The 55,865-nt window shown below is 72.2% G+C and carries 54 protein-coding genes (2 of these 54 cut by a window edge); 35 read left to right on the top strand and 19 right to left on the bottom strand.

Features of this window, described 5'->3' with window-relative positions; translation table 11 throughout:
- The 3 genes in view from murD to JG616_RS05305 are tightly spaced (each overlapping or abutting the next) and all read right to left on the bottom strand, a layout consistent with a single transcriptional unit that may run on beyond the window.
- On the bottom strand, window positions 1–1,463 hold the 5' portion of the coding sequence (gene murD, locus JG616_RS05315; RefSeq protein WP_199391882.1) for a UDP-N-acetylmuramoyl-L-alanine--D-glutamate ligase. 22 nt of this gene lie to the left of the window's left edge; the window shows 1,463 of its 1,485 coding nt (coding positions 1–1,463); it begins with the start codon at window positions 1,461–1,463; its stop codon lies off the left edge, out of view.
- A complete protein-coding gene (murL, locus tag JG616_RS05310; protein ID WP_199360534.1) occupies window positions 1,444–2,814 on the bottom strand; it encodes a UDP-N-acetyl-alpha-D-muramoyl-L-alanyl-L-glutamate epimerase in 1,371 nt (456 codons plus the stop codon). Before murL ends, murD begins: the two co-directional genes overlap by 20 nt.
- Window positions 2,811–5,411, bottom strand: a complete 2,601-nt coding sequence (locus JG616_RS05305; RefSeq protein WP_199391881.1) for a bifunctional aspartate kinase/diaminopimelate decarboxylase — start codon at window positions 5,409–5,411, stop codon at window positions 2,811–2,813. The genes murL and JG616_RS05305 overlap by 4 nt, the downstream gene beginning before the upstream one ends.
- A gap of 110 nt (window positions 5,412–5,521) precedes the next feature.
- Between JG616_RS05305 and JG616_RS05300 the strand changes: the two genes are divergently transcribed.
- On the top strand, window positions 5,522–6,397 hold the full coding sequence (locus JG616_RS05300) for a PhzF family phenazine biosynthesis protein (RefSeq protein ID WP_199391880.1): 876 nt from the start codon (window positions 5,522–5,524) through the stop codon (window positions 6,395–6,397).
- Window positions 6,398–6,602: 205 nt separating this feature from the next.
- On the opposite strand, the gene JG616_RS05295 is transcribed toward JG616_RS05300, so the two are convergent.
- The 3 genes from JG616_RS05295 to JG616_RS05285 form a co-directional block, all read right to left on the bottom strand.
- Window positions 6,603–8,300, bottom strand: a complete 1,698-nt coding sequence (locus JG616_RS05295) for an amidohydrolase (protein ID WP_199391879.1) — start codon at window positions 8,298–8,300, stop codon at window positions 6,603–6,605.
- An 87-nt stretch (window positions 8,301–8,387) separates the two neighbouring features.
- A complete protein-coding gene (locus tag JG616_RS05290) occupies window positions 8,388–9,080 on the bottom strand; it encodes a glycine zipper 2TM domain-containing protein (protein WP_199391878.1) in 693 nt (230 codons plus the stop codon).
- Between the two features lie 129 nt (window positions 9,081–9,209).
- On the bottom strand, window positions 9,210–9,641 hold the full coding sequence (locus tag JG616_RS05285; RefSeq protein ID WP_199391877.1) for an OsmC family protein: 432 nt from the start codon (window positions 9,639–9,641) through the stop codon (window positions 9,210–9,212).
- A 215-nt stretch (window positions 9,642–9,856) separates the two neighbouring features.
- On the opposite strand from JG616_RS05285, the gene fusA reads away from it, so the two are divergent.
- The 6 genes from fusA (at window position 9,857) to JG616_RS05255 (ending at window position 15,166) form a co-directional block, all read left to right on the top strand.
- Window positions 9,857–11,920: an elongation factor G gene (gene fusA, locus JG616_RS05280; protein WP_199360526.1), complete on the top strand. Its 2,064-nt coding sequence runs from the start codon at window positions 9,857–9,859 to the stop codon at window positions 11,918–11,920.
- Window positions 11,921–12,062: 142 nt separating this feature from the next.
- Window positions 12,063–12,458, top strand: coding sequence for an HU family DNA-binding protein (locus JG616_RS05275; protein WP_199360523.1), 396 nt, complete (start codon window positions 12,063–12,065; stop codon window positions 12,456–12,458).
- Window positions 12,459–12,608: 150 nt separating this feature from the next.
- Window positions 12,609–13,253, top strand: a complete 645-nt coding sequence (locus JG616_RS05270; protein ID WP_199391876.1) for a tellurite resistance TerB family protein — start codon at window positions 12,609–12,611, stop codon at window positions 13,251–13,253.
- Window positions 13,254–13,255: 2 nt separating this feature from the next.
- On the top strand, window positions 13,256–13,831 hold the full coding sequence (locus JG616_RS05265) for a M23 family metallopeptidase (RefSeq protein WP_199360519.1): 576 nt from the start codon (window positions 13,256–13,258) through the stop codon (window positions 13,829–13,831).
- 64 nt (window positions 13,832–13,895) lie between these two features.
- Entirely contained in the window at window positions 13,896–14,327 is a 432-nt protein-coding gene (locus tag JG616_RS05260) for a hypothetical protein (RefSeq protein ID WP_199360516.1), read from the top strand.
- A 68-nt stretch (window positions 14,328–14,395) separates the two neighbouring features.
- Window positions 14,396–15,166: a hypothetical protein gene (locus JG616_RS05255; protein WP_199360514.1), complete on the top strand. Its 771-nt coding sequence runs from the start codon at window positions 14,396–14,398 to the stop codon at window positions 15,164–15,166.
- A 24-nt stretch (window positions 15,167–15,190) separates the two neighbouring features.
- Here the strand turns inward: JG616_RS05255 and JG616_RS05250 are convergent, their stop codons facing one another.
- A complete protein-coding gene (locus JG616_RS05250; RefSeq protein WP_199360512.1) occupies window positions 15,191–15,688 on the bottom strand; it encodes an SET domain-containing protein in 498 nt (165 codons plus the stop codon).
- 169 nt (window positions 15,689–15,857) lie between these two features.
- On the opposite strand from JG616_RS05250, the gene JG616_RS05245 reads away from it, so the two are divergent.
- The 13 genes from JG616_RS05245 to JG616_RS05185 all read left to right on the top strand — a co-directional run bounded on the left by JG616_RS05245 (window position 15,858) and on the right by JG616_RS05185 (window position 29,597).
- On the top strand, window positions 15,858–16,322 hold the full coding sequence (locus tag JG616_RS05245; RefSeq protein WP_199391875.1) for an SUF system Fe-S cluster assembly regulator: 465 nt from the start codon (window positions 15,858–15,860) through the stop codon (window positions 16,320–16,322).
- Window positions 16,323–16,339: 17 nt separating this feature from the next.
- Window positions 16,340–17,827, top strand: coding sequence for a Fe-S cluster assembly protein SufB (gene sufB, locus JG616_RS05240; protein ID WP_199391874.1), 1,488 nt, complete (start codon window positions 16,340–16,342; stop codon window positions 17,825–17,827).
- Window positions 17,828–17,924: 97 nt separating this feature from the next.
- Window positions 17,925–18,695: a Fe-S cluster assembly ATPase SufC gene (sufC, locus tag JG616_RS05235; RefSeq protein ID WP_199391873.1), complete on the top strand. Its 771-nt coding sequence runs from the start codon at window positions 17,925–17,927 to the stop codon at window positions 18,693–18,695.
- On the top strand, window positions 18,692–19,963 hold the full coding sequence (gene sufD / locus JG616_RS05230; protein ID WP_199391872.1) for a Fe-S cluster assembly protein SufD: 1,272 nt from the start codon (window positions 18,692–18,694) through the stop codon (window positions 19,961–19,963). Before sufC ends, sufD begins: the two co-directional genes overlap by 4 nt.
- The gene (locus JG616_RS05225) at window positions 19,960–21,213 is read left to right on the top strand and encodes a cysteine desulfurase (RefSeq protein ID WP_199391871.1); all 1,254 of its coding nucleotides are present in this window, start codon (window positions 19,960–19,962) and stop codon (window positions 21,211–21,213) included. Before sufD ends, JG616_RS05225 begins: the two co-directional genes overlap by 4 nt.
- A gap of 28 nt (window positions 21,214–21,241) precedes the next feature.
- Window positions 21,242–21,766, top strand: a complete 525-nt coding sequence (locus JG616_RS05220) for a GNAT family N-acetyltransferase (RefSeq protein ID WP_199360499.1) — start codon at window positions 21,242–21,244, stop codon at window positions 21,764–21,766.
- On the top strand, window positions 21,763–22,095 hold the full coding sequence (locus tag JG616_RS05215) for a non-heme iron oxygenase ferredoxin subunit (RefSeq protein WP_199360496.1): 333 nt from the start codon (window positions 21,763–21,765) through the stop codon (window positions 22,093–22,095). The genes JG616_RS05220 and JG616_RS05215 overlap by 4 nt, the downstream gene beginning before the upstream one ends.
- Before the next feature lie 173 nt (window positions 22,096–22,268).
- On the top strand, window positions 22,269–24,653 hold the full coding sequence (locus tag JG616_RS05210; protein ID WP_199391870.1) for a TonB-dependent receptor: 2,385 nt from the start codon (window positions 22,269–22,271) through the stop codon (window positions 24,651–24,653).
- A 67-nt stretch (window positions 24,654–24,720) separates the two neighbouring features.
- On the top strand, window positions 24,721–25,365 hold the full coding sequence (locus JG616_RS05205; protein WP_199391869.1) for a PepSY-associated TM helix domain-containing protein: 645 nt from the start codon (window positions 24,721–24,723) through the stop codon (window positions 25,363–25,365).
- Window positions 25,366–25,388: 23 nt separating this feature from the next.
- On the top strand, window positions 25,389–25,904 hold the full coding sequence (locus tag JG616_RS05200) for a DUF2271 domain-containing protein (RefSeq protein WP_199391868.1): 516 nt from the start codon (window positions 25,389–25,391) through the stop codon (window positions 25,902–25,904).
- 24 nt (window positions 25,905–25,928) lie between these two features.
- On the top strand, window positions 25,929–26,810 hold the full coding sequence (locus JG616_RS05195; protein WP_199391867.1) for a DUF4198 domain-containing protein: 882 nt from the start codon (window positions 25,929–25,931) through the stop codon (window positions 26,808–26,810).
- Window positions 26,810–27,886 carry an FAD:protein FMN transferase gene (locus JG616_RS05190; RefSeq protein ID WP_199391866.1) on the top strand — a complete coding sequence of 359 codons (1,077 nt, stop codon included), beginning with the start codon at window positions 26,810–26,812 and terminating at the stop codon, window positions 27,884–27,886. The genes JG616_RS05195 and JG616_RS05190 overlap by 1 nt, the downstream gene beginning before the upstream one ends.
- Window positions 27,887–27,902: 16 nt before the next feature.
- Window positions 27,903–29,597 carry a sulfite reductase subunit alpha gene (locus tag JG616_RS05185; protein WP_343224976.1) on the top strand — a complete coding sequence of 565 codons (1,695 nt, stop codon included), beginning with the start codon at window positions 27,903–27,905 and terminating at the stop codon, window positions 29,595–29,597.
- Here the strand turns inward: JG616_RS05185 and JG616_RS05180 are convergent.
- Window positions 29,591–30,238, bottom strand: coding sequence for a HutD family protein (locus JG616_RS05180; RefSeq protein ID WP_199360480.1), 648 nt, complete (start codon window positions 30,236–30,238; stop codon window positions 29,591–29,593). The genes JG616_RS05185 and JG616_RS05180 overlap by 7 nt on opposite strands.
- 148 nt (window positions 30,239–30,386) lie before the next feature.
- Window positions 30,387–30,743 (bottom strand): helix-hairpin-helix domain-containing protein, encoded by a 357-nt coding sequence (locus tag JG616_RS05175; RefSeq protein WP_199391864.1) that lies wholly within the window; start codon window positions 30,741–30,743, stop codon window positions 30,387–30,389.
- Between the two features lie 213 nt (window positions 30,744–30,956).
- Between JG616_RS05175 and JG616_RS05170 the strand changes: the two genes are divergently transcribed.
- Complete coding sequence (locus JG616_RS05170) at window positions 30,957–32,450, top strand: M20 family metallopeptidase (RefSeq protein ID WP_199391971.1); 1,494 nt, start codon at window positions 30,957–30,959, stop codon at window positions 32,448–32,450.
- An 83-nt stretch (window positions 32,451–32,533) separates the two neighbouring features.
- The gene (locus JG616_RS05165; protein WP_199360476.1) at window positions 32,534–32,812 is read left to right on the top strand and encodes a GlsB/YeaQ/YmgE family stress response membrane protein; all 279 of its coding nucleotides are present in this window, start codon (window positions 32,534–32,536) and stop codon (window positions 32,810–32,812) included.
- Between the two features lie 618 nt (window positions 32,813–33,430).
- On the opposite strand, the gene cysC is transcribed toward JG616_RS05165, so the two are convergent.
- Genes cysC through JG616_RS05150 form a run of 3 tightly spaced genes read right to left on the bottom strand, consistent with a single transcriptional unit; the run spans window position 33,431 to window position 37,619 of the window.
- Window positions 33,431–35,263, bottom strand: coding sequence for an adenylyl-sulfate kinase (gene cysC, locus JG616_RS05160; RefSeq protein WP_199391863.1), 1,833 nt, complete (start codon window positions 35,261–35,263; stop codon window positions 33,431–33,433).
- On the bottom strand, window positions 35,263–36,174 hold the full coding sequence (cysD, locus tag JG616_RS05155; RefSeq protein WP_199360472.1) for a sulfate adenylyltransferase subunit CysD: 912 nt from the start codon (window positions 36,172–36,174) through the stop codon (window positions 35,263–35,265). The genes cysC and cysD overlap by 1 nt, the downstream gene beginning before the upstream one ends.
- Window positions 36,171–37,619 carry a mannose-1-phosphate guanylyltransferase/mannose-6-phosphate isomerase gene (locus tag JG616_RS05150; protein ID WP_199360470.1) on the bottom strand — a complete coding sequence of 483 codons (1,449 nt, stop codon included), beginning with the start codon at window positions 37,617–37,619 and terminating at the stop codon, window positions 36,171–36,173. The genes cysD and JG616_RS05150 overlap by 4 nt, the downstream gene beginning before the upstream one ends.
- 82 nt (window positions 37,620–37,701) lie before the next feature.
- Between JG616_RS05150 and JG616_RS05145 the strand changes: the two genes are divergently transcribed.
- The 4 genes from JG616_RS05145 to JG616_RS05130 all read left to right on the top strand — a co-directional run bounded on the left by JG616_RS05145 (window position 37,702) and on the right by JG616_RS05130 (window position 40,729).
- A complete protein-coding gene (locus tag JG616_RS05145; RefSeq protein WP_199360469.1) occupies window positions 37,702–38,715 on the top strand; it encodes a phosphotransferase in 1,014 nt (337 codons plus the stop codon).
- Window positions 38,716–38,725: 10 nt separating this feature from the next.
- Window positions 38,726–39,451 (top strand): N-acetylmuramate alpha-1-phosphate uridylyltransferase MurU, encoded by a 726-nt coding sequence (gene murU, locus JG616_RS05140; RefSeq protein ID WP_199391862.1) that lies wholly within the window; start codon window positions 38,726–38,728, stop codon window positions 39,449–39,451.
- 5 nt (window positions 39,452–39,456) lie between these two features.
- Complete coding sequence (locus JG616_RS05135) at window positions 39,457–40,179, top strand: endonuclease V (RefSeq protein WP_199391861.1); 723 nt, start codon at window positions 39,457–39,459, stop codon at window positions 40,177–40,179.
- Between the two features lie 103 nt (window positions 40,180–40,282).
- Window positions 40,283–40,729: a hypothetical protein gene (locus JG616_RS05130; protein ID WP_199360463.1), complete on the top strand. Its 447-nt coding sequence runs from the start codon at window positions 40,283–40,285 to the stop codon at window positions 40,727–40,729.
- Between the two features lie 86 nt (window positions 40,730–40,815).
- Here the strand turns inward: JG616_RS05130 and JG616_RS05125 are convergent, their stop codons facing one another.
- The 3 genes from JG616_RS05125 to JG616_RS05115 all read right to left on the bottom strand — a co-directional run bounded on the left by JG616_RS05125 (window position 40,816) and on the right by JG616_RS05115 (window position 44,484).
- Window positions 40,816–41,688, bottom strand: a complete 873-nt coding sequence (locus tag JG616_RS05125) for a pirin family protein (RefSeq protein ID WP_199391860.1) — start codon at window positions 41,686–41,688, stop codon at window positions 40,816–40,818.
- Between the two features lie 106 nt (window positions 41,689–41,794).
- Complete coding sequence (rlmKL, locus tag JG616_RS05120; RefSeq protein WP_199360459.1) at window positions 41,795–43,951, bottom strand: bifunctional 23S rRNA (guanine(2069)-N(7))-methyltransferase RlmK/23S rRNA (guanine(2445)-N(2))-methyltransferase RlmL; 2,157 nt, start codon at window positions 43,949–43,951, stop codon at window positions 41,795–41,797.
- Window positions 43,948–44,484, bottom strand: coding sequence for a hypothetical protein (locus tag JG616_RS05115; protein WP_199360457.1), 537 nt, complete (start codon window positions 44,482–44,484; stop codon window positions 43,948–43,950). Before JG616_RS05115 ends, rlmKL begins: the two co-directional genes overlap by 4 nt.
- Before the next feature lie 66 nt (window positions 44,485–44,550).
- Here JG616_RS05115 and JG616_RS05110 point away from each other — a divergent pair, with 66 nt between their 5' ends.
- The 4 genes from JG616_RS05110 to JG616_RS05095 all read left to right on the top strand — a co-directional run bounded on the left by JG616_RS05110 (window position 44,551) and on the right by JG616_RS05095 (window position 48,131).
- A complete protein-coding gene (locus JG616_RS05110; protein ID WP_234446620.1) occupies window positions 44,551–45,096 on the top strand; it encodes an N-acetylmuramoyl-L-alanine amidase in 546 nt (181 codons plus the stop codon).
- 69 nt (window positions 45,097–45,165) lie between these two features.
- Window positions 45,166–46,068 (top strand): acyl-CoA thioesterase II, encoded by a 903-nt coding sequence (gene tesB / locus JG616_RS05105; protein ID WP_199360453.1) that lies wholly within the window; start codon window positions 45,166–45,168, stop codon window positions 46,066–46,068.
- A gap of 4 nt (window positions 46,069–46,072) precedes the next feature.
- Window positions 46,073–46,921, top strand: coding sequence for a DUF2007 domain-containing protein (locus tag JG616_RS05100; protein ID WP_199360451.1), 849 nt, complete (start codon window positions 46,073–46,075; stop codon window positions 46,919–46,921).
- Between the two features lie 76 nt (window positions 46,922–46,997).
- Window positions 46,998–48,131: a sigma-70 family RNA polymerase sigma factor gene (locus tag JG616_RS05095; protein WP_199360449.1), complete on the top strand. Its 1,134-nt coding sequence runs from the start codon at window positions 46,998–47,000 to the stop codon at window positions 48,129–48,131.
- Between the two features lie 104 nt (window positions 48,132–48,235).
- On the opposite strand, the gene JG616_RS05090 is transcribed toward JG616_RS05095, so the two are convergent.
- Window positions 48,236–48,934 (bottom strand): EF-hand domain-containing protein, encoded by a 699-nt coding sequence (locus JG616_RS05090; RefSeq protein WP_199360447.1) that lies wholly within the window; start codon window positions 48,932–48,934, stop codon window positions 48,236–48,238.
- Between the two features lie 174 nt (window positions 48,935–49,108).
- Between JG616_RS05090 and JG616_RS05085 the strand changes: the two genes are divergently transcribed.
- Window positions 49,109–49,840 (top strand): arginyltransferase, encoded by a 732-nt coding sequence (locus tag JG616_RS05085; RefSeq protein ID WP_199360445.1) that lies wholly within the window; start codon window positions 49,109–49,111, stop codon window positions 49,838–49,840.
- A gap of 59 nt (window positions 49,841–49,899) precedes the next feature.
- Complete coding sequence (locus tag JG616_RS05080) at window positions 49,900–51,144, top strand: endonuclease/exonuclease/phosphatase family protein (protein WP_199360443.1); 1,245 nt, start codon at window positions 49,900–49,902, stop codon at window positions 51,142–51,144.
- A gap of 51 nt (window positions 51,145–51,195) precedes the next feature.
- Here JG616_RS05080 and JG616_RS05075 read toward each other — a convergent pair whose 3' ends face one another.
- On the bottom strand, window positions 51,196–51,630 hold the full coding sequence (locus JG616_RS05075; RefSeq protein ID WP_199391859.1) for a hypothetical protein: 435 nt from the start codon (window positions 51,628–51,630) through the stop codon (window positions 51,196–51,198).
- Between the two features lie 99 nt (window positions 51,631–51,729).
- On the opposite strand from JG616_RS05075, the gene JG616_RS05070 reads away from it, so the two are divergent.
- Window positions 51,730–52,548 (top strand): M15 family metallopeptidase, encoded by an 819-nt coding sequence (locus JG616_RS05070; protein ID WP_199391858.1) that lies wholly within the window; start codon window positions 51,730–51,732, stop codon window positions 52,546–52,548.
- A gap of 130 nt (window positions 52,549–52,678) precedes the next feature.
- Complete coding sequence (gene rnk, locus JG616_RS05065) at window positions 52,679–53,089, top strand: nucleoside diphosphate kinase regulator (RefSeq protein WP_199360437.1); 411 nt, start codon at window positions 52,679–52,681, stop codon at window positions 53,087–53,089.
- A 27-nt stretch (window positions 53,090–53,116) separates the two neighbouring features.
- Here rnk and hda read toward each other — a convergent pair whose 3' ends face one another.
- Together hda and JG616_RS05055 are read right to left on the bottom strand one after the other, a co-directional pair.
- Window positions 53,117–53,812 (bottom strand): DnaA regulatory inactivator Hda, encoded by a 696-nt coding sequence (gene hda / locus JG616_RS05060; RefSeq protein ID WP_199360435.1) that lies wholly within the window; start codon window positions 53,810–53,812, stop codon window positions 53,117–53,119.
- Window positions 53,813–53,861: 49 nt separating this feature from the next.
- Window positions 53,862–54,929, bottom strand: a complete 1,068-nt coding sequence (locus JG616_RS05055; protein WP_199360433.1) for a DUF2066 domain-containing protein — start codon at window positions 54,927–54,929, stop codon at window positions 53,862–53,864.
- Between the two features lie 113 nt (window positions 54,930–55,042).
- Between JG616_RS05055 and purM the strand changes: the two genes are divergently transcribed.
- On the top strand, window positions 55,043–55,865 hold the 5' portion of the coding sequence (purM, locus tag JG616_RS05050; protein ID WP_343224975.1) for a phosphoribosylformylglycinamidine cyclo-ligase. It continues 224 nt past the right edge of the window; only the first 823 of its 1,047 coding nucleotides appear in the window; the start codon lies at window positions 55,043–55,045; its stop codon lies off the right edge, out of view.

Below are 55,865 nucleotides of genomic sequence, written 5' to 3'. Positions count from 1 at the left end.
ATGCCGAGCCCCGGAATCGCGGCGATCGCCTCCGGATCGAAGCCGCCCAGGCGCGCGAAGTCGCGGCCGCGCTCGACGTAGTCGCGGTAGGCGCCGAAGCTCGGCGCGCCCGGCGAGAGCAGCATGACCTCGCCCGCGGCCGCGTCGCCGTCGCCGTCGCCGTCGCCGCCATCGCTCCCGCCGCGACCGCCGCCGCGGGTCGCCAGCGCATGGCGTGCCGCCTCCACCGCGCTGGCCAGGTCGCCGGCCGCGCGCAACGCGAAGCCGCCGGCCTCCGCCATCTCCGCCAGCAGCGCATGGATGCGCGGCCCGTTGTGGCCCATGGTCACGATCACCGAGGGCGCCTGGCGGCGCATTTCCGCGGCGAAGCCCGACCAGTCCAGCCCGCGATCGTGTCCGCCCACCAGCAGTGCGACGCGGCGGTCGCGATACACGTCGAGCGCGGCGAGCGTGGCGTGCGGGGTGGTGCTGATCGAATCGTTCACCCAGGCGATGCCGTCGCGCTCGCCGAGCGGCTGCAGGCGGTGTGGCAGCGGGCGGAAGCCGCGCACCGCCGGCGCCAGCGCCGCCGCGTCATGCCCCAGCGCCTCGATCGCCGCCAGCGCGGCGCAGAGGTTGCCGCGGTTGTGGCGCCCGGGCAGCGGCACGCCGCGGGTATCGAACAGGGCGGTATCGCCGCGATGGAGCACGTCGCCGCGCAGGTGCCAGCCGTCCTCGCGGCCGTACCAGCGCAGCGTGGTCGCCGGATCCAGCCCGGCGGCGAGTCGCGCCAGCCGGGGGTCCGTGGCGTTCAGCACCGCCACGCGCGGCCTGGCCCGCGTCACCAGCGCCAGCTTGTCCTCGACGTAACGGTCCTCGCTGCCATGCCAGTCGAGGTGCTCGGGGAAGATGTTGGTCACCACCGCCACGTCCGGGCGAACGCCGCCCGCGGCGACGTCGCCGGTCTGGTAGCTCGACAGCTCCACCGCCCAGGCATCGGCCCGGTCGTCCAGCACCTCGAGCAGCGGCAGGCCGATGTTGCCCGCCAGCGCCGTGCGCACGCCGCCGGCGCGCAGCAGGTGCGCGAGCAGCGCGGTCGTGGTGCTCTTGCCCTTGGTCCCGGTCACGCACACGACGCCGCGGGCCACCTCGCCGTCGGCCACGCGCTCGCCGAACCACAGCGCCGTGCCGCCGATGAAGGCCGTGCCGGCGTGCGCCGCGACCAGCGCCTCCGGCCGATAGGGGCTGATGCCCGGCGACTTCACCACCACCTCGAATCCCGACAGGGCGCCGGCGCTGGCATCCGTCTCGACCGCCAGCAGGCCGTCGCCCAGAGCGTCCGCGGCCACGGCCTCCTCGACGCTGCAGAACAGCGTCAGCGGCTGCGCCGGCAGCCGCGCGCGCAGCGCCTGGTAGGCGGCGCGTCCCTCGCGTCCCCAGCCCCAGAGCGCGACCCGCCGGCCCTCAAGCTGCGAAATACGCATGCAGGCGGCTCCAGACGACCTCGGGGATGCCGTGCTCGGGATCGGGCACCAGCAGCGGCGCGATCGCCAGGTCCTCGCCGCCGAGCTGCGGCAGGATCACCTCGCGGAAGCGCACGACCACCGCGTCCTCGCGCCACTCCGGGCGCGCCGCCAGGGCGGCCATCGCCGCGCGAGATTCGCGCGCCTCGCCCACGCACTCGAAGGGCTTGTGGTCGCGGTACTCCATCAGCGCGTCGTAGCCCGGCACCTGCGCCTCGTCGTCGAGCAGGTTGCGCCCGAAGATGCCCACCAGCCTGGGCTTGGGCATGAACGGCGCCAGCGCCAGGAAGACGAAGTGGCACTTCGGGCAGACGCCGCACCAGCGGCTGGTCGGACGTTCGCCGAGCAGGTGGAAGTTGCGGTTGCAGCTGGAGAACCAGGCGTCGTAGCGGTCGATCTTCGCGAACTGGCGGGCCACCGCCAGCTCCGACAGCGGCCGCAGCAGCGAGTAGTAGCGCAGGTCGGCGGCGACCTCGCGCTGGAGGTAGCCCGCCAGCGCCTGTTCGAACGCCCAGCCCTTCGACCACTGGTGGTTCACCTCGCCGGTGCCCTCGATCAGGCTGCCGTAGCTGGCCGAGCGCTCGTTGGAGAACACCACCTGGTCCGCGTCGAGCACGATGGCGGCGAAGGCGAGGATCGCCGAGTTGATCGCGGTCACCGGGATATGGCCGTTGTACGCGCCCTGGCGGTTGTACTCGAACAGCTCCGGCGCCAGCTGGCGCTGGATATTGAGCGTAGGCAGCCCGGTGCGCGCGGCGCAGGCGGCGATCAGCTGCGAGCCGCCAATCCAGGCCACGGTCTGCGCGATGCCGGCGGCGCGCAGCGCCTCGATCGAGACCAGCGAGTCCTTGCCGCCGCCGATGGCGACCAGGGCGTGCCGGCGCAGGCCGAGCGGCTTGGCCCCGGCAGCGGATGCGGTGTCCGCAGCGTCCGTGCGCGGGAAGCGGATCCGGCCGTGCAGCTCCAGCCCGTTGCGGTAGGCGAACTCGCCCAGCCCCTGCAGGTACACGTCCTCCAGCAGCGCCGCGGTCGCCCCGTCGATGCCATAGCCGTCGATGCGGATGTCGCGCGGCACGGCCGCCTTGTAGTAGCTGACGCCGGCGACCAGGTGCAGCAGGCGCAGCGCCTGCATCGCCGCGCGCGCGCGCGCGGCGTCGAGCGCGAACGGCGCGCCCGGCAGGGTCACGGTTTCCACCAGGTCGGGGCCGTCGTCGAAGGCATAGGCCAGGCGCGCGACGCCGGTGTCGGCATCGAAGCCGCAGTCGACGAAGCGGAAGGTCCGGATCGCCTCGCGATCGAACACGTTGTTCATTGCTCGGTCTCCACGAGCACGCTTTCTGCAGGCAGCGCGCGCAGGTTGTAGGTGTTCGCCATGGCCATGCCGTAGGCGCCGGCGTCGGCGACCAGCAGCACGTCGCCGGGGGCGGTGTCGGAAGGCAGCGGCCGGTGCTGGCCGAGCACGTCGCCGGATTCGCAGATCGGACCCACCACGTCGAAGGCCACAGGCTCGCCGCCGTCGCCGCGCGACAGGTTGTGGATGTCGTGCCAGGCGTCGTAAAGCGTCGGCCGCATCAGCGCGTTCATGCCCGCGTCGGCGCCGACGCGGCGGATTCCGCCCTTCTCCACCACCTGGGTCGCGGTGAGCAGCAGCACGCCGGATTCGGCCACGAGGAAGCGGCCGGGCTCGATCGCCAGCCGGTAGCCCGGATAGGCCGCCTTGACCTCGGCCAGGCCCGCGGCCCAGCCGTCGAGGTCGAAGGGTTCGTCGTCCTCGCGGTAGGGAATCGGCAGGCCGCCGCCGATGTCGATGGTGTCGATGCTGCCGATGCGACCGGCGATCCCGCCGAGCTCGTCGCAGACCGCGCGCCAGTGGTCGGGGGTATCGACGCCGCTGCCCAGGTGCGCGTGCAGGCCGGTCACGCGCACGTCCAGCACGCGCGCGGCTTCGAGGAAGGCTTCGACACGGTCCACCTGCAGGCCGAACTTCGACGCCAGGCCGCCGGTGACCACCTTCGCGTGGTGGCCGTCGCCGCGGCCCAGGTCGACCCGCAGCCACAGCGCGCGGCCGCGGAACACGTGCGGCCAGCGCTGCAGCGCCTCGACGTTGTCCAGGGTGACGTTGACGCCGCGCGCGAAGGCGTCGGCGTACTCGTCGACCGGCGCGAAGCTCGGCGTGAACAGCACGCGCGCCGGATCGAGGCCCGGCAGCGCCGAGAACACGTGCGCCAGCTCGCCGGCCGAGACGCACTCCAGGCCGAAGCCCTCCTCCACCAGCACCCGCAGGATGTCCGGGTGCGGATTGGCCTTGATCGCGAAGAAGCGCCGGTCCACCGCCTGCACCGCGCGGAGCTGGCGCGCGCGGGCGCGCACCGTGCCGAGGTCGTACGCATAGCGCGGCGTGCCCCCGGCGGCCAGCGCCAGCAGCTCGGCGCGCCGGCCTTGCCACCAGGGTGCCGGGCGGCGGCGCAGCCGGCCCTCGAGCTCGCGCCAGCGCGGGCCGAAGACCTCGGCCTCGCGCACCGGCATGGCGCCGCTGGCGATCAGCCCGTCGTGCAGCTCCTGCATCAGGCCATCGGCGTCGGCCTCGTCGATCACGAAGGTCAGGTTGAGGTCGTTGGACGACTGCGAAATCAGGTGCACGCGCTCGCGGTCAAAGGTCGCCCAGACGCCGGACAACCGGTGCAGCAGCGAGCGCATGCCGCGTCCGACCAGGGTGATCGCGCTGCAGGGCGCGATCACCTTCAGCCGGCAGCTGCGGGCGAGGTCCTCGGAGAGCCGCGCGATCACGTCGGTGCTGACCAGGTTCTCGTTCGGGTCCAGCGACACGGTCACGTTGGTTTCCGAGGAACCGATCAGGTCGACCGAGAGCCCGTGGCGGCGGAAGCATTCGAAGACGTCGGCGAGGAACCCGACCTGCTGCCACATGCCCATGGTTTCCATCGACACCAGCACCACACCGTCGCGGCGGCAGATGGCCTTGACCCCGGGCACGGTGTCCGGGCCGCCGTCGATGCGGGTTCCGGGCAGGTCCGGGCGCGCGGTGTCGAGGATCGCGATCGGCACGCCGGCCTCGCGGCAGGGCTTGATCGCGCGCGGATGCAGCACCTTGGCCCCGGTGGTGCAGATCTCCTGCGCCTCGGCATAGTCCAGGCGCGTGAGCAGGCGCGCGTCGGGCACCTCGCGCGGGTTGGCGCTGAACATGCCGGGCACGTCGGTCCAGATCTCGACGCGCTCCGCGCCCAGCAGCGCGCCGAAGCAGGCGGCCGAGGTGTCGGAGCCGCCGCGACCGAGGATGGCGCTGCCGCCGTCCTCGTGCCGCGCGATGAAGCCCTGGGTCAGCAGCATCGGCGCCGGCTGCGCGGCGAAGCGCGCGCGCCAGTCGGCATCGGCCTCGCGCCGGCAGGCCACCGACAGCCGCCGCGCCCAGTCGTTCTGGTTGGGCAGGGCCACGGCGTGCAGCCAGTCGCGCGCGTCGCACCAGCCGAAGGCCAGGCCACGGGCGCGCAGGTAGGCGGCGCCGAGCGTCGACGACAGCAGTTCGCCCTGGGCCAGCACCTCCGCCTGCCAGTCCAGCGGACGGCGCGTGGCGCGCGGCTCGGCCACCAGGGTGCGCAGCACGTCCAGGCGTTCGTCGATCACCGCGGGGTCGAGGTCCAGCGCCGCCGCGAAGGCGCGGTGCCGCTCGACCAGGGCATCGACCTGCGCCCGCGCGTCGCCCGCGCCCTCGCTGATCGCGGTGAGCGCATTGGTCACGCCCGACAGCGCCGAGACCACCACCAGCACGCGACGGCCCTCGGCCGCGCGCCCGGCGGCCAGGCGGCCGATGGTGTCCCAGCGTTCGCGCGAGGAGACCGAGGTGCCGCCGAACTTGAGCACGATCCAGGGTTCGGGTCGGGAATTGGCGTGCATGGGAATCCGCGTGGCCCGGGGATCGGGCAAGGCCTGCGATTCTAGCGCCGCGCGGCCGGCCGGCCAGCGCCGTCGCGGCTACACTGGCGCGCCCCGCGATGGACCCCGAGATGCCCGCCTGTCCCTACGTCCAGCTCGACGTCTTCGGCGACCGCCCCGGCGCCGGCAATCCGCTCGCCGTCGTGCCCGACGCCCGCGGCCTCAACGATGCCGACATGCAGGCGATCGCGCGCTGGACGCGGCTGCCGGAAACGACCTTCGTCTTCCCCTCCCCCACGCCGACCGCCGACTACGCGGTGCGCATCTTCAGCCCGCGCCGCGAGGTGCCGTTCGCCGGCCACCCCAGCGTCGGCACCGCGCACGTGCTGCTCGATCGCGGCCTGGTGGCCGCGCGCGACGGCGTACTGGTGCAGTCCTGTGCTGTCGGCGAACTGCCACTGCGCGTGGATGGCGAGGGCCGCAAGCGGACCGTGGCCGTGCGCACGCCGCGGGCCAGCGTGGTGGAAGTGGCCGAGGCCGCCGACCCGCGCCTGCGCGACGCGCTGGCGGGTCTCGCCACCGGCCAGCTGCCACCGGTACTGATGGATGGTGGCCGCCGCTGGTGGCTGGCCGAGCTGCGCGACGAGGCCGAGCTGCGATCGGCGGTGCCCGACTGGGCGGCGATCAGCGCGCTGGCCGAGGCCAGCGGCAGCATGGGCCTGTGCGTGTTCGCGCGCAGCGAGGACCCGGTCTATTACCTGGCGGTGCGCGCCTGGGTCGGCGCCACCGGCACCTTCGAGGACGTGGCCTCGGGCGCCGCCAACGCGACCCTGGCGGCGTGGCTCGCCGAGCGCGACGCGCTCCCCGGCGACGGCGGCTTCTACCGCATCAGCCAGGGCCGCGAGGTCGGACACGACGCGATCATCGAGCTGCGCGTGGACGAAGCCGGCGAAGTCTGGTCCGGCGGGCGCGCGCGCACGGTGGTGAACGGCACGCTGGACTGGTGACGCACGCCGGGGCGACATCCCACCTGTAGGAGCGGCCATGGCCGCGATCGGCGCTTGCGAAAGACTCCGGCCAGGGCGATCGCGGCTGTAGCCGCTCCTACAGCTGCTCCTGCAAGGGTGGTTTGGCTTCCCTGTAGGAGCGGCCATGGCCGCGATCGGCGCTTGCGAAAGACTCCGGCCGGGGCGATCGCGGCTTTAGCCGCTCCTACAGCCGCGCTTGCAGGGGTGTCTTTGCTTCGTAGACGGGCTTGCCGTCGACCCAGGTCGAGCGCACCTGCAGCGCATCGAGCTCGCCCGACGGCACCGCCAGTGGATCGCGGTCGAGGATCACGAAGTCCGCGCGCAGCCCCGGCGCCAGCCGGCCGACCCGGTCCTCGTCGAACGCCGCCCAGGCCGCGCCCGCGGTGAAGCCATGCAGCGCTTCGGCTGCGGTCAGCGCCTGTCCCGGCAGCCAGCCGCCAGGCGGCTGCCCATGCACGTCCTGGCGCGTCACCGCGGCGAGCAGGCCCAGCCGTGGATCGGCGAACTCCACCGGGAAATCCGAGCCCAGCGCCAGCGGCACGCCGGCCTCGACAAAGCTGCGCCAGGCGTAGGCGCCGGCCAGCCGCGCCTCGTTCAGGCGGTCGCCGGCCCAGCCCATGTCGGACGTCGCGTGGGTCGGCTGCATCGACGCCACCAGGCGCAGCCCGGCGAAGCGCCCGATGTCGCCCGGCGCCATCACCTGCGCATGTTCGACGCGCCAGCGATGGTCGATGCCGGCGCGCTCGCCCAACACGCGCGCATAGGTGTCGAGCACGATGCGGTTGCCGCGATCGCCGATGGCATGCGTCGCCACCTGCAGGCCGCAGTCCTGCGCGCTGCGCACCGCGGCCTCGAAGCCGGCCTCGTCCTGCACCAGCAGGCCGCGGTTGCCGGGGTCGTCGCTGTAGTCCTCGATCAGCGCGGCGCCGCGGCTGCCAAGCGCGCCGTCGATCATCAGCTTGACGCCGCGCATGTCCAGCCGCCCCGACGGATGGCGATAGGCCCCGTCGCGGCAAACCGCCGCGATTGCCCCTGCACCGCGGCTGGCATAGGCCTGCACGCGCACGCTCAGCGCGCCGCGGTCGGCAAACCGGCGCATCAGCGCGAAGCCGTCGTCGCTGCTGCCCATGTCGTGCACGCCGGTCAGGCCGAGGCTCGCCACGTGTTCCAGCGCGCGCGCGAAGGCCTGCTCCTGCCACTGCGCGTCAGGCTCGGGCGCGGCGGCGTAGACCAGGTTGGCGGCCATGTCGACGAAGACGCCGGTCGGCTTGCCGTCCTCGCGCAGCACCAGGCCGCCATCGGGCTGCCAGTCGCCCGCGAGGTCGCGTTCGATCGCACGCATCGCCGCGCTGTTGGCCCAGGTGGCGTGGCCATCGATGCGCTCCAGCACCACGGGGCGGTCCGGGAAGGCGGCGTCGAGCACGGCCGCCGTCGGGAAGGCGGTGTCGGGCCACAGGTTCTGGTCCCAGCCGCGACCCATCAGCCAGGCCTCGGCCGGCAGGTCCCGCGCAAACGCCTGCAGCCGCTCGACGACTTCATCCGTGCTGCGCGCGCCGACGAGGTCGGCCTGCATCAGCGCATGCCCGAGTCCGACCAGGTGCGCATGGGCGTCGATCAACCCCGGGATCACCGTGGCATCGCCGGCGTCGATGCGTTCCGCCCCGGGATGCCGCGCGGCCAGCGCCGCGGCGTCGCCAACGGCCACGAGGCGACCCTCCGCATCCCAGACGATCGCCGTGGCGACCGGCGTCGTCGCGTCGGACGTGTGGATGCGCGCGGCGGTCAGCAGCCGCTCGCCATCGGCCGCGACGGAAGGTGCGGACAGCGCCAGGAGGATGCCCATGGAGACGGGCGCGAGGACGGCGGGATGGATGCGGCGCATGCGGCGGACTCCATGGAGGATCCGCCGACTATGTCCACGATCGTCGTGCAGGGCAATGCCGAACCCGCGTGCGACCGACCCGCGCGCCTACTCCGGGCGCACGTCCACCCGCACGCGGATGGTGTCGCCGGGGTGGTATCCGGTGCGCGTACTGTACTGGCGGCCGCCGTACTCGTAGGTCACGTCGTAGGCCTCGACGCCGCCGTAGCGCTCGCCGGCCGCATCGCCCACCGGCACCGGATCGCAGACCGTGACCTGCCCCGTGCGCGCGTAGCGGTCGCGCCGGGCCGCATCGTAGATCTCGCGTCCGGCCATGCCGCCGACCATCGTGCCCAGGGCGGACGTGGCGTAGCGGCCGGAGCCGCCACCTACCTTGCTGCCCAGCACGGCGCCGACCACGCCGCCAACGACGGTCGCGACCATGCGGCCGTTCGCGTCGCGCCGGTCGCTGCCGTAGCGGTCATACGCATCGCCATCGCGGCCGTAGCGGTCAGCGCCATAGGGGTCGCGATAGCCATCGCGGCCATCGTCCTCCACGTAGGAGTCCTGGCGGGTCCGGCAGCGCGGGTCGGACGTGGCCACGCGGCCGTCGTCGAACACCGGGTCCACGCGCAGCACGCGCGCGTCGTCGTAGTAGCCGTCCTGCCCGGCGCCGTCGCGGTCGTATTGCCCATGGCGGTCATACCGCGGAACGCCGGAGTCGAAGCCCAGCGCCTGCGCCGGGGCAGGACCGGCGACAAGCGCAAGGCCGAGGGCGAGGACGGACGCGACTGGACGCATGGCAGGACTCCCCGCGCCAAAAGGGCGCAGCGCAGCCACGCTAGGTCCTGGGCGCTAACGCGAGGCTGAACCGGACGGCCCGGGCTCCGGCATCAGGCCCCTTCATTCATCCTGCGGCGCGTCAGAACGTCAAAGCAGTTCCGCCTCCAGCGTGATCGGCACCGCCGACAGCGCCTTGGACACCGGACAGTTGGTCTTCGCGTCGTCGGCCACCGCGCGGAACCTGGCCTCGTCGATCCCCGGCACCCTGGCCCTGGTATAGAGCCGAATCGCGCTCATCGTCGGCCCACCCTCCATCGACAGGTCGACTTCCGCGCGCGAGTCGAGCGACTCGGCCGGATGGCCCGCCTCGGCCAGCGCATTGGCCAGCGCCATGGTGAAGCAGCCGGCATGCGCGGCGGCGATCAGCTCTTCGGGGTTGGTGCCCTTTTCGTCGCCGAAGCGGCTGTTGAAGCCGTAGCGCGTGTCCTGCATCAGTCCGCTGGCGGGGGTACTGATCGTGCCGCGGCCGGACTTGAGGTCGCCCTCCCAGTGCGCCGTGGCCTTGCGTGAGATTCCCATGTGTCTGCTCCTCTTTGCGTCGGCCTGCCACCGTAGGGCCGCCGTCGTTACGCGGGTGTCTGCCGCCGCGGATGCTGCGTCGCAACGCGACGCCCGCGCGGCGGCCGCGCTACTGTGCGGTGCCGCCATGACCGCCCGCCGCTCGCAGGCCCGGTCGCAGCATGCGACGGACAGCCATGACGTCCTTTCCATCCCAGCCAGGGAGAAACGGACCCATGTCCCATGCAACGGAAACCCTCCGCAACGTGGCCCTTGCAGGCCATCCCGGCGCCGGCAAGACCACCCTGTTCGAAGCCCTGCTGCATGCCGGCGGCACCCTCCAGGCGGCAGGCAGCATCGAACGCGGCAGCACCGTGTCCGACTTCGATCCCCAGGAGCGCACGCGCGGCCACTCGATCGACGCGGCGATCGCGGCCGTCGAGCACGCCGCACCCGATGGCACGCGCGTCCACCTCAACCTGCTCGACACGCCCGGCTATCCGGATTTCCGCGGCGCGGCGCTGTCGGCGCTGTCGGCGGCGGACACGGTGGCGGTGGTGGTCGATGCGGCCGCCGGCATCGGCCACGGCACGCGGCGGATCATGGACCACGCCGCGCGACGTGGACTGTGCCGCGCGGTCGTGGTCAACCGCATCGACGCCGAGGGCGCCGACTGCGCACGCCTGCTCGACGAACTGCGCGCGGAATTCGGCCCCGTCGTGCTGCCGGTCAACCTGCCCGCAGGCGGCGGCACCCGCGTGGTCGACTGCTTCGCCGGCGAGGGCGGCGACAGCGACCTCGGACCGGTGGCCGACTGGCACCGGCGCATCCTCGACCAGGTGGTCGAGGTCGACGAATCGGTGATGGAGCACTACCTCGACGGCGGCGAGGGCGCGCTGGGCCGCCAGGAACTGCATGACGCCTTCGAACAGTGCCTGCGCGAGGGCCACCTGGTGCCGGTGTGCTTCGCGTCGGCACGGACCGGGACGGGCGTGGCCGAACTGCTCGACGCCATCGCCAGCCTGTTCCCGCATCCGGGCGAGGCCAACCCGCCGCCGTTCCGCCGCGGGGTGGGCGACGCGACCGAAGCGGTCGCATCGCGACCCGATCCGTCGGCGCACGTGATCGCGGACATCTTCAAGATCGTCAACGACCCCTTCGTCGGCAAGCTGGGCATCTTCCGCGTGCACCAGGGCACGGTCAGGCGCGACCAGCCGCTGTACGTCGACGACGGCCGCAAGCCTTTCAAGGTCGCGCACCTGTACCGCATCCACGGCCGCGAGCACATCGAGATCGAGCAGGCGGTGCCCGGCGACATCGCCGCGGTGGCCAAGGTGGACGAGTTGCACTTCGACGCCGTGCTGCACGACAGCCACGACGAGGACCACATCCACCTGGCGCCGATGGAATACCCGCGGCCGATGTTCGGGCTGGCGGTCGAGGCCGGGAGCCGCGGCCAGGAACAGAAGCTGGCCACCGCGCTGCACAAACTCTCCGAGGAGGATCCCTGCTTCCAGGTCGAGCAGGACCCCGACACCCACGAGACGGTGGTGCGCGGGCTGTCCGAACTGCATCTGCGCATCCAGCTCGACCGCCTGCGCGAGCGCCACGGCGTCGAGGTGCAGTCGCGCCCGCCACGCATCGCCTATCGCGAAACCATCGGTGGCACCGCCGAAGGCCACCACCGGCACAAGAAGCAGACCGGCGGCGCCGGCCAGTTCGGCGAGGTGATGCTGCGCGTCGAACCGCTTCCCCGCGGTGCCGGCTTCGAGTTCGTCGATGCGGTGAAGGGCGGCACCATCCCCGGGCAGTTCATTCCCGCGGTGGAAAAGGGCGTGCGCCAGGCACTCGCCAGCGGCGCCGTCGCCGGGCACCCGATCCAGGACGTGCGCGTCGTCGTGCACGACGGCAAGCACCACCCGGTCGACAGCAAGGAGGTCGCGTTCGCCACGGCCGGCCGCAAGGCCTTCCTGGACGCGGTGGCCAAGGCATCGCCGAAGGTGCTCGAACCGATCGTCGACCTGGTGGTGACCGCGCCCGACGTGCACATGGGCGACATCAGCGGCGGGCTTGCAAGCCGCCGCGCACGCATCGTCGGCACCGATGCCGCGCGCGGCGGCGACATCGTGGTCAAGGCCCAGGTGCCGCTGTCGGAACTCGATGGCTACCCCGCCGAGCTGCAGTCGGTGACCGCGGGACGCGGGCGTTATTCCCTTGATTTCAGCCATTACGAGCCGGTCCCGGCGCCGCTGCAGCAGAAGCTCGCCGAGGCCTGGCACCCTGGCCACGAGGACGATTGACACGGCCCCAGGATGCCAACGCCTGCGAAACCCTAGGTTTTCTGCGCTTTCCCACTTGGCGCAGCCCCGGGCATGCCCTACATTGCATTTGCCGACGGGGTCGGCCGACATCCCATCTACCGATAAACGGAATCACACTCACATGGCGAAGAAAGCAACCAAGGCGGTGAAGAAAGCCGCCCCGAAGAAGGCCGCCGCCGCTGCCAAGCCGGCCGCCGCTCCGAAGGCGATCAAGGAAGCCCTGACCAAGTCGGGCCTGGTGTCCCACATCGCCGAGTCCACCGGCGTCGCCGCGAAGGACGTCCGCGCGGTGATGTCCGCGCTGGAAGGCGCGGTGCATGGTTCGATCAGCAAGAAGGGCGTCGGCAGCTTCACCCTGCCCGGCCTGCTGAAGATCACGTCGGTCAAGGTGCCCGCCAAGGCGAAGCGCAAGGGCATCAACCCCTTCACCAAGGAAGAGCAGTGGTTCGCCGCCAAGCCGGCCTCGGTCAAGGTGAAGGTGCGCCCGCTGAAGAAGCTCAAGGACGCCGCCGTCTGATCGCGACGCGCCACCGCTTCGAACTGCTCGGGACGGCATTGCCGTCCCGAGTCGTTTCCGGGGTCCGCAACGCGGCCCAGACGCCGCCTCGTGCATGCTTGGCGCGTCCCGGCAGCACGCCGGCCCCGCAAACCATGTCCTGGAACGCGAATGAACCTGCAAGGCTTTCTTGACCATCTCCTGAAGTCCCAGTCCTCTCCCGCCGGCAGCGGCGGGCAGTCGCCGGCCGGCGGCCTGCTCAACGCCGACTTCGGCAAGGGCGCGATCAGCGGTGGCGCGCTCGGCCTCCTGCTCGGCAAGAACAAGACCACGCGCAAGCTGGCCACCTATGGCGGGCTTGCCGCGATCGGGGTGATGGCCTACCGCGCCTACGGCGACTACCAGGCGCAGCAGGGTGCGACGGGCGTCCAGCCGCAGACGGTCGACCGCCTGCCGCCGCCGCAGGCCGCCCTGCACAGCGAGGCGATCCTGCGTGCACTGGTGGGCGCGGCGAAGGCCGACGGCCACATCGACGAACGCGAGCGCGGCGTCATCGAGGGCGAATTCGCCCGCCTCAACCCCGACCGCGACGTGCAGCAGTGGCTGCACGTCGAACTGGCCAAGCCGCTGGATCCCGCGGACGTCGCACGCGCCGCGGCCACGCCGGAGATCGCCTCGGAGATGTACCTCGCCAGCCTCATGGCCGCGGACGAGCAGAACTTCATGGAGCGCGCCTACCTCGACGAGCTCGCGCGCCAGCTCGGGATCGACGACGCGCTGCGCCGGCGCCTCGAGCACGAGCTCCAGCGCGCCTGAGGATGCGCGGCCTCCTGCGCCTGGCCATCTGGCTGCTGGTGCTGGCCGCGCTGGCGGTCATCGCCGACTGGGCCTGGCGACAGCCCTTCATGGCCAGGCCGCGGACGCTGTGGGAGCTGTCGCGGATGCCGCCGCCCGCGGCGGTGGCCATGCCGGTCGACGGCGTCGAGGCCCGCCGGGTGGCCGATACCTTCGGTGCCCCGCGCGGGCGCGACCGCACGCACCAGGGCGTGGACATCTTCGCCGCGCGCGGGACCGACGTGCTCAGCGCGACGCGCGGCATCGTGTCGTCGGTGCGCGAGGGCGGCCTCGGCGGGCGCCAGGTCTGGGTGCTCGGCCCGGCGGGCCAGCGCCACTACTACGCGCATCTCGACGACTGGGCGCCGGGCCTGGCGGAAGGTGACGTCGTCGCCGAAGGCAGCGTGCTCGGCAGCGTCGGCGACACCGGCAACGCGCGCGGCACGCCACCGCACCTGCACTACGGGATCTACGCCAGCGACGGCGCCATCGACCCGCTGCCGCTGCTGCGCGCCGCGACCGGAACCGCGGACGCGGCCGCGTCGGCACCCGCACCGTGATCGACGCCGCCTGCCCTTGGCGCTAGGCTTCGACAGTCGCGCAGGCATGCACGGGGGACGATGGATGGACAAGCGCTTCTGGATCTGCGGGATCGTCGTGGCCGCCGCCGCGCTGATCCTCGGCATGCTCGTCCACGGCGTGCTGCTGCGCGCGGACTACCAGGCGATGGCGGCGCTTTACCGCAGCCAGGAACAGGCCAACGCCCATGCGGCCTGGGTGCTGCCGGCCTACCTGCTGCTGGGCCTCGCGATGACGTGGCTGTACCGGCGCATGCCCGCCAGCGACGGCATCGACCTCGCGCGCGGCGCGCGCTTTGGCCTGGCGATCGCGCTGGTCTCGTTCGTGCCCTGGCACATCCTGGCCTTCGTCGCCCAGCCGCTGCCGCTGTCGCTGATGCTGCGCCAGGTGGCGCTCGACCTGGCGGCCATGGTGCTGCTGGGACTGCTGCTGGCCTGGCTGCAGCCGCATCGCCGGGTCCTCATGCCGCTGCCCTGAGCAGCGCTGACGATGCGTTCATCGCGCGCGGGTATGGTTTGCCCCTGCATCCGCCGCCCGGTCCCGCCATGAGTCCTGCAAGCCCTCTCGTTCCCGTCCTGCTGTGCCTGGCCCTGGCGGCCTGTGGCGGCAAGCAGGAGGTTGCGCCGGGCGCGGCGGCGGGCGGCGACGCACTCGAGGCGCTGCCGGCCCCGCAGGCCATCGGCTCGGTCACCGGCATGCCGGATGGTCCGGGCCCTGGCGACGTGCCACTTGGCGGTTCGCAGGCCGCGGCAACGACGGCGGACGGCGTGGCGATGGTGGTGCCGATTCCCGGAGTCGCGTCACTCGACGGCCTGCCGCCGCTGGAAGACGAACCGGAAGCCGGACTGGTTGCCGGCGACCCGCCGCTGGTGCTGGTGGGCGAGCCGCCGGCCCCGCTGGCCGATGCGTCGCCTGCGCTGCCCGCCGCGGTCGACGCCGCGGAGCCGGCGGCCGGCGAGGCCGTCGCCGTGGTCCGCGCCTACTACGCCGCGATCGCCGCCGGCCAGTACGCGCAGGCCTATGCGCTGTGGTCGGACGGCGGCCGCAGCAGCGGCCAGACGCCGCAGCAGTTCGCCGCCGGCTTCGCCGACACGCGTGCCGTCAGCGTGCAGCCGGGTGAGCCGGGTCGCGTGGAAGGCACGGCCGGGTCGCGCCATGTCGAAGTGCCGGTCTCGGTCACCACCACCCGCGCCGATGGCCGCGAACAGCGCTACGTGGGCGCCTACGTCCTGCGCCGGGCGACGGCCGACGGCGCCAGTGCCGGGCAGCGCGCATGGCGCATCGCCTCGGCCGAGCTGCGCGAATACCAGCCCTGAGCCGGCCTACAGCCCGATGCGCGATCAGCGCTTCGGCTGCAGCATCGTCCCGGTGCACTTCGCGGAGCCGCAGCGGCAGCCCCACAGCTTCTTCAGCTTGGGCGTGTGCCGCTCGTCGAGCACGATGCCGTAGTTGTAGGTCAGCTCTTCGCCCGGCTTGATCCGCCGCAGGGCCTCGATGAACACCTTGTCCTTGTGCCGCCGGTCGCGATCGTCCTCTTCGACCACCGCCTCGCAGTTGGGCGAGCAGCTGTGGTTGATCCAGCGCGCGACGCCGCTGTCGAGGTTGCCGTCGATGACGTAGTCGTCGTTGAGGGTGAACAGGAACGTATGGCCATTCTCGTCGAGTTCGCCGTATTCCTCGTCGACCTCGTCATGGGTCCGCAGCCGGCCCTTGTAGCGAACGATGCGCTCGCCCTTCTCGATGACCTCGGTGGCGAAGACGCCGTTGCCGTGGATCTCCGAGCGGCGGGCGACGATCTTCTTGCTCTTCGTCCTGTCGGACGTGTCCTTGCTGGCCATCGGCGACTTCGTCTCGCAGTGGAAAGCACCATTGTGGCCGTGGCGCTGCCGGTGCGCCACCGAGCGCGTGCGACAGCCCCGGCCGCCGCGCAAACCTGTCGTTCAGCGATCCGCTTGGACGCGCGCAGGCAAAAGCGTACAATTTCGGTCCTGATTGAAGGAATCCCGGATGCTGCGCGTCACCCGACTCACCGACTACGCCACCGTGGTGCTGACCGTGCTCGCCACGGAGCCCGATCGCGTGCTCAGCGCGGTGGAGCTGGCGGAGCGATCGGGGCTGGAACCACCGACCGTGAGCAAGGTGCTCAAGCCGCTGGCGCAGGCCGGCCTGCTCGAAGCGTTCCGCGGCGCGCATGGCGGCTACCGCCTGTCGCGGCCGGCCTCGGAGATCAGCCTGATCGCGATCGTCGAGGCCATGGAGGGTCCGCTGGCGATGACCGAGTGCAGCCTCGAGGACGTCAGCTGCGGCATCGCCGGGCAGTGTGGCGCGCGCGCCAACTGGCGGCGCATCAACGACATCGTGGCCGACGCCCTGCGTGGCGTCAGCCTGGCGCAGATGTTCGAAGCGCCATCCCACCCCGAATCCGAGGCCGGAGCGCCGCGTCGCATCCCCGCCCGCCTCGCCACCGTTTGAATACCAGGCAGCCCGCAATGGCCACCCAGATCGAAGCACCCACCGAAGACTCCGTCATCGACCGTCCGCTCCAGAACGAGGCGATCCACGAGCAGCTCGGCCGCAAGTACGAGGCCGGGTTCGTCACCGACATCGAGTCGGACTCGCTCCCGCCCGGCCTGGACGAGGACACCGTCCGCGCCCTGTCCGCGATCAAGGAAGAGCCCGAGTGGATGACCGAATGGCGCCTGGCGGCCTACCGCCACTGGCTGACCATGCCGGTCCCGCACTGGGCGAAGCTGTCGATCGCGCCGATCGACTTCCAGGCGATCAGCTACTACTCCGCGCCCAAGGGGCCGAAGTACGCGTCGCTCGACGAGGTGCCGCAGGAACTGCTCGACACCTACGACAAGCTCGGCGTGCCGCTGCACGAGCGCGCGAAGCTCGCCGGCGTGGCCGTGGACGCGGTCTTCGACTCGGTTTCGGTCGGCACCACCTTCCGCAAGGAACTTGCGGAGAAGGGCGTGATCTTCTGCTCGATGTCCGAAGCGATCCGGGAGTACCCGGACCTGGTGCGCAAGTACCTCGGCACCGTGGTGCCGGTAGGTGACAACTACTTCGCGGCGCTGAACTCGGCGGTGTTCTCGGACGGCTCGTTCGTGTTCATCCCCAAGGGCGTGCGCTGCCCGATGGAGCTCAGCACCTATTTCCGCATCAACGCCGGCCACACCGGCCAGTTCGAGCGCACGCTGATCATCGCGGAGGAGCGCTCGCACGTGTCCTACCTCGAGGGCTGCACCGCGCCGATGCGCGACGAGAACCAGCTGCACGCGGCAGTGGTGGAGCTGGTCACGCTCGATGACGCCGAGATCAAGTATTCGACGGTGCAGAACTGGTATCCCGGTGACGAGAACGGCGTCGGCGGCATCTACAACTTCGTCACCAAGCGCGCCGAGTGCCGTGGTGCGCGCAGCAAGGTGATCTGGACCCAGGTCGAGACCGGTTCGGCGATCACCTGGAAGTATCCGAGCTGCGTGCTGCTGGGCGACGACTCGTCTGGCGAGTTCCATTCCGTGGCCCTCACCCACCACCGCCAGCAGGCCGATACCGGCACCAAGATGATCCACCTCGGCAAGCGCACCAAGTCGAAGATCATCAGCAAGGGCATCAGCGCAGGCCACGGCCAGAACACCTACCGCGGCCTGGTGAAGGTCGGTTCCGGCGCCGAGGGTGCGCGCAACTACACCCAGTGCGACAGCCTGCTGATCGGCAAGACCTGCGGCGCGCACACCTTCCCCTACATCGAGGTGAAGAACCCGAGCGCCACCGTCGAGCACGAAGCCACGACCTCGAAGATCAGCGACGACCAGATGTTCTATTGCCGCAGCCGCGGGCTGGGCGAAGAGGATGCGGTCAGCCTGATCGTCGACGGCTTCTGCAAGCAGGTCTTCCGCGAGCTGCCGATGGAGTTCGCGGTGGAGGCGAAGAAGCTGCTCGAGGTGAGCCTGGAAGGGTCGGTGGGCTGAGGCCATCGCCTCGCGACCGGGAAGGCGATCGCGGCCGTGGCCGCTCCTACACAAACACACCACATCAGGATCCCGCGGGATCCAGCAGGGATTTGAAATGCTCAAGATCAGCAACCTCCACGCCACCGTCGGCGACGGCCGCGAAATCCTCAAGGGCCTCGAGCTCGAGGTGAAGCCGGGCGAAGTCCACGCCATCATGGGTCCGAACGGCGCCGGCAAGTCGACGCTGGGCAACATCATCGCCGGGCGGGATGGCTACGAGGTCACCGCCGGCGGCGTCGAATTCGAGGGCGCCGACCTGCTGGCGCTGGAGCCCGAGGAGCGCGCCGCGGCCGGCGTGTTCCTGGCCTTCCAGTACCCGGTCGAGATCCCGGGCGTAAACAACACCTACTTCCTGCGCAGCGCGCTTAACGCGCAGCGCAAGGCGCGCGGCGAAGAGGAGCTGGATTCGATGCAGTTCCTGAAGGTGGTGCGCGAGAAGCTCGGCGTGCTGCACCTCGACGACAAACTGCTGCACCGCGGCGTCAACGAAGGCTTCAGCGGCGGCGAGAAGAAGCGCAACGAAATCTTCCAGATGGCGGTGCTGCAGCCGAAGCTGGCGATCCTTGACGAGACCGACTCCGGCCTCGACATCGATGCCCTGCGCCAGGTCGCCGACGGCGTCAACGCGCTGCGTTCGCCCGACCGCGCCTTCCTGGTGATCACCCACTACCAGCGCCTGCTCGACTACATCAAGCCCGACCGCGTCCACGTGCTGGCCGACGGCCGCATCGTCGAGTCCGGCGGCCCGGAGCTGGCCCTGCAGCTCGAAGCCCAGGGCTACGAGTGGCTGCGCGAACGCAAGGTGCCGGAGGCGGTGGCGTCATGACCGCACTGCTCGACTCCCTGTCCACCGGCTTCAGCGGCGATGGCGCGCGGCGCGCAGCGCTTGACGCCGCGCTGCGCGACGGCCTGCCGCACGCGCGCAGCGAAGCCTGGAAATACACCTCGCTGCGCGCGCTGGAGCGCCGCGGCTTCTCGCCCACGGTGCTGGCGCACGCAGCGGTCGATCCTGCGCTGGTGGCCGGCATTCCCGCGCCGCGGCTGGTGTTCGCCAACGGTCGCTACGACGCCGCGCTCTCCGACATCTCCGGCCTTCCCGAAGGCGCGCGCCTGCTGACGATGGCCGGGGCGCTGGCGGATCCGGACCCGCGCGAGAGCAACGTGCTTGCCCGCAGCTACGAGCGCGCCGACGAAGTCTTTGCCCGCCTCAACGCCGCGCTGGCCGACGATGGCGCTGTTCTGCGCATCGCCGAGGACGTGGTGGTCGAACCGCCGGTGCACCTGGTCTTCATCGGCCTGCCCGCCGAGGGCGACCTGGCCTGGCATTCGCGCCACCTGCTGGAGCTGCGCCGCAACGCATCGGCGACCGTGGTCGAGCACCACATCGCCGGTGGCGAGCACGCCCATCTCGGCAACGCGATCGCGCACGTCCACCTCGCGGCCGGCGCCACGCTGCGCCACGCACGCGTGCAGGAGGAGTCACCGCGCGCCACTCTGTTCACCCGCACCGATGCGGTGCTGGCGCGCGAGTCCAGCTACCGCCGCCTCGACCTCGAGCTGGGCGCCGCACTCTCGCGCCACGAGCTCAACGTGCGTCTGGAAGGCGACCGCGCCGAGCTCGTGGCGAACGGCGTGCTGCTGGCCTCGGGCCGCCGCCACCTTGACACCCGCCTGGGCATCGAGCACATCGCCCGCGACACCCGCTGCGAACTGGGCTGGCGCGGCATGGCCGCAGGCCGCGGCCGCGCCGTGTTCCATGGCGGCATCGAGATCCGCGAAGGCGCCGACGGCACCGATGCGCGCCTGTCGAACAAGAACCTGCTGCTGTCCGACACCGCCGAGATCGACACCCAGCCGGTGCTGGTGATCCACGCCGACGAGGTGACCGCGGCGCACGGCGCCACCGTGGGCGAGCTGGATGCCGACGCGATGTTCTACCTGCGCACGCGCGGGCTCCCGGAGCCTGAAGCGCGCGCGCTCCTGACCGCCGCCTTCGTGCGCGAACCGCTGCTCTCGGTGGTGCAGGCGCCGGCGATGCGCGAGATGCTGGAAGCGCGGCTGGACCGGGCCATCGACGCGCAGGCGCTGGGATGAGCCTGCCTGGCGAGCAGGCCACGCCGGGTTCCACCGTGGACTGGGCAGCCGTCAGGGCCGAATTCCCGCTGCTGCAGCGCGAGGTCCACGGCAAGCCGCTGGTCTACTTCGATTCCGCCAACACCGGGCAGAAGCCGGCGACGGTGATCACGGCGGTCAACGATTTCTACAGCCGCCACAACGCCAACGTCAGCCGCGCCGTGCACCAGCTGGGCAGCGAGGCGACGGAAGCCTACGAAGGCGCGCGCGCGAAGCTGGCCCGTTTCATCAACGTCCGCGCGGACGACCTGGTCCTCACCAGCGGCACCACCTTCGCGATCAACCTGGTCGCGTATTCGTGGGCGCTGCCGCGGCTGAAGGCCGGCGACACGATCCTGCTCACGCGGATGGAGCACCACGCCAACATCGTGCCCTGGCAGCTGGTGGCGCAGCGCACCGGCGCGCGGATCGAGGTGGTGGACCTGCTGCCCGACGGCAGCCTCGACCTTGCCATGCTGCGCGCGAAGATGACCGGCGACGTGACATTGCTCGCCGTCGCCCACGTCAGCAACGTGCTGGGCACCGTCAATCCGGTCGCCGACATCTGCCGCGAGGCCCGCAAGCGCGGCATCGTTACCGTGGTCGATGGCTCCCAGGCCCTGCCGCACCGCCCGGTCGACGTCGCCGCCATCGGCTGCGACTTCTACGCGCTCACCGGCCACAAGATGTGCGCGCCCACCGGCACCGGCGCCCTGTGGGCGCGTCGCGAGCACCTCGAGGCCATGCCGCCCTTCATCGGCGGTGGCGAGATGATCAAGGAAGTGCGGCTGGACGGCGGCACCGTGTTCAACGATCCGCCGCGCAAGTTCGAGGCCGGCACGCCCAACATCGCCGGCTTCGTCGGCCTGGGCGCGGCGGTCGACTATCTTTCCGGCATCGGCATGGCGGAGGTCGAAGCGCGCGAGCAGGCGCTGCTGGCGCACCTCGACGAGGAATTCGCCAGGGTCGACGGCCTGCGCGTCTTCGGCACCGCGCCGGGCAAGGCCGCGGTGGTGTCCTTCGCCATCGACGGCGTGCATTCGCACGACCTCGCGACGCTGCTCGACCTCGAGGGCATGGCGGTGCGCTCCGGCCAGCACTGCGCGCACCCGCTGCTGGAGTGGCTGGGCGTCACCGCCACCTGCCGCGCATCGCTGGCCTTCTACAACACCCACGACGAGATCGAGGCGTTCATCGTGGCGCTGCGCAAGGTGCGCCGCCTGCTGGCGTGACGCTATCGGCGGGCGGCACAATTGCGGGATGACCACGCTGCAGTTCCGCGCCGCCACCGGATCCGACATCGACGCCATCGTGCAGCTGGTGACCCGCGCCTACCGCGGCGACGCCAGCCGCGCCGGCTGGACCACCGAGGCCGACCTGCTCGACGGCGAACGCATCGATGCCGGGGTGCTGGCCGCGGATATCGCCCGCCCCGGCAGCCGCGTCGTACTGGGCCTCCAGGGGCCTGTCCTGCTGGCCTGCGCCCACGTCGCCGATCTCGGCGGGCGCGGCTACTTCGGCATGTTCGCGGTCGAACCGACCTGCCAGGGCGCCGGTCTCGGCCGGGCGACCCTGGGCGAGTGCGAACGCATCGTCCGCGACGACTGGCGGTTGCCGGCGATGCAGATGACCGTGATCGACGTGCGCGACGAGCTGATCGCCTGGTACGGGCGCCTGGGCTACCGGCGCACCGGCGTGTACCACCCCTTCCCGTATGGCGACGTCCGCTTCGGCATCCCGAAGCGCGACGACCTGCGCTTCGAAGTCCTGGAGAAAGCCTTGTGAGCGACACCTGGACCTTCGTCTGCGCGAGCGCGGAGCTGCTGCCCGGCGAGATGCGCGGGACCTTCGACGAGGTCACCGGGGCGCCGATCCTCGTGCTCAACCTCGACGGCGAGCTCTATGCGCTCGAGGACACCTGCAGCCACGAGGATTTCGAGCTGTCGGCGGGCAGCTTCGATGCCGTCACCGGGACGATCGAATGCGTGCTGCACGGGGCGAAATTCGACGTCCGCGATGGCCGCGCACTGTGCGCCCCGGCCTACGAGCCGGTGGCCAGGTTCCCGGTGAAGCGCGAACACGACGGCGTCTGGGCCCGCGACGACCGCGACTAGGTCCGCGCTGGAGGCCGGGCCGGCTGACAATCGCTTGCAGCTGTGAATGGTTCTCATTAACATGCTCCCGGTCACGCCGGACCCTATCGGGAAGCCGGCCAACGCCTCGACCCGTCCAGCAGCCGCCAGTGACGTCAGGCATCCGCCATACCGCCTCGGAGCCAGAAACGTCCATGTCCACCCACGCTGCCCGCCTGCACGGGCGCCGCGCGCTCGCGCCCACCGTCCTGTCCGCCTCGATCGCAGCCCTGCTCCCGCTGTCCGCGGCGCTGGCGCAGGACACCCTGCCGGTGGGTGCCGTCGCCACCACGGACTTCGACACCATCGTGGTCACCGCCGCCGGCTTCGAGCAGAAGCTCACCGACGCACCGGCGAGCATCAGCGTGGTGACCCGCGAGGAGCTGGTCACCCGTCCCTACATCACCCTGATCGACGCGGTGCGCGACCTGGAAGGCGTGGACGTGGGCGAGACCTCGGACAAGACCGGGCAGAAGACCATCAGCATGCGCGGCATGGGGCCCGACTACACCCTGATCCTGGTCGACGGACGGCGCCAGAACAACCACGGCGACATCTATCCCAACAGCTTCGGCGGCAACCAGTTCAACCACATCCCGCCGCTGGACATGATCGAGCGCATCGAGGTGATCCGCGGGCCGGCCTCGACCCTGTATGGCGCCGATGCGCTTGGCGGCGTCGTCAACATCATCACCCGCAAGGTCGGCGAGCACTGGCGCGGTTCGGCCACGGTGTCGCGCAATGTCCAGGAGAACGACGACTTCGGGACCGACAGCACCTTCGACTTCGCGCTGAGTGGCCCGCTGGTCCGCGACCGGCTCGGCCTGGGCGTGCGCGGCTCCTGGTACGAGCGTGATGCCTCGACGCCCGACTACGAGGTGATCAGCGCGCCCGACGGTACCCAGGTGGAACGTTCGCTGGGCTTCGGCGGCGGCGGCAAGACCGTGGACAACACCAACCGTTCGGCGGGCCTCACCCTCAGCTGGACGCCCAGCGAATACCAGAGCCTGGTCTTCGACTACGACACCTCGAAGCAGGAATACGACAACACGCCCTACATCAACAACCTCGGCACCGAGACCTATCCGCTGGGCACGGTCGACGGCATCGAAGGCCTGTGGCGCGCGGCGCCGCGCGTGGGCTACGCCTCCGACCAGGAGTTCACCCGCGACCAGTGGGCCCTCACCTGGCAGGGCCAGTGGGACTGGGGCAACAGCTTCGTGTCGCTGGCCCACATCGACACCGCCAACCATGGCCGCACCCTGCCCTTCACCGTCGCCGAGCGGCTGCTGCACCTGGACATGTACTGCAACAACGCGGCCACCTGCGGCACCGGGCCCTACGCCGGGCTGACCCGCGCGCAGCGCCGCCAGCTGGTGGCCGACACCTTCCTGCCGCGGCCCGGCCGCACGATGGACAGCAGCCAGTACACGCTCGACGCCAAGTTCGACTTCGCCGTCGGCGAGCGCCACCACCTCGTGGTCGGCGGCCAGCTCATCGACGGCGAGCTCGAGGACGGCGTGTTCGGCATGGAAGACGGCGGCGACGGTGGCGGCACGGTCCAGGAGCACCGGATGTGGTCGCTGTTCGCCGAGGACAACTGGAACCCGGTCGACGCGCTGACCATCACCCTGGGCCTGCGCCACGACGACCACAACGTCTTCGGCAGCCACCTCAGCCCGCGCGCCTATGCGGTCTGGGACGTGTCCCCGGCCTGGACCCTGAAGGGCGGCATCAGCACCGGCTACAAGACGCCCAAGACCACCGATCTCTACGACGGCGTCACCGGCTTTGGCGGCCAGGGCACCTCGCCCTTCGTCGGCAACCCGGACCTGGAGCCCGAGACCAGCGTCAACAGCGAGGTCGCGCTGTACTGGACCTCGCCCGACAGCCGCCACAACTTCAACGTCACCGTCTTCCGCAACGACTTCGACGACAAGATCGCCCGCGGCGAGACCAGCCTGAGCTGCGCGCAGACCGGCGGCGTCCGCCCCTGCGCCAACCTCGGTGACTACGGCCTGCTCGGCTACACCACCTACGCGCAGAACATCAACATCGACGAGGTGCGCGTGCAGGGCGCCGAGCTGGCCGGGCGCTGGGGCATCACCGAGGCCGTGTCGCTGCGCGCGAACTACACGTATACCGACAGCGAGCAGCTGAGCGGCCCGCAGCAGGGCCTGCCGCTGACCGACACGGCGAAGCACATGGCCAACGCCACCCTCGGCTGGCAGGCCAGCGAGCGCTTCAGCATGCAGCTGGTCTCGGAAATCCGCTCCGCGCGCTACCGCGACGTGTTCGACGGCGTGCGCCGCGACTACGAGGACTACACCGTGTTCCACCTTGGCGCGCAGTACCGCTTCAGCGACCGGGTCGCGGTCAACGCGCGCATCAACAACCTGCTGGACCAGGACTTCACGTCGTTCGAGACCCTGTGGACGCAGGACGCGGGCACCGGCGAATGGCTGCCGACCTATCTGGACGACTACAACAACAAGGACAAGGCGCGGAACCTCTGGGTCAGCCTGAACGTGCAGTTCTGAGCCCCCCAGCGATGAGAATGCGTCTCACTGCCCGCTATACTCCGCGCTTTCCCCTCCCGGTCCAGTCGTGACGGCACCGCCTTCCTCCAGCGCCAGCGCTGACGCCCGCCAGCGCCGCGGCTTCTGGCTGCGCACCCTGCACCAGTGGCACTGGATCAGCTCGGCGGTCTGCCTGGTCGGGATGCTGCTGTTCGCGGTCACCGGCATCACGCTCAACCACGCCGCGAAGATCGAGGGCGACCCGAGGGTCGACACCCGGCAGCTGGGGCTGCCCGACCACCTGCGGCCGCAGCTGGACGCGCACGTGGACGGCACCGCGCCGCTGCCGCCGGCCCTGGCGACTTGGCTGCGCGACGCGCTCGATGCACCGCTGGGCGGGCGCGCGGCCGAATGGTCGGAAGACGAGATCTACCTGTCGATGCCGGGTCCGGGCCGCGACGCCTGGCTGGCGATCGACAAGGCCGGCGGCACGGTCGAATACGAGCGCACCGACCGCGGCTGGGTGTCCTACCTCAACGACCTCCACAAGGGCCGCAACAGCGGTCCTGCATGGGGCTGGTTCATCGACGTCTTCGCCATCGCCTGCATCGTGTTCACGCTGACCGGCCTGTTCCTGCTGCAGATGCACGCGCGCCAGCGCCCCACGACCTGGCCCTGGGTGGGCCTGGGCCTGGTGGTGCCGGTGGTGCTGGCGCTGCTCTTCATCCACTGACTTCCGACCGCGAGCCGACACCCATGCGCATTCCCCTGACCATCGTCCTCGGCGGCCTGCTGGCCACGCCCGTCTACGCCGCCGAGCTGACCGTCGAGGTCGAGATCCCGCGCCTGACGGTGGCCGAGTACCACCGGCCCTACGTCGCGGTGTATGTCGAAGGCGCCGACGGCAAGGCCGCCGCCGACCTGGCCGTCTGGTACATGCAGAAGGACACCGCCGAGGGCCACGGCACCAAGTGGCTGCCCGACCTGCGCCAGTGGTGGCGCAAGTCCGGGCGCACGCAGACGCTTCCGGTCGACGGCGTCAGTGGCCCCACCCGCCCGGCAGGTCGCCATGCGCTGAAGTTCGACGCGCGCGATCCGCGCCTGTCCGGCCTGGCGCCGGGCCGCTACGCCGTGGTGGTCGAAGCGGTGCGCGAGGTGGGCGGGCGCGAACTGCTCAAGATTCCATTCGACTGGCCGGCCAAGGCCGCCCGGTCCGGCAAGGCGCAGGGCCAGAGCGAACTCGGCGCGGTCAGCCTCGCGTTCCGGCCCTGATCCAACACTCCTGGAGACCCATCGATGAAGAAGACCCTCGCCCTCGCGCTTGCGCTCGCCGCCGCGCTGCCCATGGCCGCCTCCGCGCACAAGCAGTGGATCATCCCGTCGCAGGCGGTGGTCAACGGCAGTGACGTCTGGGTGACCTTCGACGCGGCGGTGTCCAACCAGCTGTTCTTCCCCGACCACGTGCCGATGCGGCTGGACGGCATCCGCGTCACCGCGCCCGACGGCAGCCAGGTCGAGCTGGCCAACGGCGCCACCGGCAAGTACCGCAGCACCTTCGACGTGCAGCTGGCGCAGCCGGGCACCTACCGCATCGCCAACGCCAGCGCCGGCATGTCGGCGCGCTGGGACACGCCTGAAAGCCTCGCCGCGAAGGCCAGGGCCGAGGCCGCGGGCACCCCGGCCACCGGCCCGGGCGCGCCGCCGGCGACGCGCGGCGGCTTCCTGCGCAACGCCACCGCCGAGGACCTGGCCACCAAGGTGCCGGCCGACGCCGAGAACCTGGAGGTCACCCAGACCGCCAGCCGCGTCGAGACCTTCGTCACCAACGGCGCGCCCAACAGCACCGCGCTCGCGGCCACCGGCGAAGGCATCGAGCTGGAACCGGTGACCCATCCCAACGACCTCTTCGCCGGCGAGGAAGCCAGCTTCCGCGTGCTGGTGGACGGAAAGCCCGCCGCCGGCCTGGCGTTCGAGATCGTGCGCGGCGGCACCCGTTACCGCAACGCGCAGGACGACATCGCCGCGACCACCGACGCACAAGGCCTGCTGCGCGTGACCTGGCCCGAGGCCGGCATCTACTGGCTCGAGACCGGCGTCGAGGACGACAAGGCCACCCTGCCGCAGGCCACGGCACGGCGCCTGCGCTACGTCGCCACGCTGGAAGTGCTGCCGCAGTAATGGCCGGCAACGGCGCCGCGTGCGCGGCCCCCGCCGGCGCGGTGCACGTGCTGGGGGGCGCGACCATGGGCACGCTCTGGCAGGCCTCGGTGGTGGCGGCGGCCGGCGCCGACGGGCACGCGCTGCATGACGGCATCCAGGCCTGCCTGGACCGCGTCGTGGCGCAGATGAGCACCTGGGAGCACGGCTCCGACATCAGCCGCTACAACCGTGCGCCGGCCGGGACCTGGCAGGCGCTGCCGCAGCCGTTCTTCGACGTGCTGCGCGAAGCGCTGGCCATCGCCGCCGACACCGGCGGCGCGGTGGATCCCACGATCGGGCCGCTGGTCGAGGCCTGGGGCTTCGGCCCCGGCGGACAGGGCGGGCGGCCGCCCGACCCGGACGCACGCGCGGATGCCCGCGCACGCGTCGGCTGGACGCGCGTCGAACTCGACCAGGCGGCCCAGCGGGCACTCCAGCCTGGCGGCGTTGGCCTGGACCTGTCGGGCATCGCCAAGGGCCACGGCGTCGATGCGGTGGTGCAGTGGCTGCGCGCGCGCGGCGTGAGCGCGGCGCTGGTCGAGGTCGGCGGCGAGCTTCGCGGCTACGGTCGCAAGCCGGACGGGTCCGCGTGGCGGGTACTCGCCGAGGCCTGGCCGGAGGACGCGGACGGCGACGCCGGTGCCACGGATGAGGACGGCGCCCAGGCCGCTGCCGCCGATGCCGGCACCGGCACCGGCACCGGCATCGGCACCGTGGAGGACGCCGCGGGTCCCTGCATCGTCGTCCTGGACGACGCCGCGATCGCCACCTCCGGCGACCACTGGCACTGCTTCGAACACGGCGGGCGACGGTATTCGCACACGATCGATCCGCGCAGCGGCGCGCCCGTGGACCACGCGCCGGGCGCGGTGACCGTGGTCGCCGACAGCGCGCTGCAGGCCGATGCCTGGGCGACCGCGCTGACGGTCCTCGGCCCGATCGACGGCCTGGCGCTCGCGCAGGCGCGGGGCATCGCCGCGCGCTGGGTCACGCGCGGCGCCGGCGGCGAACGTGCCCATGCCAGCGACGCCTTCCTGCAGCGCCTGGCGCCGTGAGCACGGTGACTTCGCCGTGAGCACGGTCGCCTCCCCGATCGCGTCGCGCGCGGCGCAGGCCGGCACGCTGATCGCCCTGTGCGCGGCGGCCCTGGCCCTGGTGCCGCTCCACGGCGACGCCTGGTGGCCCGCGGCGCCGGACGGCACGCGGACCGGACTGGCGGCGCTGCTGTCAGCCGCATGGCTGGTCGCGAGTGGCCTCACGCTGCGCCGCGCCCGGCGCGCTGCGCGCACGCAGGCCGCGCGGAGCGCCGCCGATGCCGGCGTTCCGGAACCCGCCGACTGGCTGGTCGTCCACGCGAGCCAGACCGGCCAGGCGCTCGAACTCGCGCAGCGCACGGCCGGATCCCTGCAGGCCGCGGGGCTGCGCGTGCGCCTGCGCGAGATCTCATCGCTGGATGCCGCCACGCTCTCCAGCGCGCGGCAGGCGCTGTTCGTCGCCAGCACCACGGGCGAAGGCGACGCGCCCGACCCTGCCGCTGGATTCATCCGCGCCACCATGTGCGAAGGCCTCCGCCTGCCCGCCCTGCGCTACGCCGTGCTCGCGCTGGGCGACCGCGGCTACCGCAACTACTGCGCCTTCGGCCACGCCCTCGACCGCTGGCTGCAGGATGCCGGTGCGATCCCGCTGTTCGACCTGGTCGAGGTCGACAACGCCGATCCGGCGGCGCTGCGCCACTGGCAGCACCACGTCGGCACCGCCGCCGGTGCGTCCGCCCTGCCCGACTGGGCGCCGGTGGCCTACGAGGCCTGGACCCTGGCCGCGCGGCGCGAACTCAACCCGGGCAGCGCCGGAGCCCCGGTGTTCGAACTGCGGCTCACGCCTCCGGCCGGCGACAGCCCATGCTGGCGCGCCGGTGACATCGCCGAGATCGGACCGCGCCAGGACCCCGCGGCGGTGGGCGCACTGCTGGCGGCAGCCGGGCTCGACGGCGCAACCCGGGTGCAGCGCGACGGCGTCGCGCACCCGCTCGCCGACCTGGTCTCGCGCTCGCAGCTGCCTCCGGTCGATGGGCTTGCCGGAATCCAGGCACAGGCCCTGGCCGACAGGCTCGAGCCGCTGCCATCGCGCGAATACTCGATCGCTTCGATCCCCGGCGAAGGCACGGTGCGCCTGCTGCTGCGGCGCATGCTGCGCCCCGACGGCACGCCGGGCGTGGGCAGCGGCTGGCTCTGCGACCACGCGCCGCTGGGCGGCGTGGTCGACCTGCGCGTGCGCGCGAACCCGGGCTTCCACGGTCCGCCCGCGCAGCGGCCGCTCGTACTGCTCGGCAACGGCACCGGCATCGCGGGCCTGCGCGCGCACCTGGCCGAACGCGCAGCCGACGACGGCGCCCGCAGCTGGCTGCTGTTCGGCGAGCGCCACGCCGACCGCGACTTCCACCTGCGCGAGGACATCCTCGGCTGGCTCGCGGACGGCACCCTGGCACGCCTCGACCTGGCGTTCTCGCGCGGCACCGATGGCGCCGCACTGCCCCCGTCGGCGCTGGCCGCCGATCGCGCGGCCATCCATGCCGGCCATGTGCAGGGGGCGCTGCGACTCCAGGCCGCGCGGCTGCGCCAGTGGCTCGACGATGGCGCCGCGCTCTTCGTCTGCGGCAGCCTGCAGGGCATGGCCCCCGGCGTGGACGCCGAGCTGCGCGCGATCCTCGGCAGCGCGCGCGTCGACGATCTGCTCGCCTCGGGCCGCTACCGCCGCGACGTCTACTGAGCCGCGCCGGCCGCCGGATCGACGCGCACCAGCAGCAGTTCGCCACTGCCCTCGAGCATATGCCGGCCGCGGCCCGCGCCCGCCACGATCAGCGCGCTGTCGCCACGCTCGAGCAGCGGCAGTGACCGACCGCCGTCGATCGTCAGCTGTCCGGCCACCACGTGCACGGCCCAGCTGCTTCCCGGCTCCACGAACAGCAGCATCGAACCGACCAGCGGACGGTGCCAGAGACGCGGCAGCACCCGCCTGGTGTTCCACATCAGGTTGAACACTTCGGCCCGCGCGCCTTCGAGGCGCGCATGCACGGACGCATCCCCGCTGAAGCGCTGCCGTCCATGCGGTGGCAGCAGCGGCCGCTGATCGTCGCCGCCGAAGTCCAGCGCAAGGCCATCGCCCGAGAGCAGCACCTGCTCGCGTTCGACGCCGGGAAACGTGGAGTACGGCGTATCGGCCTCGATCTCCGCGATCGACAGCCGCCAGTCCCAGGCGTTGGCGTCCGCGTCGGCGTCGGCGTAGGCGTCGACGCCATTCGGCGCAGCCACCGCGTGGATCTCGCGCGTCCAGCCCAGGCCGTTGCGCCAGCGGAGGCGCCGGTAGCCGCAGGCCGGAAGGTGTCGCAGCAGGGATGCATCGCCGCTCATGCGCGGAGTGTAGTCACGCGCGCGGCGCCCGGGACGCGTCCATGCGTCCCGAAGCTGCGTGGGATCGGCCATCGGCGGGCGGGATCGTCCCGGGTCCGACGGTCCACCGCGTCCGGCGCGTCCCTGCGCCGGATCCGGGAGCCGTCGCTCAGGGCTTGCCGGCCGCCGCCACGCGCTTGGCGGCCGGCCTGGCCACCGGCTTCGCACCGCCGGCAGCGGGCTTGGCCGCCGCACCGCCGGCGACCACGATGCGGTCGCGGTTGCGCTCCACGGTCTTCAGGCCGACGCCCTTGACGTTGGCCAGCTCGTCGGCGCTCTTGAAGGCGCCGTTGGCCTTGCGGTGGGCGACGATGGCCTCGGCCTTGGACGCGCCGATGTTGACCAGCACGCGGTCGATGGTGGCCGCGTCGGCGGTGTTGATGTTGACCTTCTCGCTGGCGATGGCGCTGCCGGCCGCGAGCAGCGACAGCAGCACGGGAACCAGCACGGATTTCAGGGGCTTCATGGCGCTCTCCTTGCGTTGGGGATTCTGTGACGCCGGGCCCTCCTGGCTCCGACGTGGCCAGTCTCGACCGCCAGCCGCGCCCGATGGCATCGCCACACCGCCCGCCGCCATGCCGGCGTCCTGCGCCCGCCGCTGTCCGGAAAGCCCGAGGCGGGGGGCGTAGAATCGGGCTTTCACCGCAGAACACAGGACGCCCCCATGGACACCAGCCTGATCGACCCCGCCCGCGCCGAGCGCTTCGTCTCCGCCAAGTGGGATGACGAGATCGTGCCGCAGCTGGTGGAGTACATCCGCATCCCCAACAAGTCGCCGATGTTCGACGCCGACTGGGTGGAGCACGGCTACATGGAGGACGCGGTCAGGCTGATGGAAGACTGGGCGCGCGCCCAGGACATCGCCGGCATGCAGCTCGAGGTGGTGCGCCTGGAAGGCCGCACGCCGCTGATCTTCATCGACATCCCGGCGGCCAACGGCGGCAATGCCGACGACTGCGTGCTGCTTTACGGCCACCTCGACAAGCAGCCCGAGATGACCGGCTGGGACGACGACCTCGGCCCCTGGAAGCCGGTACTGCGCGACGGCAAGCTCTATGGCCGCGGCGGCGCCGACGACGGCTATGCGATCTATGGCTCGCTCACCGCGATCATGGCGCTGCAGCAGCAGAAGCTGCCGCACGCACGCTGCGTGGTGCTGATCGAGGCCTGCGAGGAATCCGGCAGCTACGACCTGCCCGCCTACGTCGACCACCTCGCCGACCGCATCGGCCAGCCTTCACTGGTGGTGTGCCTGGACTCCGGCTGCGGCAACTACGACCAGCTCTGGTGCACCACGTCGCTGCGCGGCCTCGCCGGCGGCAACTTCACCGTCAAGGTGCTGGAGGAAGGCGTGCATTCGGGCGACGCCTCGGGCGTGGTGCCGTCGAGCTTCCGCCTGCTGCGCCAGCTGCTGTCGCGCATCGAGGACGAGCAGACCGGGCGCATCCTGCTCGAGGGACTGCACGTCGAGATCCCGGCCGAGCGCCTGCAGCAGGCGGAAAAGTGTGCCGAGGTGCTCGACACCGCCGTCTTTGACAAGTTCCCGTTCCTGCCCGGCATGACGCCCATGAGCGACGAGCTGACCGGGCTGGTGCTCAACCGCACCTGGCGCCCGGCGCTGTCGGTGACCGGCATTGGCGGCATGCCCGTGCTGGAGTCAGCCGGCAACGTGCTGCGGCCGCACACCGCGGTGAAGCTGTCGCTGCGGCTGCCGCCCACGCTCGACGGCAAGCGTGCCGGCGAGATGCTGCAGGAAGCGCTGCTGCGCGACCCGCCGAATGGCGCCCATGTGACGCTCGAACTGGAAAAGGCCTCTTCCGGCTGGAACGCGCCGGCAATGGCGCCGTGGCTGGAGAGCGCGATCGACGCCGCCAGCCAGGCGTTCTACGGCCGGCCGGCGATGTACATGGGCGAAGGCGGCTCGATCCCCTTCATGGGCATGCTCGGCGAGAAGTTCCCGGGCGCGCAGTTCATGATCACCGGCGTGCTGGGCCCGCATTCCAATGCCCACGGCCCCAACGAATTCCTGCACATCGAGATGGGCAAGCGGGTCACCGCCTGCGTCGCGCAGGTGATCGCCGCCCACCAGGCCGCCAGCGGCCGTGGCGAGACCACCGGCTCGGCGGTGGCCGCCGACAGCGGCACGCGACACGGCGACCACGGCTGCTGCTGAGCCCGCGCGGAGCCGGCAGGCGACGGCCGCCAGCCGCGCCTGTCGCCTGTTAAGCTCCGGGCTCATCACTCGAGGGGGCGGCAATGGACGGTGTATTTGGCGGCAGCGGCTGGCTCTGGATCATCCTCGTGGGCTTCGTGGTCGGCGTGCTGGCGCGCCTGATCAAGCCCGGCAAGCAGGACATCGGCATCATCCTTACCGTCGTGCTCGGCATCGTCGGCGCGCTGTTCGCCGGCTGGATCGGCCGTATGCTGGGCTGGTACGACCAGGGCGAGAAGGTCGGTTTCATCGCCTCGCTGATTGGCGCGGTCGTGATCCTGTTCGTCGCCGAGGCCGTGAACGGACGCCGCCGCCGGCGCTGAGCGGCTGCGACGGACGGGACGAAAGAAGCCGGGCATCGCCCGGCTTTTTCCTGGTTCGTTTCCCGAGTGCGGGAGGCGCCGCGCTGCAGCTTCGCGGCGCTTTGACGCATGGCCTGCTGCCGCTCATGTCCCCCGATGCCGGCCCATAGGGCCGGCATCTCCTCCTTGACTTCCCGTCAGCAGGCCACGCGCCAAAGCGATGCGGGGCTGCGGGCGCTCCTTCGAAGAGCAAAAGCCGCGTGTCGTGACAATCATCTGCGGTGCGCATTGCGCACTGCGCACTGCGTCGTTCTCCCTGGGCCTTGCGCCTTTCGCCTTGCGCCTTTCGCCTTTCGCCCTTCGCCCTTCGCCTTTCGCCCTTCGCCTTTCGCCCTGCGGCCAGCGTCCAGCGGCCGAACCGATCCGGACTGCGGTGCGATGCCTGCTGACGGGAAGTCAAGGAGGAGGCTCCGGCCGCAGGCCGGAGCCGGGGGACATGAGCGGCAGCAGGCATCGCGCCGCAGCACCGCCAAGGGTCCCGCCGTGCAGGGTTCCGGAACCAAGCGACGCGCAAGGCCCTGACTTTTGGAAGAGAACGTTTGTCGCGTCCTTGCCGAAAGTGGGAGAAGAACGTCTCTTTCAGTCGAGCAGCCGGGCGATCACGCGCGCGGCCAGTGCATCCGGACTCTCGGCCAGCGTGTCGAGCACGAGCTCCGCCGACTCGGGCGGCTCGTAGGGCGAGTCGATGCCGGTGAAGTTCGGCAGCTCGCCGCGGCGGGCCTTGGCGTAAAGCCCCTTCACGTCGCGGCGCTCGGCCTCCGCCAGCGGGGTGTCGACGAACACCTCGATGAAATCGCCGGCGTCGAACAGCGCGCGCGCCGACGCACGCTCGGCGCGGAACGGCGCGATGAAGCTCACCAGCACGATCAGCCCAGCGTCGGTCATCAGCCGCGCGACATGGGCGATGCGCCGCAGGTTCTCGACCCGGTCCTCGTCGGTGAAGCCGAGGTCGCGATTGAGGCCGTGGCGCACGTTGTCGCCGTCGAGCAGGTAGGTGTGGCAGCCGCGCGCGACCAGGCCGCGCTCCACCAGGTTGGCGATGGTCGACTTGCCGGCGCCGGACAGGCCGGTGAACCAGACGCAGCGCGGGCGCTGGCCCTTGAGCCCCGCGCGCACCCCCGGCGTGACATCCAGCGCCTGCCAGTGGATGTTGTCGGCGCGGCGCAGCCCGTGCCGGATCATGCCCGCGGCAACCGTGGCGCGCGTCAGCAGGTCCACCAGCACGAAGCTGCCCAGGGCCGGTTCGTCGGCGAAGGGCGCGTAGGGAAGCGGGGAGTCGAGCGAGAGCGCCACCTCGCCGATGTCGTTGGCCTGCAGGCGCTTGGCCGCCAACGGCTGCAGCGTCTCCGGATCGAGCAGGTGCTTGATCTCGCCCACCCGCGCGCCGACCACGCAGGGCCCCGACTGCAGCTGGTAGCGGCGGCCCGGCAGCAGGGCGGCATCGTCGAACCACAGCAGGTCGGCGACGAACTGGTCGGTGGCCGCCAGCGGCGCGCCAGCGGCGGCCAGCACGTCACCGCGCGCGGCGTCGACGTCCTCGGCCAGCCGCACCGAGACGGCGTCGCCGGCGTGCACCTCCGCCGCCGCATCGCCCGAGCGGCGCAGCGCCGCCACGGTCGCCGCAACGCCATCGGGTTCGATCCGCAGGGCGTCGCCGGTCCGCAGCGTGCCGGAGGCGAGCGTACCGGCCAGCCAGCGGCCGCCTTCGCCGTCGCGAAGCACCAGCTGCACCGGCAGGCGCGCCGGCAGCCCGGCGCCGCGCGGTGCCACCACAACGGATTCGAGGTGGCCGAGCACCGTCGGGCCGGTGTACCAGGACATCGCGTCCCCGGCGGCCACGGTGACGTTGGCACCGGTGGCGGCGGCCAGCGGAATCGCTTCCACGTCGGCGATGCCGAGCTTCGCCGCATGCGCGCGGTAGGCCGCGGCGATGGCATCGAACACCGCCTGGTCGTGGCCGACGCGGTCCATCTTGTTGACCGCCAGCAGCACGTGGCGCACGCCGAACATCGAGGCGATGGCGGTGTGGCGGAAGGTCTGCGGCAGCAGCCCGCGGGTCGCGTCGACCAGTACGATCGCGAGGTCGGCGACGGAGGCACCCGTGGCCATGTTGCGCGTGTACTGCACGTGTCCCGGGCAGTCGGCGATCAGGAAGCGGCGCCGCGGCGTGTCCAGGTGGCGCCAGGCGACGTCGATGGTGATGCCCTGCTCGCGCTCGGCCTCGAGGCCGTCGAGCAGCAGGGCGTAGTCGATCTCCCCGCCGCGGGTGCCGTGGCTCACGCTGGCCCTGGCCAGCGCCGCGCGCTCGTCGTCCGGCACGCGCCCGGCTTCGGCCAGCAGGCGCCCGATCAGGGTGCTCTTGCCGTCGTCGACGCTGCCGCAGGCGACGATGCGCAGGAAGTCGCGCGCCATCAGAAATAGCCCTCGCGCTTCTTCTTCTCCATCGAGTCGCCCTCGGCGTGGTCGATCAGGCGCCCTGCCCGCTCGGACTGCGTGCCCGCCTCCATCTCCGCGATGATCGCGTCGAGGTCGCTCGCCGCGGAGTCGATGGCACCGGTGAGCGGATAACAGCCCAGCGTGCGGAATCGCACGCGCCGCAGCACCGGCTGCTCGCCGGCGCGCAGCTGGAAGCGATCGTCGTCGACCATCACCAGGGTGCCGTCACGCTCGACCACCGGCCGTTCGGCGGCGAAATACAGCGGCACCACCGGGATGCGTTCGCGGCGGATGTAGCGCCACACGTCCAGCTCGGTCCAGTTCGACAGCGGGAAGACGCGCGTGCTTTCGCCGGGATTCACGCGCGCGTTGTACAGGTTCCAGAGCTCCGGACGCTGCCGGCGCGGATCCCAGCGCTGGTTGCCGTCGCGGAAGGAAAACACGCGCTCCTTGGCGCGCGACTTCTCCTCGTCGCGGCGTGCGCCGCCGATCGCGGCGTCGTAGCCGCCTTCGGCCAGGGCCTGCTTCAGCGCCAGGGTCTTCATCACCTCGGTGTGGCGGCTGGCGCCGTGGCTCTGCGGCCCGATGCCGTCGCGCACGCCGTCGGGATTGATGTGCACGCGCAGCTCGACGCCGGTCTCGGCCGCGCGGCGGTCGCGGAAGGCGATCATCTCGCGGAACTTCCACGTGGTGTCGACGTGCAGCAGCGGGATCGGCGGCCTGGCCGGCGCGAACGCCTTCAGCAGCAGGTGCAGCAGCACCGAGCTGTCCTTGCCGATCGAATACAGCATCACCGGCCGGCGGCACTGGCCCGCGACCTCGCGCAGGATGTGCAGGCTCTCCGCCTCGAGGCGGTCCAGCTGCCGGCCGATCGCGCCTGCGTTCACGAGCGCCCGTAGACGTCTTCGTAGCGGACGATGTCGTCTTCGCCCAGGTAGTCGCCCGACTGCACCTCGATCAGCTCCAGCACTTCGGTGCCGGGGTTCTCCAGCCGGTGCTTCGCACCCAGCGGGATGTAGGTCGACTGGTTGGCGTGCAGCTCGAAGACGTCGTTGTCGCGGGTCACGCGCGCGGTGCCGCGGACCACGATCCAGTGCTCGGCGCGGCACGTGTGCGACTGCAGCGACAGCCGGCCGCCGGGCTTGACCTTGATCCGCTTGACCTGGAAGCCCTCGTCCTGGTCGATCGAGTCGTAGCTGCCCCAGGGCCGGTGCACTTCGCGGTGCAGCACGGCGTGGCTGCGGTCGCCGGCCTTGAGCTGCGCGACCACCTCCTTGACCTGTTGCACCCGGTCCTTGCGCGCGACCAGCACCGCATCGTCGGTCTCCACCACCACCAGGTCATCGACGCCGACCAGGGCGACCATGCGCCGCGACCAGACGTAGCTGCCGTGGCTGTCGACGGCGATGACCTCGCCGTTGTGGGCGTTGCCGTCGGCATCCTGCGGGCTGACCGCCCACAGCGCCGACCACGAGCCGACGTCGTTCCAGCCGATGTCGACCGGAAGCACCATGGCGCGCGAGGTCCGCTCCATCACCGCGTAGTCGATCGAGTCCGAGGGCGACGCGGCGAAGGCGTCGCGCTCCAGGCGCACGAAGTCGCCGTCGCGGCCGGCACCGTCGAAGGCGCGGCGCACGGCCTCGAGCATGTCGGGACGGAACTGGCCCAGCTCTTCGAGGTAGCGCGATGCGCGGAACAGGAACATGCCGCTGTTCCAGTAGTAGCCGCCGGCGTCCAGGTACGCCTGGGCGGTGGCGGCATCGGGCTTCTCGACGAAGCGCAGCACCGGGCGCACGCCAACCGCCCCGCCAGGCCCTGCCGCGCCGGGTTCGTTCGCTCGCGCCTGGTCCGCACCAGCCTGGATGTATCCAAACCCTGTTTCCGGGGCTTCGGGCACGATGCCGAAGGTCACCAGCGCGCCGGATTCCGCCGCCGGCATCGCTTCGCGCACGGCGGCCTGGAAGGCGGCCGCGTCACGCACCACGTGGTCCGAGGGCAGCACCAGCAGCAGCGGATCAGCGCCCCCGGCCATCGCCTGCAGCGCGGCCGCGGCAATCGCCGGCGCGGTGTTGCGGCCCACCGGTTCGAGCACGATGGCGGCGCCGTCGACGCCGACCTGGCGCAGCTGCTCGCCGGCCAGGAAGCGGTGCTCCTCGTTCGCGACCACGATCGGCGCCAGGGTCGACAGGGGCGCCACCCGCAGCCAGGTGTCCTGCAGCATCGTCCGCTCGCCCGCCAAGGCCAGGAACTGCTTCGGATAGGCCTCGCGCGACAACGGCCACAGCCGCGTGCCGGAGCCTCCGGACAGGAGCACGGGTTGCAGCTGGGTCATGGTGCGGTGGGCCTGCGCTGTCGTGGGGCAAGCGCGGAGTTTACCCTGTGCACCGACGCCGCCTCGCCGGCCCGGAGACCGCATGACCACCGCCATCCACGACAGTCGCGCGACCGAGCGCGGCGACTGGGCACGCGCCGCCGCCGGCAGCGACACCCTGACCCTCGAACGCGCGTCCACCGACGCCGGGTTCCGCAGCTACTGGCGCGCACGCGACGCGGGCGCCGCCACCCGGGTGGTGATGGATTCCCCGCCGGAGCTGGAGGACGTACGCCCGTGGCTGCGCATGCACGCGCTGCTCGAAGGCGGCGGCGTGCGCGTTCCGCGGGTGCTGGCACGCGATGTCGAGCGCGGGTTCCTGCTGCTCGAGGACCTTGGCGTCGACACCCTGCTGCAGGCCATCGACCCCGCCAGTGCCGACGCGTACGTCGACGCCGCAATCGACCAGCTGTTGCGCATCCAGGCGATCCAGGCCCCGGATGACCTGCCGCGCTACGACGAAGCCCTGCTCGCGCGCGAGTTGCGCCTGTTCGACGCGTGGTTCCTCGGCCGCCACCTGGGCGTGCAGCCCGGCTGCGGCGACCTCGAAGCGCTGGACCTGGCTTACCGCGTGCTGATCGATGCCGCCCTGGCCCAGCCGCGCGTCCTGGTGCACCGCGACTACATGCCGCGCAACCTGATGCCGGTCGAAGGCGGCCTGGCGGTGCTCGACTTCCAGGACGCGGTGCTCGGCCCGGTGGCCTACGACCCGACCAGCCTGTTCAAGGACGCGTTCCTCAGCTGGCCGCCGGAACGCGTGGAGGGCTGGCTGCTGCGCTACCACGCCCGCGCGATCGACGCCGGCGTGCCGGTTCCGGCGGCGCCGGAGCGCTTCCTGCGCGACGCGCGGCTGATCGGCATCCAGCGCCACCTCAAGGTGCTGGGGATCTTCGCCCGCCTGCACCACCGCGACGGCAAGCCGAAGTACATCGCCGACGCGCCGCGCTTCCTGGCCTACCTGGACGAGGCGCTGCCGCACCATCCCGAGCTCGCCCCGCTCGCCGGGGTGATCGAGCGCCACGTGCGGCCGGCGCTCGCCGCCATGACGGCCGCCTGAGCGCGCCGCCGTGAAGGCCCTCGTCTTCGCCGCTGGACTCGGCGAGCGCATGCGCCCGCTGACCGACACCACGCCCAAGCCGCTGCTCGAGGCGGGCGGCAGGACGCTGGTGGCCTGGCACCTCGAGAAGCTCGCGGCCGTGGGCGTGCGCGACGTGGTGCTCAACACCTCGTGGCTCGCGCCCAGGTTTCCCGCCACCCTGGGCGACGGCAGCCGCTGGGGGGTGCGCCTGCACTACGCCTTCGAGGGCGACATTCCCCTCGAGACCGGCGGCGGCATGCTGCACGCGCTGCCGCTGCTGGGCGATGCGCCCTTCCTCGCGGTCAACGGCGACATCTGGTGCGACCTGGATTTCGCCGCCCTGCCGCGCGAGCCGGAGGGCGCTGCGCACCTCGTCCTGGTCGACAACCCGACGCATCACCCGCAGGGCGACTTCTCCCTGGATGACGAAGGCCGCGTGCACGGCCACGGCGGTCCGCGCCTGACCTTTGGCGGCATCGGCATCTATCGACCTTCGCTGCTGCAGGACTGGCGCGCCACCATCGGGGACATGCCCGGCGCCGGCGACGATCCGCCACGCTTCAAGCTGGCCCCGCTGCTGCGCGCGGCGATGGACCGCAACGCCGTCACCGGCCAGCACCACCGCGGCCGCTGGACCGATGTCGGTACGCCCGCCAGGCTGGAGGCGCTCGCGCGGGAACTCGAACAGCCGCCTGACGCCGGGCGTACGTCCTGACCGCCATGGCCGGGCCCCTCGACCCGATGGACACGACGCCCGGCACCGGCATCGACGCATGGGATGGCACGCCCGCGCATGCCCGCGAACTCCAGGCGCGGCTGGCCTCACGGGTCCAGCGGCGCGACGGCTTCGCGGTTCCGCTGCGCACGGTCGCGGGACTGGCGTTCGACCTGCCCGCGGACGGCGGAACGCCCGGTGCCGCCGCGGTGCTCCTGGACGCCGACACCCTCGCCGTCCTGGGCCGGCAGGTGGTGCAGGTGGCGAACCCCTGGCCCGGGGCCGATGCGCCGCGATCGTTCCAGGTGATGCCCGCCATGGTCGCGGCCCTGTCCGGACTCCCGCATGCACCCGACCTCGCCTTCGTCGAAGGCCACGGCATCGCGCATCCGCAGGGACTCGGCGTGGCGGCGCATGCCGGCGTCGCGACCGGCGTGCCCTGCATCGGCGTGGCCCGCGAGATCCTGATGGGTTCGGCGCCCGATACCCACGACACGCGCGGCGCCTATACGCCGCTGCGCGACGCGGCCCGTCGCCAGGTGGGCTGGCTGCTGCGCAGTCGCACCGACCGCGCACCGCTGGTGGTGTCCCCAGCGCACCGCGTCGCGCTGGCATCGACCGCCGACCTGGTGATGCGCTTCATGCGCGCGCACTGGCTCCCCGAGCCGCTGCGGCTTGCACGCGCACTGCTGGAACCCGATCCGGCGGGAAAAACCGCTGGCGAATGATGCGCTTGCGCTCAATCCGTGACACACATCACGGATTTGCACGGCGCGCACCGACAGGATCGGGGAAGGGCCGCAATCTCCACGCGCCCCAAGGGGAAAACACATGTACGCCAAGACTCTGCTGGCCGCGGCCGTCCTGCTGATGGCCGGAGCGGCCCAGGCCCAGTCCGTGGGCACCTGCCCGACGCTTCCCGCCAACAGCGGCCTTGCCTGGGACACGCTCGACGGCAGCGGCTATACCTTCTGCAAGGCCATCCGCCCAAGCGACGGCCAGCAGGTGCTCGCGGTGATGATCACCACCGATTCGACCTTCCGTCCGCGCCGCCCGAACCGCCTGCAGGAAGCGCGCATCGACGGCGGCGAGACCTGGTGGTACCGCGGCGAGCTCTCGGGCAGCACCGGCACCGAGGTCCGCGAGACGCAGGTCGAAATCGACCGCCGCCACGTGGCGCACATCTCGCTGCGCGGCCGCAGCGAGGAAGAGCTCGCCCACGCGATGTCGCTGGCCGAGGCGCTGCGCTTCGACGACGTCCGGCTTTCGATCAACTGATCGACCGCTGACCGGGGTCGGCCAGCACGGGCCGGATCACGACGGCCCGGACCGCGTCATGACCAGCCGGCCCATGACCGGCTCCGTCAGAAGCGGCCTTCCTGGAAGTCCACGAAGGCCTGCATGAGTTCCTGCCGCGTGTTCATCACGAACGGGCCGTGGCGCGCCACCGGTTCGCGCAGGGGCCGGCCGGCCACCAGCAGCACGCGTGCCCCGGCCGCGCCGGCCTCGATGCGCAGCAGGTCGCCGCCGCCGAGGATCGCCAACTCCTGGCTGGCCACGGCGCGCGCCTCGTCACCGGTACCCAGCATGGCCTCGCCCTCGAACACGTAGGCGAAGGCGTTGTGGCCTTCGGGCAGCCGGTGCTCCCAGGCCATGCCCGCGTCCAGCGTCGCGTCCAGGTACAGCGGCGAGGTGGCGGGCTGGTCGATCGGACCGTGCACCTGGCGGCCGTCGCGGTCGGCGAGTTCGCCCGCCACCACGCGCACTTCGACGCCGTCCACGGGATGCGCGACCGGAATCCGCTCCGGCGCGAACTCCTGGTAGCGCGGCTCGGACATCTTGTCCCGCCCCGGCAGGTTCACCCACAGCTGGAAGCCGCGCATGCGGCCGGCCTCCTGCTCGGGCATCTCGGAGTGCACCAGGCCACGCCCGGCGGTCATCCACTGCACGCCGCCGGGGACCAGCAGGCCCTCGTTGCCGTGGTTGTCGCGATGGCGCATGCGGCCGTCGAGCATGTAGGTCACGGTCTCGAAGCCGCGATGCGGGTGGTCGGGGAAGCCCGCCAGGTAATCCTCCGGGCGATCGGTGCCGAACTCGTCCAGCAGCAGGAACGGATCGAGGTCGGGCAGCTCCTGGCCGCCGATGACGCGCGTGAGCTTGACGCCGGCGCCGTCGGACGCGGCGCGGCCGCGCACCTTGCGCACCACGCGGGTGGAATCGAAGCGGGTGGGGGCCATGGCGGGCTCCTGTGGAGGGGACTCCCTCCATCATGGCGGCCCCACGGCGGCGCGGAAGCCCCGCCCCTGCAACGCTGCGGTCCCGCGCGCGAAGGCGGCCCCCGACCTACCTGCGCCGCAGCCGCCAGGCGCGGTGGATCCGCGGGTTGCGCGCGAAATCGGGAGGGATCGTCTCGCCGGTGATGTCCTCGCAGTGCGCGAACTCCGCCACCGCCTCCTCGTCCAGGCGGAAGCGCCGGTAGTTGTTGGAGAAGTACAGCACCCCGTCGGGCGACAGCCGAGCCACCGCCGCCTGCAGCAGGCGCACGTGCTGGCGCTGCATGTCGAAATCATCCGCGCGCGCGGAGTTGGAGAAGGTCGGCGGGTCGCAGAAGACCAGGTCGTACTCGCCCGTGTCCGCCTCCAGCCAGGCGACGGCATCCGCCTGCACCATCCGGTGCGCGTGACCGGCGAGCGTGCGGCCGTCGACGCGGTTGCCGCGCAGGTTGTCCGCCGCCCACTGCAGGTAGGTCGCCGACAGGTCGACGCTGGTGGTGCTGGCCGCGCCGCCCACGCCGGCGTGCACGGTGGCCGCGCCGGTGTAGCAGAACAGGTTGAGGAAGCGCCTTCCGCGCGCCTCGCGCTGCAGCCGCGCGCGCAGCGGGCGATGGTCCAGGAACAGCCCGGTGTCGAGGTAGTCGAACAGGTTCACGCGCAGACGCGCGGCGCCTTCGCGCACGGTGATGGACTCGCCGCGGCGCTCGGCCGCGCCGCCGGCGTACTTGCTGCCGCCCTTGCCGCGCGCCCGGACCTTGGTGGCGATGCGCTCGCGCGGGACGCCGAAGACCTCGCGCGCCGCCGCCAGCACTTCGCCGAAGCGGCGACGCACGTCGGCCTCGGGAATGTCGGCGGGCGCCGCGTATTCCTGCACGTGCAGCCAGGTCGCGTCGGGGTCGTCGGCCTCGGTATAGACGTCGATCGCGACTGCGTATTCCGGCAGGTCGGCATCGTAGGCGCGGTAGCAGGAGATGTCCTCGCGCACGCGCCAGGATTTCGAGGCCCGCAGGTTCTTGCGCAGCCGATTGGCCAGCATCTGCGCGCCGGCGCTCAGCGGGCGCGGGGCGCTGTCCTCGCGCAGCGGCGGCTGGACCGGATCGGCCACCAGCAGCGAGCACTCCAGCGCGCCGTTGAACAGCTGGTAGACCTTCTGCGGGCGCAGCCCGGTCGCGCGCGCGAGCTCCGGGTCGCCGCACAGCAGGCTGGCCCGCCAGTACGGCGCGATGCGCCGGAGCGCATCGCCCAGGCCGCGATACAGCTGGGCATCGGCGGCCAGGCGCGCGTCGTAGGGCGGATTGCTCGCGACCAGGCCGCGCAGCTGCGCCATCGGCTGCAGCGCGGCGACCTGGCGCTCGTCGAACTGGATCGCCGCGGCAAAACCCGCCACCTCGGCGTTCGCGCGCGCGGCGCGCAGCGCGGCCGGGTCGACGTCGCTGCCGAAGAACACCGGGCGCAGCGCTTCGCGGCCGGCCTGCTCGCGCCCCAGGGCTTCGGCGCGCAGCGCGTCCCAGGCGGCGAGGTCGAAGCCGCTCCAGCGCGACGGCGCCGTGCCGCCGTGGCGCAGCAGTCCGGGCGCGACGTCGGCGGCCATCGACGCCCCTTCCACCAGCAAAGTGCCGCTGCCGCACATCGGGTCGAGCAGCGCGCCGCCTTCGGCGTACACCTGCGGCCAGTGGCCACGCAGCAGGACCGCCGCGGCCAGGGTCTCCTTCAGCGGTGCGTCGCCCTGCGAGCGGCGCCAGCCGCGCCGGTGCATCGCCCCGCCGGCCAGGTCGACCGAGAGGATCGCGCGGCCCTTGCGCACCACCAGGTTGAGCAACAGGTCGGGCGACTCGAGGTCGACGTCGGGCCGCTCGCCGGTTTCGGCGCGCAGGCTGTCGACCACCGCGTCCTTGACCCGCTGCGCGGCGTAGCGCGCGTGGGTGATTCCCTCGCCGGACACGCGGGCATCGACGGCCAGGGTGCGCCCGGGCGCGAGGTGGGTGGCCCAGGGCAGCTCGGCGACCTTGCGGTAGAGCACGTCCTCGCTGTCGCAGGGAAATTCCGCGAGCGGCCACAGCACGCGGCTGGCCAGGCGCGACCACATCACCGCGCGCTGGGCGTCGGCCAGTTCGCCCTCGACGTTGACGCCGGAGACCGTGGCCGTGGCGCGCTCGCAGCCGAGCGCCATCAGCTCGTCGGCCAGCAGGTATTCCAGGCCCTTGCCGCAGCTTGCGAAGAACCTCACGGCGCGAGCGACCCGAGCAGTTCCGCGAACAGCGCGGCCGAGGCCTCCACGTGGCCGGACAGGCGATGGCCGTCGTCGACCAGCAGCAGCCGGTCGCCGCGCGGCGCGGCCCAGGCCACCACGTCGGCGGCGGGGATCAGCTCGTCGCCCCACCCGTGGATGATCGCGGTCGGCACCGGTGCCGCCTGCAGCGGATGCGCCGAGGCCAGGTTCACCGGCGGCGCCATCAGGAACAGCGCGCGCACCGGTGCCTGCAGCGAGACCGCCCCGGAGATCCACGCGCCGAGGCTCGAGCCGGCCAGCACCAGCGGGCCGTCGGCGGCGCGCGCCGCCACCAGCGCCCGGAGGTGGGCCAGGCGCGCGGCCACGTCACCGTGGCGGCCGAGCTCGCGCTGCGCGTCGAACGCCGTGTAGTCGGGGCGCTCATGGCTCCATCCGAGGCGTTCGGCCACGTCCGCGAGCGCGGTGACCTTGGTCGCGTCGGGGCCGCTTTCGAAGCCATGGGACAGGATGCAGTGGCCGCGAAGGCTCATGGTGTCGCCGGTACCGGGGGAACCGTGAATGCTAGCATCGCCGCCGTCTCCAGCCCGGGCCGCCACGTGCGCATCGACCCCCTGCCCTACGAACGCCTGCTGGACGCGCGGCCGCTGTCGCAGGTGGACCTGGTGGTGATCCACTGCACCGAGCTTCCGGACCTCGCCACCGCCCGCGAATACGGCGCGCGCGTGCTCTACCCGGCCAGCGGCACCGGCAACAGCGGCCACTGGTACATCGACCGCGACGGCCAGGTCGAGCGCTGGGTCGAGCCAGCGCGCATCGCCCACCATGTGCGCGGGTTCAATCCCCGCTCCGTCGGGATCGAACTGGTCAACAGCGGCCGATGGCCCGACTGGCTGGATTCGCGGCGCCAGGCGATGCACGAGCCCTATCCCGGGCCGCAGCTCGATGCGCTGTCGACACTCCTGCAGGCGCTGTGCGCGGAGCTGCCCGCGCTGCGCTGGATCGCCGGCCACGAGGACCTCGACGCGCAGCAGGTTCCCGCAAGCGACGACCCCGGCCTGCAGGTGCGCCGCAAGCGCGACCCCGGCCCGCTGTTCCCCTGGGACCGCATCCTCGCCGCCACCACCCTGCAGCCCCTCCTGTAGGAGCGGCTACAGCCGCTCCTGCAGGGGCGCGCAGGCCGCCGGTCATGGACCGCCGCCTATAATCGCCGGATGCCCCAGACCACCCCTGCCCCGGCCTCCGAACTCCTCGACCTGCTCACCCTCGAGCGCCTGGAGGACAACCTGTTCCGCGGCCAGAGCCGCGACATCGGCACCAAGTATGTATTCGGCGGGCAGGTGCTGGGACAGGCGTTGTCCGCGGCGCAGGCGACGCTGACCCAGCCACGCGGCGCGCATTCGCTGCACGCCTACTTCCTGCGCGCCGGCGACATCGACCATCCGATCGTCTACGACGTCGACCGGACCCGCGACGGCGGCAGCTTCTCCGTGCGCCGGGTCACCGCGATCCAGCACGGCAAGGTGATCTTCTTCTGCGCGGCCTCGTTCCAGGACGCGGAGCGCAGCGCCGAGCACCAGCTGTCGATGCCGGAAGTGCCGCGACCCGAGGACATCGAGCCCGCGCATGCGGTCCCGGACTCGGTGCTGGAAACCCTGCCGACCAAGGTGCAGCGCTGGCTCGACCGCAGCGGCCCGTTCGAATTCCGCCACGTCTATCCGCGCGACGAGCTCAATCCGCCCAAGCGCCCGCCCTACCAGCAGGTGTGGTTCCGCCTGGCCGAGAAGGTCGGCGACGCGCCCGAACTGCACCGGGCCCTGCTGGCCTATGCCTCGGACTTCCAGCTGCTGGGCACCGCCACCTTCCCGCACGGCATCAGCTACTACACGCCGAACGTGCAGATGGCCTCGCTCGACCATGCGCTGTGGTTCCACCGCCCGTTCCGCGCCGACGACTGGCTGCTGTATTCGATCGACAGCCCCAGCGCGCAGGGCTCGCGCGGGCTGGCGCGCGGCCTGATCTATGACCGCCAGGGCCGGCTGGTGGCCAGCACCGCGCAGGAAGGCATGATCCGCGTGGTGGGCGGCGACCCCGCGGCGCCGGCGGCGGCGGGCTGAGGACGTGCGCCAGGTCTTCTCCAGCCCGCGCATCGAAAACGTCGAGGCGGTCGCGCGGATGCTCACCGACGCCGGCATCGAGGCCCGGGTCAGCAACGGACGCTCCTATCGCGGCGCGATCCGCGGCAACTTCAGCTATCGCGACGGCGGCGGCGGTGCGCCGCGTCCGTCGGTCTGGGTGATCCGCTCGGACCAGCAGCCCGAGGCGCGGCGCATGCTGCGCGAAGCCGGACTGCTGCAGTCCCCGGCGCGCGGCCAGGGCTTCCTGCCAAGCGGCCAGGCGGCCGGTGCCGGTGCCGGCGCTGCCGCCGCCCAACCGGCGCGCGGCGGGGGCCGCTTCCGCTACGGTCTGCTGCTCGCGGTGGCGGTGATGGCGGCGCTGGCGATGCTCGCCTGGCGCGCCGGGCGCGACGACACCGCGCCCGCGGGCCTGGCAACGCCGACCGCCGGGCCATCGCCGGACGCGCCTGCGGCCCCGGCCGCATCGCCGCTCTCCGGCGTTCCCGACATCACCGCGCTGCCGGACACCGCCTTCGTTGTGGCGACGCCGCCCGCCCTGGCCGCGACCCTGGTCCGTTCGGAGCTGTCCGCTGCCGGCGACCCGCGCGCCTGCCTGTCCATCGACGGCGCGGACCCGGCGCCGGAGCTGCTGCGTGAGCTGGCCGCCGCCGGCCTCGACGTGCTCTCCGCCTCCGCCTGCGGGGACGATCGGGTCGCGGTGGCCGTTTCCGGCTACACCACCGACGGATCGGGCCGCGGCACGGTGCAGCTGGCGGTCGGCACCGCGCCGCCGCGGACGCTGGCGGTGCGGCGCGAGGGCCGGGACTGGCTGCTGGACGACGCGGCGCCCTGACCGCCGGTCACGTTCCGCGGCCGGCGCCGTCTGGATACGATCGGGTGCCAGCCCGGCACCGCCACGCGAGCCGCACATGACCGCCTGCGCCATCGACGCCCTCATCCACCGCGAGCTGCCGGCCGCCGCCGGCGGCTGCGAACAGGCCTATACGCGCATCATCGTCGCCAGCCAGAACACCGTGACCGCGGTGGCCCTGGCGATCACGCGCGATCCGACCGCCAGCGAGGACATCGCGCAGGAGGCCTTCCTGTCGGCCTGGCAGAACCTCAGGCGGCTGCAGAATCCGTCGAGCTTCCTGCCCTGGCTGCGCCAGATCACCCGCAACCTGGCCTTCGACCATCTGCGCCGGCACCGCAACCGCGCGATCGGCGGCGAAGCGGCGGAGATCGCGATCAGCCACGCGGCCGACCCCTCGCTCCTGCCCGAGGAGCAGCTGATCGACGCCGAGCGCGAGCGCATGGCGGCGGAGCTCATCTCCGAACTTCCCGAGGACAGCCGCGAAGTGCTGCTGCTCTATTACCGCGAAGGCCAGAACTCGCGCCAGGTGGCGGAACTGCTCGGCATGTCCGACGCGGCCGTGCGCAAGCGCCTGTCACGTGCGCGCAAGAGCCTGCGCGGCGACCTGCTGTCGCGCTTCGGCGACTTCGCGCGGGCCACGGCGCCGGGCACCGCGTTCGCCGTCGGCGTGACCGCGATGCTCGGCTTCAGCCGGCCGGCCGCCGCCGCCGGGTTCGCCAAGGTCGGCGGCAGCGTCATCGGCGGCGTGCTGGGCAAGGGCGTGCTGGGCACGGCCGGCGCGCTGGGCGGCGGGCTGCTCGCCGGCCTGGTGACCGCGTGGCTGTGCCGGAAGATGCTCACCGCCTATGCCGACGACGACGCCGAGCGCGCCGGGATCCTGCGGGTCTACCACACCTACATCTGGACCTCGCTGGTGGCCGTGGGCCTGACCCTCGCCGCGGCCTTCAGCTTCGACAGCCTGGTCGCGACCTACGCCCTGGCGCTGGCGGCGATCGCCATCCTCAACTGGCAGCTGCTGGGTCCGCTGGCCCGGGTGATGAAGCCGCTGCTGCGCCGCGACGCCATGCGCAATCCGGACGGCGCGCGCATGCGGCAGCTGCTGTACCGGCTGACCTTCGGCCCGAGCGGCGTGGCGATCAGCAACCTCGCCATCATCGGCGGGCTGCTGCTGCTGTATTTCAAGGGCTGAGGCCGCTCAACGCCCGCGCCCTCGCGGCACGAAAAAGCCCGCACCTGGCGGTGCGGGCCTGGAGGGGATGGCCGAGGCCACCCCTGTCCGACGGGAGCAAAGGCTCAGCGGCGCTTGCCCGCCTCGAGCTCCGCGCGGCTGAGGACGCCGTCGCGGTTGTCGTCCATCCACGCGAAGCGCTTCGACAGGCGCGGCATCTTCTCGTCGACCTCGACGCGGCTCAGCTTGCCGTCGCGGTTGAGGTCGGCGGCGGCAAACGCCTCGGCAAGGCGCTTCCCGCCTTCGGCGCGACGCTGCGCGCGCGTGCGCTCCTGGTGCGCGGCGACCTCGGTGCGGACGATGAAGCCGTCGCGATTGGCGTCGATCGCGTCGAAATCGACCGCTGCACGGCGGCCCATGCGCGGGCCGTCCGGGTATCCGTCGCGCATGCGGGGCGGGGCGTCGGCGGCGGCCGTTCCAGGCGCCGCGCGGCGCTCGGCCATGCGGGCGGCGTGGGCCTGGCGGGCTTCGTCGCGTGCCGCCTTCGCGGCGTCGAACTCGGCGCGGCTGACGCGGCCGTCGCCGTCGGCGTCCATGCGCTCGACGCCGCCCCACATGGCATGTCCGCCCGGGCCGCGGCGGCCGTGGTGGCCGGCGCCATGCCGGCCATCGCGCATCGGGCGCTCCGATTTGGCGTCGCGGGTGGCGTCGCCTGCGGCGGCCTTGGCGGGCGCGACGGACGGGGACTGGGCGGCCGCCATGCCGGCGACACCCACGGAAGCCAGCGCGAGGGCGGTGGCGAAGAACAGGGCATGACGCTTCATGCGTGACTCCTCTTTGCGGCAGCGACAGTGCTGCAGTGCCCCGTTCAACGCACGGCACCGCGCGACCGTTGACCGGCCGGCAACGGGGTTCAGCTCCCAGCCGGGTCGCGGCCGCTGCGACCGGGCGCAGTATCCTGCCCGCATGCATCGCGTCGCTTCCGCCTCCTGCGCAGCATGCCGGCCATGACCGAGCCGGCGGCGCTGCGCCTGTTCCATACCGCGGAACACCCCTGCGGCTACTGGCCCGAGCGCGCCGCGCGCGACCTGGTCCTCGATCCCGGCGACCCGCGCCTGGCCGAGAGCTATGCGCGCGCGCTGTCCTGGGGCTTCCGCCGCTCGGGGGACCTGGTCTACCGCCCGCACTGCCACGGCTGCCGCGCCTGCGTGCCGGTCCGCATCCCCGTGGACAGCTTCGTACCCGACCGCAGCCAGCGCCGCTGCCTCGCGCGCAATGCCGACGTGCAGGCGCGCATCCTGCCGGCGGGCGAGAACAGCGAGCGCTTCGAGCTGTATCGCCGCTACCTCACCGGACGGCACCCCGGCGGTGGCATGGACGACCACGGCAAGCCGGAATTCGCCCAGTTCCTGGTCGGCAGCTGGTCGCAGGGCCGCTTCCTCGAACTGCGTGCCGGTGGACGCCTGCTGGCGGTGGCGGTCACCGACCTGGTGGAGGACGCGCTGTCCGCCGTCTACACCTTCTACGATCCGGCGGACGCCGCACGCGGCCTCGGCACCCTGGCGATCCTCCACCAGATCGAATGGGCGCGCCGCGACGGCCGCCGCCACCTCTACCTTGGCTACTGGATATCGGGACACCGGAAGATGGACTACAAGCGCAGGTTCCAACCCCTCGAACAGTTCGACGGCCGCGCCTGGCAGCCGCTGTCGCGCGGTGGCGAGGCGTGAGTGCGCGACCGCTCGCGCGCCTGCACCGGATGCGGCCGGCCGCGCCGGAATCGCCCCGCATGGCGTCCGCCGGCAGGCGTGCAGCCTGGGCGCTTGCCGCGTGCGTCCTGCTCGCCGGCTGCGTGCGAGTGAACGTGCACGGTGATCCGGGCCAGGCGATGCAGCCGGCAACGCTGCGCGTGGCCACCTACAACGCCTCGCTGTATTCCGACGCGTCCGGCGGCCTGCTGCGCCGGCTCGAGGCCGGCGACGGCGACGCGCGCAAGGTGGCCGCGGTGCTGCAGCGCGTCCGCCCCGACGTGGTGCTGGTCAACGAATTCGACTTCGACCCGTCCGGCCGCGCCGCCGATGCCTTCCAGCGCGACTACCTCGAAGTACCGCAGGCCGGCGGCGGCGATGCGCTGCGCTATCGCTACCGCTATTTCGCGCCGGTGAACACCGGCGTTCCCAGCGGGCTGGACCTCGACCGCAGCGGCGACGTCGGCGCAGCCGGACCGGTGGACGGCGAGGACGCCGCCGCGGCGCGCGGGCGCGGCAACGACGCCTGGGGCTACGGCCTGCATCCCGGCCAGTACGGCATGCTGCTGCTGTCGATGCATCCCATCGACACCGCGGCCATCCGCACCTTCCAGCGGCTGCGCTGGAGTGCCATGCCGGGCGCCGCGCGCCCCGTGGATCCCGCGACCGGCGGACCCTGGCATGACGATGCCATCTGGTCGCAGCTGCGCCTGTCGTCGAAATCGCACTGGGACGTGCCGGTGCGCACGCCGCTGGGCACGGTGCACATGCTGGCCTCGCACCCCACGCCGCCGGTCTTCGACGGCCCGGAGGACCGCAACGGCGCCCGCAACCACGACGAGATCAGGCTGTGGACCGAATACCTCGGCGGCGGCCGCGCCGGCTGGCTGTGCGATGACGCCGGCCGCTGCGGCGGCCTCGATCCAGGCGCGCGATTCGTGATCCTCGGCGACCTCAACAACGACCCCGTCGACGGCGACGGCCGCCACGAGGCGATCACCGGCCTGCTGTCGCATCCGCGCGTGCTGCGCGCCGACCCGCCGGCCAGTGCCGGCGCGCGGCATGCCCAGGGCGCCGACCGGCCCGACCGCCGCGGTGACGCCGGGCATGCCACCGGCGATTTCGGGCCACGCGTCGGCCCGCTGCGGCTGGACTACGCGCTGCCCTCGAGCGGATTCCGCCTGCGAAATGCCGGGGTGTTCTGGCCGGCCCCGGGCACGGATGGCGCCGGGATCATCGACGGCACCGACCATCGCCTGATCTGGGTCGACCTCGCCAACCCGTGAGCCCGCGCGGGCGCGCACCCGGTGGCGCGCGTCGGCCGGTTGCGGCGCCTCTCAGGGCGCAGGCTTGCCGCCGGCGTCCCCGGCCGGGACGTCCTCCACGCCGGGCGATCCCGCGTCCGCACTCTCCGGCACCGCCTGCGCCGGCGCCTCCGCCGGCGGAGCGGACGGGCCGACCATCGGCAGCATCGGCAGCGGCGCGGCGGCCTCGTAGCTGCGCGGCCCGAAGCCGAACATCCCGCCGCTCTGCCGCGAGACGATCATGCGCACCATCGACGCGGGCACCATCAGTTCCAGGTCCACCTCCTCGCCGGTGGGCATGCGGCCCTTCAGCGTCATCTCGATCAGTGCGCCGGCGGTATCGACCTCGTCGCACGCGACGTGAGGCCCGACCACCGGGCTGTCCTGGATATAGGGCTTGATGGCATCCCCGAGCGCCTCCAGCGCCTGCGGGAAGAAGAACACGGCATAGCCGTTGCGACCTGTCATTGGCGGGCGGCTCCAGGAAGGGGGGCAGGCATCTTGGCAGACCTGCCGTCGGCGGCCCGTGCGATGGCGGGCCCGCGCGCCAGCGGCTAGCCTGTGTCCATGCGCCACCGCGACGCCATCCTCGTCAACACGCCGGACATCGAGATCTGGCCCGGCGGCCTGCTGCGCGCGCGCGGCAACCGCGACGCGCGCCTGCTGGCGCGGGCCCGCAGCGTGCTGCGGCGCAAGCGCGATGGCACCCTGCTGGCGGCCGACCTGGCCGAAGGCCTGCAGCCTCTGGTGCCGAGGCTGGCACGCGAACCCGGCCTCGACGCCGCGCTCCGCGCCCTGGCCCATGCACCGCGGCGGGCACGGCGCGCTGGAATCGATGCGGTGCCGACGCTTCCACCGACCCGGCTGGCGCTGTGCCTGGACGCGCTCGGCATCGACGGCGAGGCCTATGCCGGACGCACGGAGCTGGCCCTGCAGTCCGAGCCCGCGTGGCTGGCCCTGGCCGGGCGCGACCGCTACGGCCGCGCGCTCTGGCTGCGCGCCGACGCCGCCCTGGGCTGGCGGCGCCTGGTCGATGCGGCCGCCGGCGACGGCATCGTGCTGGAGGCGGTGTCCGGCTACCGCAGCCACGCCTACCAGGCCGGGATCGTCGAGCGGAAGCTGGCCCGGGGCCTGGAGATCGCGGAGATCCTGGCGGTCAACGCCGCCCCCGGCTGGTCCGAGCATCATTCGGGACGGGCGGTGGACGTCAGCGCGCCCGGCGAGCCGGCCGCCGAGGAGTCCTTCGAGGCCACGCCGGCGTTCGCCTGGCTCCAGGCCCATGCGGGCGGGCTCGGGTTCACGATGAGCTACCCGCGCGACAATCCGCACGGAATCGTCCACGAACCCTGGCACTGGCGCTACGACGGGACCGCGCGGACCGATTGAGATCGCGGCGCGCTGCGGCTACATTGACCGCAACGAACACCATCGCCGCCAGCCCACCCGCGCCCCGGCCGACGCGAGACGTCGCCCGGGGCGCGTTGCTGGCGGCAAACGCATTGCAGGAGACGCACGCGTGAACACCCGACCCAACATCACCATCTCGACGCTGGATGCCGAGCGGCTGGAGAGCCTGCTCGAGTCCCTCCCCGACGCCACCTTCCCCGGCCGGCAGGCGCTCGAAGCCGAGCTGCTGCGCGCCGACGTGGTCACGCCGAAGGAGATCCCGCCGACCACGGTGACCATGAATTCGACCGTGCGCTTCCGCGTCGGCCCGGACGAGACCTTCAAGCTGACCCTGGTCTATCCCCGCGACGCCGATGGCAGCCCCGACCGCATCTCCGTGCTCGCCCCGGTGGGCAGCGCCCTGCTCGGCCTGTCGCAGGGCGACGAGATGGAATGGCCCAAGCCGGGCGGCGGCAGCGTCAAGGTGCTGATCGAGGAAGTGACCTACCAGCCCGAGCGCGCCGGCGAACTCCACCGCTGAGCCAGGACGACGTCCGCGCGGGCCGCCTCAGCCGCCCGCGCTTCCCAGGACTTCACGCAGGAACGGCACCGTCACCCGGCGCTGTGCCGCCAGCGAAGCCCGGTCCAGGGCGTCGAGCTGGGCGGTGAGCCCGGCCAGGTCGCGCCCCGCACGCTTCAGCAACCACCCGATCGCGGCCTCGTCGAACTGCAGGCCGCGCCGGCGCGCGCGCAACCGCAGCACCTCGGCGCGCCCGGCGTCGTCGAGCGGCTGCAGCGTGATGCGGGCGCACTGCGCGAGGCGCGAGCGCAGGTCCGCCAGCCCCAGCGGCAGCGCGGCCGGAGCTGCGTCAGCGGCATAGAGCACGGCGACGCCGGCGGCGCGCGCGCGGTTGTGGAAATCGAACAGCGCGACTTCGTCGCCGCGGTCGCCGGCGATCGCCTCGAGTCCGTCCAGCGCGACCAGGTGCATCGCCTGCAGTCCATCCAGAGCCAGGGCCAGGCGGCCCACGGCCGCGGCCATCGGCAGGTAGACGGCGCTGGCGCCCCGGGATTCGGCCTCGGCGCAGGCCGCCAGCAGCAGATGGGTCTTGCCGGTCCCCGGACCGCCGTCGAGGTACAGCCAGTCCCCGTCGCCGGCAGCCAGCGCCCGCAGCTGCGCGAGCGCGCCAGCGGGCGCGCCCACGAAGGTGTCGAAACGCTGGTCCGGCGGATAGCGCAGCGCCAGCGGCAGCTGCCGGCTCACGCGCCGCCGCGGCGGGGCGCCGCCACCGGTGGACGCTCCATCACGGACCTCAGCGCAGCTGGAACTCGGGCGGCAGGCCGTCGAGGTTGGCACCCGACTCCACCAGCACCGAGCCGTCGAGCACGCGGCGGAAGCCGGCCAGGCCGGTCAGCAGGTCCAGTTCGAGTTCGATGCTGTTGGGCGTGGCCCGCAGCGGCCGCACCCCGCGCACCACCGAAGTCGACTGCAGCCAGGCCGCCAGGCGCACGTAGTCGTCGGCGCTGTTGATCCCGGTGACGACGATGTGCTCGACGCCCGGCTGGCCCACGGGGCTCGCCTTCGCATAGCGGCGCACCAGGGCGTTGGCCGCGCCGTCGGCGCCGGAGGCGATGACCCGTCGGGCCTGCGTGTCCTCCTCGGACCATGTGGCCAGCACCCGGCCGTTGTCGACGAAGGTCCAGTCCGCCTTCCAGCCGCCGCCGGCACGGTACAGCTTGCCGATCAGCTGCATCGGCGGGTTGTAGCGTGCCGACAGGCGCGCGACCGCGGCCGAATCACCGCGCCAGATCGCGCCGACGGCGGCACGCTCGGCGGCGCTGCCACCCGGCAGGCCCAGGCGGAAGCCGCGCTCCTGCGCCCGGTCGAGCACCGGCCTGGCGACGTTGTTCTGCCCCACGGCGACCAGGCGCGGCCCGGTGCCGTCGTCGATCGCCAGCCACAGCACCGGCTTGGGCCTGGGCTCCGGCCACACCGGCAGGCCGAGCGCGCCGGCGATGCCGTCGACATCGTCCTTGCGGAAGCGCACCACCAGGGTCGTGGTGTAGGTCGGCGAACCGGCGGCGGAGCGCCCCTCGTCCTGGCGGTAGTCGGAGTGCTCGACGAAATCGCCCGCGCGGCGGAGCTCGCGGGCCACGCCCGGGCGCCGCGACACGCCGGCATCGCCGGACAGCTTGCCCAGCACCTGCGCCAGCGCGCGCTGGTAGCCCGACTGCCGGGCCGATTCGGTCTGGCTGCCGACCGCCACCTCGGCCTCGTACAGGCCGCTGGCGCCCGCGCGGTCGCCTTCGACGCGCTGGGCCTGGGCCCAGCCGGCAGGCAGCAGCGCGAGGATCAGCGTGAGCAGCAACGCCTTGGGCATCGTCGTTCCCTGGAGCATGACAACGTGGAATGGTGCCGCACGGGCCGCGCCGCGTCCATGAAGACGGGCGCGGGACTGCTAAAATGAACGTTTCCATGCGCCGGCGAGCCATCGTGACCAGCCCCACTCCGCTGACCTACCGTGACGCCGGCGTCGACATCGACGCGGGCAATGAAGTCGTCGAACGCATCAAGCCGCTGGTGAAGCGCACCTTCCGCCCCGAAGTGATGGGCGGCCTGGGCGGCTTCGGCGCGCTGTTCGACCTGTCGGGCAAGTACCGCGAGCCCGTGCTCGTCTCGGGCACGGATGGCGTGGGCACCAAGCTGAAGCTCGCGCAGCAGCTGGGCCGCCACGACACCATCGGCATCGACCTGGTCGGCATGTGCGTGAACGACGTGCTGGTGCAGGGCGCCGAGCCGCTGTTCTTCCTCGACTACTTCGCCACCGGCAAGCTCGACATCGACACCACGGTGGCCGTGGTCGGCGGCATCGCCCGCGGCTGCGAGCTGGCGGGCTGCGCGCTGATCGGCGGCGAGACCGCCGAGATGCCCGACATGTACGGCCCCGGCGAGTACGACCTGGCCGGCTTCACCGTGGGCGCGGTGGAGAAGTCCGAGTTGCGCGACGGTGGCCGCGTCGCCGCCGGCGACGTGCTGATCGGCATCGCCTCGAGCGGACCGCATTCCAACGGCTACTCGCTGATCCGTCGCATCTACGACCGCGCCGGCCGGCCCGGCCACACCGACCTCGACGGCGTGCGCCTCGAGGACGCGCTGATGGCGCCCACCGCGCTGTACGTGAAGCCGGTGCTCGAGCTGCTGCGCGGCGCCGAGGGCGGCTCGATCCACGCCATGGCGCACATCACCGGCGGCGGCCTGACCGAGAACATCATCCGCGTGGTGCCCGAGGGCCTCGCCCTCGAGATCGACGCCTCGG

Origin of the sequence: Luteimonas sp. MC1895, from assembly GCF_016457215.1 — a bacterium.
Lineage (GTDB): Bacteria > Pseudomonadota > Gammaproteobacteria > Xanthomonadales > Xanthomonadaceae > Luteimonas.
The sequence above is the reverse complement of the archived record's forward strand: the minus strand, read 5'-3'. Positions and strand labels throughout refer to the sequence as shown.

Bases quoted from the DNA above. Each gene is read 5' to 3' on its own strand.
- tesB (WP_199360453.1), top strand. From the start codon at position 45,166: ATGCCCCAGACCACCCCTGCCCCGGCCTCCGAACTCCTCGACCTGCTC.
- cysC (WP_199391863.1), bottom strand. From the start codon at position 35,263: ATGGCGCGCGACTTCCTGCGCATCGTCGCCTGCGGCAGCGTCGACGAC.
- JG616_RS05260 (WP_199360516.1), top strand. From the start codon at position 13,896: ATGGACAAGCGCTTCTGGATCTGCGGGATCGTCGTGGCCGCCGCCGCG.
- JG616_RS05080 (WP_199360443.1), top strand. From the start codon at position 49,900: ATGGCGTCCGCCGGCAGGCGTGCAGCCTGGGCGCTTGCCGCGTGCGTC.
- JG616_RS05145 (WP_199360469.1), top strand. From the start codon at position 37,702: ATGACCACCGCCATCCACGACAGTCGCGCGACCGAGCGCGGCGACTGG.
- JG616_RS05305 (WP_199391881.1), bottom strand. From the start codon at position 5,411: ATGCACGCCAATTCCCGACCCGAACCCTGGATCGTGCTCAAGTTCGGC.
- JG616_RS05180 (WP_199360480.1), bottom strand. From the start codon at position 30,238: ATGAGCGGCGATGCATCCCTGCTGCGACACCTTCCGGCCTGCGGCTAC.
- JG616_RS05220 (WP_199360499.1), top strand. From the start codon at position 21,242: ATGACCACGCTGCAGTTCCGCGCCGCCACCGGATCCGACATCGACGCC.
- JG616_RS05090 (WP_199360447.1), bottom strand. From the start codon at position 48,934: ATGAAGCGTCATGCCCTGTTCTTCGCCACCGCCCTCGCGCTGGCTTCC.
- JG616_RS05115 (WP_199360457.1), bottom strand. From the start codon at position 44,484: ATGAGCCTTCGCGGCCACTGCATCCTGTCCCATGGCTTCGAAAGCGGC.
- JG616_RS05150 (WP_199360470.1), bottom strand. From the start codon at position 37,619: ATGACCCAGCTGCAACCCGTGCTCCTGTCCGGAGGCTCCGGCACGCGG.
- JG616_RS05085 (WP_199360445.1), top strand. From the start codon at position 49,109: ATGCCGGCCATGACCGAGCCGGCGGCGCTGCGCCTGTTCCATACCGCG.
- murL (WP_199360534.1), bottom strand. From the start codon at position 2,814: ATGAACAACGTGTTCGATCGCGAGGCGATCCGGACCTTCCGCTTCGTC.
- JG616_RS05245 (WP_199391875.1), top strand. From the start codon at position 15,858: ATGCTGCGCGTCACCCGACTCACCGACTACGCCACCGTGGTGCTGACC.
- JG616_RS05270 (WP_199391876.1), top strand. From the start codon at position 12,609: ATGAACCTGCAAGGCTTTCTTGACCATCTCCTGAAGTCCCAGTCCTCT.
- JG616_RS05055 (WP_199360433.1), bottom strand. From the start codon at position 54,929: ATGCCCAAGGCGTTGCTGCTCACGCTGATCCTCGCGCTGCTGCCTGCC.
- JG616_RS05295 (WP_199391879.1), bottom strand. From the start codon at position 8,300: ATGCGCCGCATCCATCCCGCCGTCCTCGCGCCCGTCTCCATGGGCATC.
- JG616_RS05075 (WP_199391859.1), bottom strand. From the start codon at position 51,630: ATGACAGGTCGCAACGGCTATGCCGTGTTCTTCTTCCCGCAGGCGCTG.
- JG616_RS05125 (WP_199391860.1), bottom strand. From the start codon at position 41,688: ATGGCCCCCACCCGCTTCGATTCCACCCGCGTGGTGCGCAAGGTGCGC.
- sufD (WP_199391872.1), top strand. From the start codon at position 18,692: ATGACCGCACTGCTCGACTCCCTGTCCACCGGCTTCAGCGGCGATGGC.
- JG616_RS05265 (WP_199360519.1), top strand. From the start codon at position 13,256: ATGCGCGGCCTCCTGCGCCTGGCCATCTGGCTGCTGGTGCTGGCCGCG.
- JG616_RS05095 (WP_199360449.1), top strand. From the start codon at position 46,998: ATGACCGCCTGCGCCATCGACGCCCTCATCCACCGCGAGCTGCCGGCC.
- JG616_RS05200 (WP_199391868.1), top strand. From the start codon at position 25,389: ATGCGCATTCCCCTGACCATCGTCCTCGGCGGCCTGCTGGCCACGCCC.
- JG616_RS05290 (WP_199391878.1), bottom strand. From the start codon at position 9,080: ATGCGTCCAGTCGCGTCCGTCCTCGCCCTCGGCCTTGCGCTTGTCGCC.
- JG616_RS05210 (WP_199391870.1), top strand. From the start codon at position 22,269: ATGTCCACCCACGCTGCCCGCCTGCACGGGCGCCGCGCGCTCGCGCCC.
- JG616_RS05175 (WP_199391864.1), bottom strand. From the start codon at position 30,743: ATGAAGCCCCTGAAATCCGTGCTGGTTCCCGTGCTGCTGTCGCTGCTC.
- JG616_RS05135 (WP_199391861.1), top strand. From the start codon at position 39,457: ATGGCCGGGCCCCTCGACCCGATGGACACGACGCCCGGCACCGGCATC.
- fusA (WP_199360526.1), top strand. From the start codon at position 9,857: ATGTCCCATGCAACGGAAACCCTCCGCAACGTGGCCCTTGCAGGCCAT.
- JG616_RS05165 (WP_199360476.1), top strand. From the start codon at position 32,534: ATGGACGGTGTATTTGGCGGCAGCGGCTGGCTCTGGATCATCCTCGTG.
- JG616_RS05070 (WP_199391858.1), top strand. From the start codon at position 51,730: ATGCGCCACCGCGACGCCATCCTCGTCAACACGCCGGACATCGAGATC.
- JG616_RS05255 (WP_199360514.1), top strand. From the start codon at position 14,396: ATGAGTCCTGCAAGCCCTCTCGTTCCCGTCCTGCTGTGCCTGGCCCTG.
- JG616_RS05250 (WP_199360512.1), bottom strand. From the start codon at position 15,688: ATGGCCAGCAAGGACACGTCCGACAGGACGAAGAGCAAGAAGATCGTC.
- JG616_RS05195 (WP_199391867.1), top strand. From the start codon at position 25,929: ATGAAGAAGACCCTCGCCCTCGCGCTTGCGCTCGCCGCCGCGCTGCCC.
- JG616_RS05285 (WP_199391877.1), bottom strand. From the start codon at position 9,641: ATGGGAATCTCACGCAAGGCCACGGCGCACTGGGAGGGCGACCTCAAG.
- JG616_RS05190 (WP_199391866.1), top strand. From the start codon at position 26,810: ATGGCCGGCAACGGCGCCGCGTGCGCGGCCCCCGCCGGCGCGGTGCAC.
- JG616_RS05225 (WP_199391871.1), top strand. From the start codon at position 19,960: ATGAGCCTGCCTGGCGAGCAGGCCACGCCGGGTTCCACCGTGGACTGG.
- JG616_RS05300 (WP_199391880.1), top strand. From the start codon at position 5,522: ATGCCCGCCTGTCCCTACGTCCAGCTCGACGTCTTCGGCGACCGCCCC.
- sufB (WP_199391874.1), top strand. From the start codon at position 16,340: ATGGCCACCCAGATCGAAGCACCCACCGAAGACTCCGTCATCGACCGT.
- JG616_RS05275 (WP_199360523.1), top strand. From the start codon at position 12,063: ATGGCGAAGAAAGCAACCAAGGCGGTGAAGAAAGCCGCCCCGAAGAAG.
- sufC (WP_199391873.1), top strand. From the start codon at position 17,925: ATGCTCAAGATCAGCAACCTCCACGCCACCGTCGGCGACGGCCGCGAA.
- JG616_RS05130 (WP_199360463.1), top strand. From the start codon at position 40,283: ATGTACGCCAAGACTCTGCTGGCCGCGGCCGTCCTGCTGATGGCCGGA.